We start from the raw sequence: 55,737 nt of genomic DNA on the forward strand, positions 1-55,737 counted from the left end.
CCCGGCTCCGTCACGGGCCGGGCCCGGGGGGGCCCCCCCCCCTTTTCCCAGTTACCGGGCTGGCACCCACTTTTTCGGGTACCGGCGAGCGCCCCAAGGCCGCCTTGGGGCGCTCGCCGGTACTTCGGGTCAGGGGGTGTCCGGGTCGTCCTCGCGGGCCTTCTGCGCCGCCTCGCGCATCTCGATCACGTCCGTGAGCCAGTCGCCCGTTTCCCTGGCGATGTCGCGGATCGCGCCCGTGATGATCGACGCGATGTTGCCGACGTGCGTCGCCGCTGATTCGGTGATCACCTGCAGGGTGTCCTTCTCGCGCTCGAACTGGCCCACCATGTCACCCTCACGCTGCTCGGAGCTGCCGGTCGGGTTCCACGGTAGTCGGCGACGGCGAGGAAGGCAGGGCCAGCTTCACGATCTTCTTCGCCACCGACCAGAGCTGTTTGTGCAGCGGTCCGGTGTTGTACGGCAGCCCGTACTTCTCGCAGATCGCGCGCACTTCGCCGGCGATCTGGGGGTACCGGCGCGCCGGGATGTCCGGGAACAGGTGGTGCTCGATCTGGTGGGACAGGTTGCCGCTCATGATGTGGAACAGCGGGCCGCCCGTGATGTTCGCCGAGCCCAGGATCTGGCGCAGGTACCACTGGCCGCGCGACTCCGACTCGGTTTCCTCCTCGGTGAAGCTCTCCACGTCCGCCGGGAAGTGGCCGCAGAAGATGATCGCGAACGCCCACAGGTTGCGGGTCAGGTTCGCCGTCGCGTTGCCGAGGAACGTCAGCGGCGCCAGCGGGCCCGTCAGCAGCGGGAAGAGCACGTAGTCCTTGCCGATCTGCCGCCCGGCCTTGCGCACGATCCGCCGCAGCACCGGCACGTTGTCGGCCCACGACCGCGTGCCCTTGACGACGTTCTCGACCTCGAGGTCGTGCAGCATCACGCCCCACTGGAAGAACAGCGCCAGCAGCGTCGCGTACACCGGGTTGCCCAGGTAGTACGGGTGCCACTTCTGGGCGGTGTCCATCCGCAGGATGCCGTAGCCGACGTCGCGGTCCTTGTCGACGATGTTGGTGTAGGTGTGGTGGATGTAGTTGTGCGAGTGCCGCCAGTTCTCGGCCGGCGCCACCGTGTCCCACTCGAAGCGCTGCGAGCTCAGCGCCGGGTCGCGCGTCCAGTCGTACTGGCCGTGCATGACGTTGTGGCCGATCTCCATGTTGTCCAGGATCTTGGCCACCGACAGCGCGCCGACACCGGCGAGCCACGCCGGCGGGAAGAACCCGGCGAACAGCAGCGCCCGGCCGGCGACCTCCAGGCCGCGCTGGGTCTTGATGACGTTGTGGATGTAGTCGACGTCTTCCTGGCCCAGGTCGTCGACGATCCGCTGCCGCAGCGCGTCGAGCTCGCGGCCGAACTCCTCGACCTGTTCCGAGGTCAGGCGGTCCTGCAGACCGGTCATGGCAGTCTCCCTACGCGTCGATCTCGACGTCCCCGACGGGGACGGAGATGCAGAGCTGGATTTCTTCGTCTTCGTCGCCGGACACCTCGCCGGTGCGGGCGTTGCGGACGCGCCCGGCGGTCTTGAGCTGGGTGCAGGAGAAGCAGATGCCCATCCGGCAGCCGTGCTCCGGGGACAGGCCAGCTTCCTCGGCCTGCTCCAGCAACGGCTTCCCCGAGTTCGCGCACTCCCGCCCGCTGCGCTTGAAGCGCACCTGTCCTTCCGCGGCGGCCGTGTCGAAGGTCAACGCCGGCGGCGTGAACTCTTCGGTGTGCACGCGTTCACCCAACTCTTCGCGGACCGCGTCCATCAGCGGCTTCGGGCCGCAGACGAACGCCTCCGCGTCGCGGTACCAGGGTGCGACCCGCGCGAGGTGCTCCGGCGCGAAGAACCCGTTCAGGTCACCGCCCTGGGTGTGGGTGTAGGCGTGCACGACCTTCAGCCCGGGGTGCCGGGCGGCGAGCTCGGCCAGCTCGGTGCGGTAGAGCGCGTCGGCCGGCCCGTTCGAGTACTGCACGAACACGATCTCGCCGGTGTGGCCCTCGGCCACGAGCGTGCGCGCCATGGCGAGCACCGGCGTGATGCCGCTGCCGCCCGCGATCAGCAGCACGCGGTCCGGCCGGGCGGCGGGCAGCGTGAACCCACCGTCCGGAGTGGACAGGTTGACCACCGATCCCACGCCGATCGCGCGGTTGAGGTGCCCGGAGACCAGGCCCTGCTCCTTGACCGTGAACTCCAGTTCGCCGTCGTACTGCGAACCGCACGGCGAATAGCAGCGCGTGCGCCGGACGCCGTCGATCTCCACCTGCACGCGGACGTACTGCCCGGCGGTGAAGCCGGGCCACGCGCGGCTGGGCTTGACGGTCAGCGTGACGGTGTCCGGCGTCTGCTTGCGCACCGCCGTGACCAGGCCGCGGATCTCGCGGCGCACCAGCATCGGGTCGACGAGCTCCAGGTAGCGGTCCATCCCGTGCGGCGTCAGCAGCGCCTCGGCCAGCGAGGCGAGGCTGCGCACGCGCCGGGGGATGAGCGCCGTCATCCGTCCTCCTCGGTTACAGTGAACGACTGTACACTGAATAGTGCACTGCACGAGTGGAGCACCTGTCAACGCGAGACCCCGAGGATGTGACGTGAGCAACGCGGTGGACGCTGTGTTCAGCGGGGCTCCGCCCCGAACCCCGGCAGGGGGCAGGCCCCCTGCACCCCCAAAAGAAGTCCGTACGCTGGACCCCGTGTCCGAAGAGCCGGTGAGCCGTCAGGAGCGCAAGCAGCGCACGCGCCAGGCGTTGCTGGACACCGCCCTCGACCTGCTGGCCGACCGCCCCTTCGCCACGCTTTCCCTGCGGGAGGTCGCGAAGGGCGCCGGCCTCGTCCCGACGGCCTTCTACCGCCACTTCGCCTCGATGGAGGAACTCGGCGTCGCGCTCGTCGAAGAAGCGACGCGCACGCTGCGCGGCATGATGCGCTCGGCGCGCACCGACCCGGACACCTACCAGGGGATGATCAGCGCCTCGGTGGCCACGGTGCACCAATTCGTCCGCGCGCACGAAGACCATTTCCGGTTCCTGACACGTGAGCGCTACGGCGGCGGTCCGCTAGCCCGCTCCATCGCGGTGGAGCTGCGGATGTTCTCCGGCGACCTCGCGATCGACCTCGCGCGGTTCGCGCCGCTGCGCGCGTGGAGCACCGAAGACCTGCACATGCTGGCCGACTTGATCGTTTCCGCGATGATCACGACGACCGTCGAACTGCTGGAAGCCCGCCCAGGTGAGGACGAGAAAATCACCGGAACGGCGGAAAAACGGCTGCGGTTGATCCTGCTCGGGATCCCGCACTGGAAATCCGCCTGAACACATTCCGCACGGCACCCGTATTTCCCGGCACAACCCCCGGACTTGCGACCCAGGTCACTGGGGACTGCCGGTCCGGCGTGGTACAACCCTCGGATCGTGCCTCGCCGATGAGGAGGTCGTGTGGCGGACAGCGAACAGCATCAGCAGCTCACCGTGGGTGTGGTGGCCGAGTCACGCCCCGGGGAGCGCCGGGTGGCCATGGTGCCCAAACTGGTCGGGAGGCTCGCCCAGCGCGGGCTGCGCGTCCTGGTCGAACCGGGCGCCGGGTCCGGTGCGCACCTGAGTGACGACGCGTACACCCAAGCGGGCGCCGAGCTCGGCGACGCCTGGGGCGCGTCGATCGTCGTCAAGGTCAACCCGCCGAACCCGGCCGAGGTCGCCAAGCTGAGCCGGGGGTCCGTGCTCATCGGCTTCCTCGACCCGCGCGGCAACCCGGACGGGCTCGAAAAGCTCGAAGAAGCCGGCCTGCGCGCCTTCGCGATGGAGGCGGTCCCGCGGATTTCGCGGGCGCAGGCGATGGACGCGCTGTCGTCGCAGGCCAGCATCGGCGGCTACCGCGCCGTCCTGCTCGCGGCGCAGAAGCTCCCGCGGTTCTTCCCGATGCTCACCACCGCGGCGGGCACCGTCCCGCCGGCCAAGGTGCTGGTCCTCGGGGCCGGTGTCGCCGGCCTGCAGGCGCTGGCGACGGCGAAACGGCTCGGCGCGCAGACCACCGGTTACGACGTCCGGCCCGAGGTCGCCGAGCAGGTCAAGTCACTCGGCGCGCAGTTCCTCGACCTCGGCATCGAAGCGGTCGGCGAAGGCGGGTACGCCCGCGAGCTGACGGCCGAGGAGCGCGAAGAGCAGCAGCGGCGGCTCACCGAAGCCATCACGAAGTTCGACGTCGTGATCACCACCGCGCTGGTGCCGGGCCGCAAGGCGCCGACGCTGGTCACCGCGGACGCCGTCAAGGGCATGCCCGCCGGGTCGGTCGTGGTCGACCTCGCCGGCGAGACCGGCGGCAACTGCGAGCTGACCAAGCCGGGCGAGGACGTCGTGGAGCACGACGTCACCATTTCGTCCCCGCTGAACCTGCCCGCCGAAATGCCTTCGCACGCCAGCGAGCTGTACGCGCGCAACGTCACCGAGCTGCTGGAGCTGCTCGTGACGAAGGAAGGCGCGCTGGAGCTGAACTTCGAAGACGAGATCGTCGCCGGTGCCTGCGTGGCCGGGCGCGAAGGGAGCCCGTCGTGAGTCCCCTGGTGCAGAACCTCGCGGTGCTCGTGCTCGCCGGGTTCGTCGGCTTCGCCGTCATCTCGAAGGTGCCCAACACCCTGCACACCCCGCTGATGTCCGGCACCAACGCCATCCACGGCATCGTGCTGCTCGGTGGCCTGGTCGTGCTCGGCCTCGGCGTCGACGGCGTCTTCAACAAGATCCTGCTGGTGATCGCGATCGCCTTCGGCACGATCAACGTCGTCGGCGGGTTCCTGGTCACCGACCGGATGCTGTCGATGTTCAAGGGCAAGAAACCCGCCCCGGCCGATGAGGAGGAGACGAAGTGACCGACTTCATCGCGATCCTCTACATCATCGCGTTCGCCCTCTTCATCTACGGCCTGATGGGCCTGACCGGCCCGCGCACCGCCGTCCGCGGCAACTGGATCGCCGCGGTCGGCATGGGCATCGCCGTGATCGCGACCCTGCTCACCCCCGGGATGGGCAACTGGGTGCTGATCGCGCTCGGCGTCGGGATCGGCGTCGTGGTCGGCGTCCCGTCGGCGCGCAAGGTCAAGATGACCGCGATGCCGCAGATGGTGGCCCTGTTCAACGGCGTCGGCGGCGGGGCGGTCGCGCTCATCGCGTGGGTCGAGTTCAACCACACCGACGGCTACGCGCACGAGCCGCTCTACATCTCGATCGCGTCCCTGTTCGCCGCGATCATCGGCTCGATCTCGTTCTGGGGCTCGAACGTCGCGTTCGGCAAGCTCCAGGAGCTGATCAGCGGCCGCCCGATCACCCTCGGCAAGCTGCAGCAGCCGGTCAACCTGCTGCTCCTGGCGATCGCCGTCGTCTGCGCGGTGCTGATCATCACCGGCGGCGACAGCGAGCTGCTGATCATCGGGCTGCTCGTCGCGGCGGGCATCCTCGGCCTCACCGTCGTGCTGCCGATCGGCGGCGCGGACATGCCGGTCGTCATCTCGCTGCTGAACGCCTTCACCGGCCTGTCGGCGGCGGCGATGGGCCTGGCGCTGGACAACACCGCGCTGATCGTGGCGGGCATGATCGTCGGCGCGTCCGGTTCGATCCTGACCAACCTGATGGCCAAGGCCATGAACCGGTCCATCCCGGCGATCGTCGCGGGCGGCTTCGGCGGCGGCCCGGCGGTCGCGGCCGGCGGCGGCGCGAAGGAAGCCCGCCCGGTGCGCTCGACGAGCGCGGCCGACACCGCGATCCAGATGGCCTACGCCAGCAAGGTCGTCGTAGTGCCCGGGTACGGCATGGCCGTGGCCCAGGCGCAGCACACCGTCCGCGAGATGGCGAAGCTGCTGGAGAAGAAGGGCATCCAGGTCGCCTACGCGATCCACCCGGTCGCCGGCCGGATGCCGGGGCACATGAACGTGCTGCTCGCCGAGGCCGACGTGCCGTACGAGCAGCTCAAGGAGATGGACGAGATCAACTCCGAGTTCGCCCAGACCGACGTCGCGCTGGTGATCGGCGCGAACGACGTCACGAACCCGGCGGCGCAGACCGACCCGAGCTCGCCGATCTACGGGATGCCGATCCTCAAGGTCAACGAGAGCCGGTCCGTGATCGTCTTGAAACGCGGGATGGCGTCGGGCTTCGCGGGCATCGACAACGACCTGTTCTACGATCCGAAGACCAGCATGCTCTTCGGGGACGCCAAGTCGTCGGTGGGCGAGATCGTGGAGGAACTCAAGGCGCTATGACGACCGGGTCGGATGTGCGTGCCGCGTTCACCGACCCCGCGGAGAACCTCGCGTTCGACGAAGCGCTCCTCCGGGTTGCGCCCGAGTCACCGGTGCTGTGGCTCTGGCGCAACCCGGTTGCCGTAGTGGTGGGGCGCGGCCAGCGGATCGCGCGCGAAGTGCGGGTCGCGGAGTGCGAGCGCGACGGCGTCCCGGTGCTGCGGCGGGCCAGCGGCGGCGGCACCGTGTTCCACGACCCGGGCAACCTGAACGTGACGCTGGTCCTGCCGGGGCCCACCGACCGGCCGCTGGAGACGCTCGGCAAGGTGATGAGCGCCGCCGTCGACCAGCTGGGGCTGGTGCCCCGGATCGGCGACCGCGGCCTGTTCGTCGAAGACGCGAAGCTGTGCGGCTTCGCCGTGTTCCGCACCAAGGGCGGGCTGCTCGCCCACTCGACGCTGCTGGTCGAGACGTCGGCGGCGCTGGTCGGCCGTTACCTGACGACCGCGCCGCCGGACCCGCGTCCGCTCGACTCCCACCGCAGCCCGGTGGCGTCGCTGGCCGAGCACGGGCTGCGGCCCGGGTTCCCGGCGGTCGAGGCGGCGGTGCGGGCGGCGGCGTCGCAGATCCTCGGGACGCTGGTGCCGCGCCCGCCGTCGGCGGCCGAGCTGGCCCGGCAGCGGACGCTGTTGCACACGCGGTACCGCTACCCGGCGTGGCACGCGGACGGCGCCCAGCGCGCGGCCTGACCCCGCTCGGGAGTCTGTCTACTGTGGACTTACTCGGAGGCTGAGAACGTGACGCCCGGCACCTTGCGCGCCGTCGCCCGGGTGGTCTTCTTCGGCTCCGCCGCCTTGCGGGTGCGCGTGGTCTTCGCGGGCTCGGCCTTCGCCCTGGTGGCCTTCTTCGGCTCGGCCTTGGCGGTCACCTTCTTCGGCGTCGCCTTCGCGCGGGGCCGCTTCGCGCCCGGGACGATCCGCGGGCGGCGCTTGCGGCCACCCGTGCGGCGCCCGGCGTCGGCGTAGCGCTGCAGCAGCTCACGCAGCGCGTCGGCGTTGGCGAAGGAGAGGTCGATGTCGTAGTCGATGCCGTCGAGCCCGAACCCGACGGTCTCCGCCGCGGGCTCGCCGGTCAGATCATCCAGCACCCGCACAGCCGTGTTCCTGGCCACGACAAACCTCCCGTGCTCCGAACGTGGTGTTTCGCGCGCACCGGAGCCGACGGCACCCCGGGCCGCCGATACCTTGCAGCTTCTCGACGAGGATAGCCGCTGGCTTGCGCGAACTCGCGTGGTGGTGTGCGCTGATGCCATGTCCGGACAGACTTTTGACGTAGTGGTGATCGGCGCGGGCCCGGTGGGGGAGGTGGCCGCCGAACGGGCGGCCAAGGGCGGCCTCAAGGTCGCGCTCGTCGAGCACGAGCTCTTCGGCGGCGAGTGCTCCTACTGGGCCTGCATCCCGAGCAAGGCGTTGCTGAGGCCGGGAAACCTCCTGGCAGCGGCGAAGCGGATCCCCGGGGTGCCGGTCGGCGACCGGCTCGACCCCGCGGCGGTGTTCGCCCGCCGGGACTGGTTCACCGGCAAGGGCGACGACGCCGGCCAGGTCGAGTGGGCGCGCGGGGCCGGCATCGAGCCGATCCGCGGGCACGGCGTGCTCACCGGTGAGCGGGAGGTCACCCTCGACGGCGACCGCGTGCTGACCGCGCGGCACGCGGTGATCGTGTGCACCGGCAGCGTGCCGAGCAAGCCGTCGATCCCGGGGCTCGAGACGATCCGGCCGTGGGGTTCGCGGGAGGCGACGTCGGCGGAGTCGGTGCCGCGGCGGCTCGGCGTGCTCGGCGGCGGGGTGGTCGGCGTCGAGATGGCGCAGGCGTTCGCCACGCTCGGCTCGGAGGTCCACCTGGTGATCACGGGCGAGCGGCCGCTGCCGAAGAACGCCGCGTTCGCCGGCGACCTGGTCATGCACGGCCTGCGCGAGGCCGGCGTGTACGTGCACACGGAGTCGGGCATCGAGCGGGTCGCCGCGGGCGACGGCGGCACCGAGCTGACGCTGAAGGACGGCGAGACGGTCGTCGTCGACGAGATCCTGCTGGCGACGGGCCGCCGCCCCGCGACGGCCGGGCTGGGCCTGGAGGCGTTCGGGGTCGAGGCGGGCCGCGCGCTGGAGGTCGACGACACCGGCCGCGTGTCCGCAGTGGACGGTGGCTGGCTGTACGCGGCGGGCGACGTCACCGGCCGCGCCCCGCTGACCCACCAGGGCAAGTACGGCGCCCGCGCGGCGGGCGACACGGTGGCGGCGCTGGCCGCGGGTACCTTCTCGGCGGCGGAGCCCTGGAGCAGGTTCACCGCGACGGCCGACCACCACGCGGTGCCGCAGGTGGTGTTCACCGACCCGGAGGTGGCGGCCGTCGGCTTGGCGGACGCGCGGCCGGGGTCGGCCGACCGGGTCGTCGACATCGACATCGCGGTGGCGGGCTCGTCGCTGCACGCGGACGGCTACACGGGCAAGGCGCGGATCGTCGTCGACACCGAGCGGAACGTCCTGCTGGGCGTGACGTTCGTCGGCCAGGACGTCTCGGAGCTGCTGCACTCGGCGACGATCGCGATCGTCGGCGAGGTCCCGCTCGACCGGCTGTGGCACGCGGTGCCGTCGTTCCCGACGATCAGCGAGGTGTGGCTGCGGCTGCTGGAGGCGTACGGCCTCTGAGGGTCACTGGGCGGGCAGGCCGAGGGCGGCCTGCACGGCCCGGGTGAGGCCGGGATCGTCCGGAGTGGACGGTCCCGGCGTCCAGACGGCCTGCACGAGCCGCACGGACGTGCCTTCGACCTTGGAGGCGTAGGCGGCGTTCTCGAAGCGGGGCGCGGGCGTGGCGCCCCACCTGCCGGTCTCGGCGGCGAGGTCGAGCACCCCGCCCCCGCCGGGGGTGTCGGCGACGGCCTTGAAGGCGGCGGCCTGGGCGGCATCGGGGAACTCGACGATCCCGATGGTGACGGCGGCCGCCCGCCCGTCGACGGTGGCGGCGTAGGAGGCGCGCCGGACACCGGAGCAGCTGGTCTGCTGCAGGCTGGCCTGGGCGTCGCCGAAGGCGTGGGAGGCGCAGCGCTGGTCGCGGTCGGCGGCGCGCAGGGAGAACTGCAGGCTCTGCGCGGGCGGAGTGCTGAACGACGACGTCGGCGGCGGCGGGGTCGTGGGAGCGGGCGGGCCGGCCGGAGCGGAGGCGGTGTCATCGCCCGAGGTGGCCACGGCGATGGCGGCGACGACCAGGGCGACGAGAAGGCCGATCGCGGCCAGGGGGATCCAGCGGACGGTCTTCGAGGCCGGAGCGGTCTCGCGGTGAACCGGGCGCGGGGTGGGAAAGGGGCGCGGCGAGTCCCGCGGCGGCTCGGGCGGATTCCCGAAGGGGGCCGAGGCGCTCGCGGTTCGTTCGGTGTGACCGGCCGGGCGAGGTGGTGCGGCGGCGCCCGGGAACAGCGGCGCGGGGAGTTTCTCGGGGGCCGTGGGGGCGGGGAGTTTTTCGGTGCGCTCGAGGTCTTTGGGAGGGGAGAGTTTCTCGGTGCGCTCGGGGTCGATGGGAGAGGGGAGCGTTTCGGTGCGCTCGGAGTCTTCGGGCAGGGGGGAAGGTCCAGCGGGTGAGGCCGGTTCGGCGGGCGCTTCTTCGGCAGGTGCGCCCGGGGCCGGGGCCGGTGGTTTGGGGGCAGGGGAGTCAGGTACGGCTGGGCTTGTGGTGGGTGGGGTCGCCTCGATCGGGGCCGAGGCCGGTGGTTTGGGGGCAGGGGAGTCAGGTACGGCTGGGCTTGCGGTGGGTGCGGCCGCCTCGACCGCGGCCGAGGCCGGTGGCTCGGGGGCAGGGGAGTCAGGTACGGCTGAACCTGCGGTGGGTGCGGCCGCCTCGACCGGGGCCGCGGCGAGCGGCTCCTGGGCGGGTGAGCCTTCGGGGGGTGCGGTCTGCTCGGTGCCGTTCGCCGCGGGCGGTTCTTCGGCGGGTGAGCCCGTCGAGCCCGCAGGGTGCGCGGTCTGCTCGGTGCTGTCCGCCGCACCCCCTTGGCCGGGGACCTCCGGGCCACTGTCCCAAAGGGACTCCGGCGGTGAATCGTCCGTGAACCGGCTGAATCCCTCGCCCAGCAGCACCTCGTCCGAAAACTCCGGGGCGTCTGGGGCCAATCCCCGGATCAGCGCCCGCACCTGGTCCACCGAGCGGGGCCGGTGGGCCGTCGCCAGCGAAACCGTTGCCGCCAGCATCGTCGTCGGGGTCGGGTGCAGCACCCGGACCGGGCCCGCCAGGTCCGTTGCCGGCTGGTCGACCGTTTCCACGTACGGTCCTACCGCGACTATCGTCCCGACCGGCCCCATTCCCGGGACCAGCGAAGCGATCCGCTGCTCGCACGCCTGGGAGATGTCCAGCGCCTCGGTGGCCGGGTTGATCGCGTCGTCGTCGGCCACCAGGGGCCAGCCGTCCGCCCGCCACTCCGCCCCCAGCGGTGCCTCCAGCCGCAGGGCCGGGTCCGGGAGGTCCACGCCGATCACGATGATCACCCCGTGGGGGAGCAGGACCACCGCCTCGATCGGGCGCTCGGTCACCGAGCCGACGCCCACCAGCGCGATCCCGCCGATCACGGTGCTTCCCCGACCGAGGGACGCCAGCGCCGCCCGGACGTCGTCGGCGACCCGGGACTGCTGCCGCTCCAGGCGCACCAGTCGCACCGAAACCCCTCCCTGCTCGTCGTTCCGGGTCATCACGCTAGCGCGCCCGGCCGAATCCCCGGCGCGACACGGGGACGACGCGGCCGGGTGCCCTCCGAAAGTGGTGCCCCGGGTGACTTGTGGTGTTCATGTGGCCAAACAGCACGGTTGGGGTGCAGAATGTGCTACAACGCATCGGAGGCGGCATTCGGGAGCCGCACTGAAGCCGCGCTGCAGCTCGAAGTAGGGCGTAGGGGAAGACGTCCCTCGTCGAGCAACAAGCGGAGGTAGCAGTGAGCACCCGTGGCAGCACCCGAGGTGTGGTGTACGTCCACTCGTCGCCGTCTGCGGTGTGTCCGCACGTCGAGTGGGCCATTTCGGGCACCCTGGGTGCCCGCGTTGACCTGAAGTGGACGGCGCAGCCGGCCAGTCCGGGTCAGCTTCGCGCCGAATGCGGCTGGCGCGCGCCCGCGGGCACCGGCGCCAAACTGGCGGCCGCGCTCAAGGCGTGGCCGATGATTCGGTTCGAGGTGACCGAAGAGCCCAGCGCGGGCGTCGACGGCGAACGGTTCTGCTTCGCGCCCGGCCTCGGCCTCTGGCACGGGCGGACGAGCGCCAACGGCGACATCGTGGTGGGCGAAGACCAGCTGCGCGCCCTCGTCGCCATGACCCGCGGCGGTGAAACCCTCGCGCACAAGCTCGACGAGCTCCTCGCGGCGAGCTGGGACGAGGCGCTCGAGCCCTACCGCCACGCCGGCGACGGCGCCCCGGTGACCTGGCTGCACCAGGTCGGTTAGCGGCGGGACCGGGGCCGGTACGCTCGACGGCGTGACCAGCCCCGCCCCCAGCTCCCGCCAGCGCTGGCTGGTGCCCGTCGTGGTCGTGGTGCTTTCCGTGACCGTCGGCGCCGGCCTGCTGGCCCGCGAGCTCTACCGCCGGCCCGACCAGCCCGCCGGCGAATCCACCGCCGCCTCGGCCACGTCGTCGCCGGCCAGCAGCGGCGCGCCGGCCCCGACGGGCGTCATCCGGATGACCGACGACGCGAAGAACCACCCGCAGGCCGAGGCCGTGCGCGACCTCGTCGACACGTACTTCTCGGCCATCAACGCGCGCGACTACGCCCAATGGCAGACGGTGGTCAGCGAAGAACGCAGGCGCAGCAAGACCGCGGCGGACTGGAAGAAGGACTTCCAGTCCACAAAAGACAGCGACTTCCTCGTCTACCGCATCGAGCGCGGGTCGGGACAGTCGCTGCGGGTGCTGGTCGCCTTCACCAGCACCCAGGACCCCCGGGACGCCCCGACCGACATGCGCGAAAGCTGCCTGCACTGGCGGCTGGTGCTCCCGCTGGTCGTGGAGGGCGGCGCCCTCAGGATCGACACCGTGGACCCCGGGCCGTCACCCGAACACGAAAAATGCTGAAAAAGGGGCCCGGCCGAAGCCGGGCCCCTTTTTCCGACGGTGAAACTCAGGCCGCCGGGGTGAACAGCAGTGCGGTGTTGTGCCCGCCGAAGCCGAACGAGTTGCTGATCGCCGCGCTCAGCTCCACCTTGCGCGCCTCGCCCGACACGACGTCCAGCTGCACCCGCGGGTCCAAATCGGTCAGGTTCAGGGTCGCCGGCACGATTCCGTGGTAGAGCGCGAGGATCGTGATGATCCCCTCGACCGCGCCGGCGCCGCCGACGAGGTGACCCAGCGAACCCTTCGGCGCCGTCACGACCGGGTGCTCGCCGACCGCGTTGCGGATCGCCGCCGCCTCGCCGATGTCACCGACCACAGTGGACGTCGCGTGGGCGTTCACGTGCCCGACGTCCGCCGGGGTCACGCCGGCCATCTTCATCGCCGCGCGCATCGCGGCGATCTGGCCGATGCCCTCGGGGTGGTTGCCCGTGATGTGGTAGGCGTCCGAGGTGATGCCGTGCCCGGCGATCGTCGCGTAGACGCGCGCCCCGCGGGCCTTGGCCTGGTCCGCGCGCTCCAGGATGACCACGCCGGCGCCCTCGCCGAGGACGAAGCCGTCGCGGCTCGCGTCGAACGGCCGCGAAGCGCTCGCCGGGTCGTCGTTGCGCGTGGACACGGTGCGGGCCTGGGCGAAACCGGCCAGCGTGATCGGGTGGATGCACGCTTCGGCGCCCCCCGCGATCACGACGTCGGCGCGGCCGGAGCGGATCATCTCCACCCCGCTCGCGATGCCCTCGGCGCCGGAAGCGCAGGCCGAGGCCGGTGAGTGCACCCCGGCCCGCGCCTTCAGGTCGATGCCGACGTGCGCGGCCGGGCCGTTCGGCATCAGCATCGGCACGGTCAGCGGCGACACCTTGCGGAGACCCTGCTGGTGCAACAGGTCGTTCTGGGTGAGCAGGGTGACCGGGCCGCCGATGCCGGTGCCGATCGACACGCCGAGGCGGTCGGGGTCCACGTCGGTGTGCTCGTCGGTCGGCTCGGTGTACCCGGCGTCGGCCCACGCCTGGCGGGCGGCGATCAGCGCGACCTGCTCGCAGCGGTCCAGCCGGCGGGCCTGGACCCGCGGCAGGACCTCGGCCGGGTCGACGGCCAGCTGGCCGCCGATCTTGACCGGCAGCTGCAGCTCCTCGACCCAGTCGGCCTCGATCGTCCGGACACCGCTCCGCCCGGCCAGCAGACCGTCCCAGGTGGACTGCACGTCCCCGCCGAGCGGTGTGGTGGCGCCGAGACCGGTGATCACGACGTCGATGTTGCTCATGGGAGTCTCCTCAAGGAGGGAAGAGGACTTACTTAGAGTTGGCCGACACGTAGTTCACCGCGTCGCCCACGGTCTTGAGGTTGGCGAGCTCGTCGTCCGGGATCTTGACGCCGAACTTGTCCTCGGCCTGCACGGCGATCTCGACCATCGACAGCGAGTCGATGTCCAGGTCGTCCACGAACGACTTCTCGGCGGTGACGTCGTCCTGAGCCACACCGGCCACCTCTTCGACGATCTCGGCGAGGCCGGCGAGGATCTCAGCGTTGTCAGCCATGGGGTTGTTCCCTTCTCGGTCTTTCTGGGGTCTGTTGCCCTCGGGCGAATGCCCGCGGGGAGCGTAACGGTGATCAGGGGCAGACGAACGCCTGCCCGGCGTAGGACAGGCCCGCGCCGAACCCGACCGCCAGCACCACGTCGCCGGACTTCGCCGTCCCGGCCTTGCGCATGTGGTCCAGCGCGAGGGGGATGGACGCCGACGAGGTGTTGCCGGAGTACTTGATGTCGTCGGCGACGACCATGTCGTCGCGGGCGCCGTTGGCCCGCAGCTTCTTCGCGATCGCCTCGACGATGCGCAGGTTCGCCTGGTGCGGGATCAGCACGTCCACATCGGACGGCTTGAGCCCGGCGGCCTCCAGCGCCTGCATCGCGATCGGCGCGATCTTCGTGGTCGCCCACCGGAAGACCGACTGGCCCTCCTGGTAGATGTACTTGTCGTCGCGCATGTAGATCAGGTCGACGAGGTCGCCCGCGCTGCCCCACGACACCGGGCCGATGCCCGGCTCGTCGGACTGGCCGACGACCGCGGCGCCCGCGCCGTCGGCGAAGATGATCGCGTTGGCCCGGTCGACCGGGTCGACCGAGTCGGTGAGCTTCTCCGCGCCGATCACCAGGACCTTCTTCGCCGAGCCCGCCCGGACGAGGTCGGAGGCGACGCCGAGGCCGTAGCAGAACCCGGCGCAGGCGGCGTTGAGGTCGAACGCGCCGGGGCCGGGGATACCGATCCGCGCCGCGACCTGGGCGGCGGCGTTCGGGATCAGCGTCGGCATGGTGCAGTTCGGCAGGATCACCGTGTCCACTTCGGACGGGTCGACGCCGGCGTCGACCAGCGCGGCGGTGCCGGCGGCGACCGCCATGTCGGTGAGCAGCTCGTCCTTCTCGGCGAACCGGCGCTCCACGATCCCGACGCGGGTCTGGATCCACTCGTCGTTGGTGTCCATGACCTGCGACAGGTCGTCGTTGGTGACGATCTTCGCGGGCTGGTAGCTGCCGACGCCCAGCACGCGGCTGCCGCGCGAGCCGGCGTTGAGGCTCAGGGTGGGTCGGTCGGTCACGAGGCGTCCTCCTGGCGCAGCGCGGCCAGCTCGGCCGGCGTCTTCAGCGCCGTGGTAGTGGTGACGACGCCCTTGAGCTGCCGCTTGACCAGGCCGGTCAGCGTGCCCGCGGGCGCGAGTTCGACGGTGCGGGTGACACCGAGGGACACCAGGCCGTCCATCGTCAGGTCCCAGCGGACCGACCGGGTGACCTGCTTGACCAGGCGGTCCAGGTACTCGGTGCCGCTGGTGACGACCGCGCCGTCGGCGTTCGACAGCAGCGGGCGCGCCGGGTCGGCCGGGGTCAGCTCGGCGGCGTGGGCGCGCAGCGCCTCTTCGGCGGGGGCCATGTACTGCGTGTGGAACGCGCCGGCGACCTTGAGGGCACGGACCTTCGTGCCTTCCAGGGGCTCGGCGACGATCTTCGCGATGGCGTCGGCGGCACCGGAGGCGACGATCTGCCCCGCTCCGTTGCGGTTCGCCGCGGTCAGGCCCTGCTCTTCGAGCCACGCGACGACCTGCTCGGGGTCTCCGAGCATGACCGCGGCCATCGACGTCGGTTCCAGCGCGCACGCCTTCGCCATCTCGGCGCCCCGGACGGCGGCCAGCGCGACGGCGTCTTCGGGCGCCAGCACCCCGGCGATCGCGGCCGCGGCGAGCTCGCCGACGGAGTGCCCGGCGACCGGCGCGTCCGCGGGGACCGGCGCGGTGGCCTGGAGGTGCTCGAAGGTGAGCAGCGACAGCGCGACGATCAGCGGCTGCGCGACGGCGGTGTCCTGGATCTCGTCGGCGTCCGCTTCGGTGCCGAGGCGGAGCAGGTCGAGGCCCGCGCGCTCGGACCAGCGGGCGACGCGCTCGCGCGCGCCGTCGAGGTCGAGCCAGGGCGTGAACATACCGGGGGCCTGGGACCCCTGACCGGGAGCGAGGACTGCTGCTGTCACCCTTCAAGACAACACGTTCCCGGGGTCCCGGCGGGATGCCGACGTTCACAGTGTCTGTCCGGCGTCTTTGTCGGAACCCTCCAAAGACGCGCCGGAGAAGCTCGCGCGTAACCCGGATGCCTTGTCGGGTTCAATCACCTTTCGCTGTTAAGTCCATCACGTGACGCCCGTCTCGGGAAGGCTCAGGCCAGGTTCTCGGCGAGGGTCACGATGATGCCTTCGGGGCCGCGGACGTTGGCGAGCCGGTGGCTGTCCCCATACCGGACCAGCTCGCCCACGAGCTCGGCGCCGTGCGGGCGCAGCCGCGCCAGGACGGCGTCGATGTCGTCGACCGCGAACATGACCCGGCGGATGCCGGGGGCGTTGGCCGGCGCGGGCGGCCCGGCGGCGAGCGAGGCCGGGCTGTGGAACTTCATCAGCTCCAGCCGGCCGTGCCCGTCCGGGGTGCGCACCACGGCCAGGTCGCACCGGACGCCCTCGAGCGCCACGAGCGCGTCCACGTCCGGCCCGCCGACCGTGGCCTCGCCTTCGGGCTCCAGGCCGAGCTCGACGAAGAAGGCGACGGCGGCCGCCAGGTCGCCGACCACGATGCCGACGTTGTCCATGCGCTGGATCGTCATGGGTTCACTCCCGTTCCGGGCGGCCCCCGCGGCCGCTCACGGGCCGGGGACGGCGCCGGTGCCGCGTTCTCGACACGCGGTGGGTCACCAGAGGCCGCGGGCCCGCGCCAGCCTGCCCACGGTCAGCGCGATCCGCAGCACCAGCGCGTCGCGCGGGTCGGTCGCCTGGCAGCCCGTCAGGTCCGCCGCCTTGCGCAGCCGGTACCGGACCGTGTTCGGGTGGACGAACAGCGTCTTCGCGCACGTCTCCAGCACCCCGCCGCTCTCGAGGTAGGCCTCGACCGTGCGCTGCAGCGTCGGGCCCGCCTCCTCCAGCGGCCGCGCGATCGTGTCCACCAGCAGGCGTTCCGCTTCCGCGTCGCCGGACAACGCCCGTTCCGGCAGCAGGTCCGCCGACCGGACCGGCCGGGGCGCGCCCGGCCAGCCGACCACCGCGCGCAGTCCCGACAACGCCTCGGTCGCGCTGTGGTGCGCCTCGGCGAGGGTCGGCATCGTCGGGCCGGCCACCACCGGGCCGTCGGCGAACGCCACCGACATCCGGGCGAGGATTTCGCGTTCCTTCGCGCCGCCGTCGGTCGGGCCGCCGACCACGACCACCAGCCGGGAGCCCTGGACCGACAGCAGCACCGGGCGGCCGACGCGGGCGGCGCGGCTGCGGACCTCGAACACCACCGTCGGCGGGTCTTCCGACGGCGGGTTGCCGACCAGGACCGTCGCGTTCGCCGACGGCTCCCAGCCCAGCGCCGTCGCCCGCGAGAGCACGGACTCCTCGGCGTCGCCGCGGACGATCCCGTCGACGACGAGCGCCTCGAGCCGGGCGTCCCACGCGCCGCGCGCTTCGGCCGCCGCCGCGTAGGAGTTGGCCGCCGCGAACGCGATTTCCCGGCCGTAGCGCAGGATTCCCTCGATCAGCGCCGCGCGTTCGGCCTCGGTCGCCGCGAACTCGGGCAGCTGCTCCTCGAAGACCTCGATGGCCAGGCGCACCATGGCGACCGCCTGGCGGAGGCTGACCCACCGCGACAGCTCGGCCGGGGCGTCGCGGAACGCCTCGGTCGTCAGCTGCAGGGCGCCCTTCGAATCCCGCAGCCAGTCGACGAAGCCCGCGGCGCCCGCCTGGGTGATCAGCAGCACGCTCGCGCGCTGGTCCGCGGGCAGCCGGGCGAACCACGTCAGCCGCCGCTCCATCACCGCGACGCTCGCGCTCGCCAGGCTGCCGGACGCGTGCTCCAGCCGCCGAAGCGTCTTCGCGGAGAGTCCGTGGTGCTTCGGCACCCGGCGCGGGGCGGTGGTTCCATCCATGGCGGACGCGATCCTACGTGCTCCGCAACTTTCGTAGCCGCTGGTGGCAACGCCGGGTGGTAGGCGGGGCGTGTACGGACTGCCTAGGATCGCGGGCGGGGGAACAGGGATGAACGGGGGAACCGGAATGACCGGTTTAGAGATCGACAAGGTCTCCAAACGCTACGGCGACGTGGTCGCGTTGCGGGAGATGACGTTCGAAGTCCGGCCTGGTGAGCTTTTCGGCTTCGTCGGGAGCAACGGCGCCGGGAAGACCACGACCATGCGCATCGCGCTCGGCGTGCTTTCCGCCGACGGCGGCGAAGTCCGCTACGACGGCGAGCCGGTGACGCACGAAACGCGCCGCCACATCGGGTACATGCCCGAAGAACGCGGCCTGTACCCGCGGATGAAGGTCGCCGAGCAGCTGACGTACCTCGCGCGGCTGCACGGCATGCCGGCCGCGGACGCGCGGAAGTCGGCGGAGAAGTGGACCGAACGGCTCGGCGTCGCCGGCCGTCGCGACGACGAGGTGCAGAAGCTGTCGCTGGGCAACCAGCAGCGCGTCCAGCTGGCCGCGGCGCTGGTGCACGAGCCGCGGATCCTGGTGCTCGACGAGCCGTTCTCCGGCCTCGACCCGGTCGCGGTCGACGTGATGAGCCAGGTGCTCAAGGAAAAGGCCGCCGAGGGCGTGCCGGTCGTGTTCTCCAGCCACCAGCTCGACCTGGTGGAGCGGCTGTGCGACCGGGTCGGGATCGTCCGGAGTGGACAGATGGTCGCCAAGGGGACCGTGGACGAGCTGCGGGCCGGCGGCGCCGTGCGGCTGCGCGTGGACGCGCCCGAGGCCGCCGACGGCTGGGCCGACAGCCTGGCCGGGGTGAAGGTGCTCGGCCGGACGGGCCCGGTGACCGAGCTGGAGCTGGGCGACGGCGCCGACGACCAGGCGGTGCTCAAGGCCGCGCTGGCCACCGGGCCGGTGCGCGAGTTCGCGCGCGAGCAGCCGTCCCTGACCGAGTTGTTCCGTTCCGTCGTCACCACCGAGGAGGTCCCGGCGTGAGCACTCCCGTTCCGGACGTCCGGATGAGCCCGGCCGCGGCGGTGGGGCTGGTCGCCTCCCGCGAGATCAGCACCCGCGTGCAGTCGAAGGCCTTCCGCGTCGCCACCGTCGTCATGCTGCTGCTGATCGTGGTCGGCATCGTGCTGATCAAGCTGCTCTCCGGGGGCGGCGGGGCCGACTCGAAGGTCGGCTTCACCGCGGCCACGGCCGGGTTCTCGGCGCCGCTGAAGGCGTCCGGGCAGGCCGTCGGCGAGAGCATCGAAACCACGCAGGTCGCCGACGAGGCCGCCGGGCGCGCGCAGCTGGCCGACGGCTCGCTCGACGCGCTGCTCACCGGCGACGGCAAGAGCGTGCACGTCCAGGTGAAGAAGGACCTCGACGGCAAGCTCGCGAACGTCCTGCAGCTGGTGGCCCGCCAGGTCGCGCTCGACCAGCAGATCACCGCGCTGGGCGGGAACCCGGCGCAGTTCGAGGGCGTCGTCGCGAGCGCGAAGTTCGTCGAGGACCCGCCGCTGGAGGAGCCCTACGACTACAACGGCCAGCAGCTCGTGCTGGGCATCGTCGCCGGCATCCTGATCTACCTGTCGCTGATGATCAACGGCCAGACCGTCGCGCAGGGCGTCGTCGAGGAGAAGACCTCCCGGGTGGTGGAGCTGCTGCTCTCGACGATCAAGCCGTGGCAGCTGATGGCCGGGAAGGTGCTCGGCATCGGCGTGGTCGGGCTGATCCAGATGCTGGTGATCGGGGTCGGCGGCGTCGTCACCGGGCTGGCGACGGGCACGCTCACCATTTCCGTTTCGGCGGCCGTGGGCACGGTCGTCTGGCTCGTCGTGTGGTACCTGCTCGGGTTCTTCATGTACTCGATCGTGTTCGCCGCGCTCGGGGCGCTGGTCTCGCGCCAGGAGGACGTCGGCGGCGCGACGATGCCCGCGCTGATGTTCGTGATCGCCGGGTACGTGGTCGGCATTTCCGTGCTGCCGTCGGATCCGGGCAACACGTTCGTCGAAGTGCTTTCGGTGATCCCGGTGTTTTCGCCGACGCTGATGCCGATGCGGCTGGCGATGGGCGGGGTGCCGGTGTGGGAAGCGGTGGTGTCGGTGGGGCTGGTGGTGCTGATGATTCCGGGGCTCATCTGGCTGGCCGCGCGGATCTACCGGAATGCGGTGATGCGGACCGGCGCGAAGGTGAAACTGCGCGACGCGCTGCGGGCGGCCTGAGGTTTTCGTCGCCCCCGGGTAATGCTCGAGGCCGCCCGGCGCTCGCGGTTTTCGCTGCGCCGGACGGCCTCGTCTCCCCGGTCCCCACCGGTGAAACCAGTATGGCCACGGGTGATCTTCGCGCGCCAGTCGTCTCACTCGATCGTGGGGCGCACGAGTTGCCGACTCGGGGTACCTGATCAACGATCCGGTGCAAATCCGTGGAGGGAGCCGTATGGGCGAGCAACTGAAAGACGGGCTCGGGCAAGCGTGGAACCTGGTGGCCACGTTCGTCCCGAAACTCGTGGGATTCCTGATCATCCTGCTGATCGGCTGGTTGATCGCGAAGGCGGTCTCGAAAGGCCTGGCGCTCGTGCTGGGGAAAGCCGGTTTCGGGAAACTGGTCGAGCGGACCGGGCTGAGCGGGAAGATCGGCTCGCAGCAGATCGACGCGACGGGAATCCTCGTCAAATTGGTCTACTACTTCATCCTGCTGATCGCGCTGCAGCTGGCGTTCGGCGTCTTCGGGCCGACCAACCCGGTGAGCCAGCTGCTCAACGACATCATCGCGTTCCTGCCGCGGATCGTGGTGGCGCTGGTGCTGGTCGTGGTCGCCGCGGCCATCGCGAAGGTCGTGCGTGACGTCGTCGCGTCGGCGTTGTCCGGCCGGGGCGCGGCACGCCCGCTGTCGCTGGGCGCCTACTGGCTGATCATGGCGTTCGGCATCATCGCGGCGCTCGGCCAGGTGAACATCGCGACGGCGATCACCGGCCCGGTGCTGATCGCGGTGCTCGCGACGATCGGCGGCGTGATCGTGGTCGGCTTCGGCGGCGGCCTGATCAAACCGGCCCAGGACCGCTGGCGAGGCTGGATGGCGAACATGGAGCACCAGCTGGAGACGCCGAAGCAGCGCAGCGGCGAGATGGGCACCGCCGAGCGGCCCCGCATGCCGGTGGGCGCGGACAACACGCCGACCCCGCCGGCGGGAACCCCGCGCCCGCAGGTCTGAGCGAGGCGAAGGGGACGGGCCCGGCGGTCGGGGAAGCCGCCGGGCCCTTCTTCGCACTACGCTGGGGTGATGGGGGTCGTGGCGGCGCTCTGGCGCTATCCGGTGAAGTCGATGGCCGGCGAACGGCTGGCCGAGGTGCTCGTCGACCAACGAGGACTGGACGGTGACCGCCGCTACGCCGTCCACGACCCCGGAGGGAAGTTCGGCAGCGGCAAGAACTCCCGCCGGTTCCGGCACATGCCCGGGCTGCACGCCTTCGCCGCGCGGTACGACGGCGACGTCCCGGTGGTGACGTTCCCGGACGGGCGCGTGCTCCGGGGCAGCGAAATCACGACACAGATCGCCGACGTCCTGGGCTTCCCGGGTGCCGAGCTGGCGCGCGAGGCGGCGGTCCCGCACCACGACGAAGCGCCGCTGCACCTGGTCACGACGTCGTCGCTGGCGTGGCTGGCCGAGCGCGCGCCCGGCGTCGCGCTCGACGAGCGGCGGTTCCGGGCCAACGTCCTGCTCGACACCGGCACGTCGCCTGAGCTGACCGAAGACGCCTGGGTGGGGGAGCGGATCCGGATCGGCGAGGTCGAGCTCGAAGTCCTCCGCAAGGCCGTCCGCTGTGTGATGGTCGGCCTGCCGGCCGAGGGGTTGCCGGCCGCGCCCGGGCTGCTGAAGACGATCGCCGAGGCGAACGACCTGACCTTCGGCGTCCAGACCCGCGTCGTCCGCGGCGGGACGCTCCGCCTCGGGGACGTCCACGAGCCGGGATGTTCCGCGGCTCACAGTCTCTAGGGAATTCACCCCCTCCGGAGCATGTTTGATGCGGTAGGACGAAAGGGGCGTCAGGTGGATTTCCTGCTGCACCACGGAATCACGGTGCTCGGTCAGTGGATCTCGATCGCGGAGCTCGCCGGGCAGGTGTTCGCGCTCGCCGTCGTGTTCCTCGCGCAGCGCCGCACCCTGTGGACGTGGCCGGTGCAGGTCGGGGCCACCGTGCTGCTGTTCGCCGTCTACGTCTCCGCGCACCTCGGCGGGCTCGCCGCCCGCCAGGTCGCCATCCTCGCCATCTCCGTCTACGGCTGGTGGGCCTGGACCCGCCGCCAGGACCCGGTGTTCGGCGTCGTCGTCCGGCAGGGCCGGCTCGCCGAACGGCTGGCCATGCTGGGCGCCTTCGTCGCCGGCACCACCGTGATGGCCCTGGCCCTGGACGCGCTGAACGCGTCCTGGGCGCCCTGGCCGGACGCCGCCATCTTCGTGGGCACCCTCGTCGCCTTCGGGGCGCAGGGGGCGGGGCTGGTCGAGTTCTGGCTGGTCTGGCTGGTCGTCGACGCGATCGGCGTGCCGCTGCAGATCTCGTCCGGCCTGTACTTCTCGGCCGCGATCTACATCGTCTTCGCCGGGCTGGTCATCCACGGCTGGTGGAGCTGGAACCGCTCGGCCAAGCGCGTGGCCGGACGTCAGGTCACGGCAGCATCCAGCTGAGCACCGCCGTGCTCTGCCCGAGCACGATCAGGCACATCACCAGCAGCAGCCCCACGCTCCACGGCAGCACCTTCCGCAGCAGCTTGCCCTCCTCGCCGGGCAGGTTCGCCGCCACGCAGGCGATCGTGAGGTTCTGCGGGGACACCATCTTGCCGAGCACGCCGCCGGAGCTGTTGGCCGCGGCCAGCAGGTCGGCGGCCAGGCCCGTCTTGTTCGCCGCCGTCACCTGCAGCGCGCCGAACAACGCGTTCGCCGAGGTGTCCGAGCCCGAGACGGCGACGCCGAACCAGCCCAGCACGGGCGACAGGAAGGCCAGGCCGGCGCCGGCGGCCGCGATGAACGTGCCGATCGTGCTCGTCTGACCGGACAGGTTCATCACGTAGGCCAGCGCGAGCACGCCGGTGACGGTGAGGATCGCGAACCGCAGCTCCTTGACCGTGGCCAGCCACTCCTGCACGGTGCCGCTCGCCGAGACGGCCAGGATCGCGGCGGTGATGATCCCCGCGAGCAACACGAGCGTGCCGCCGGTGTTGAGGAACGGCAGCGAGAACGTGTTGCCGGACACCGGTTTCCCGTTCGGCCCGGCCACGTTCAGGCCCGGCCAGTGGAACTTCCAGGTCGCCTTGTCCAGCAGCTTCTTGACCGGCGGCAGCACGGCGATGGAGAAGATCACGATGATCAGCGCGTAGGGCAGGTACGCCTTGACGACGTCGTTGCGCGAGTCTTCAGGGGGCGCTTCCCCGGTCACCGTCCCGCCCATGCCGACCCGGACGGCTTCGGGCACCGGGCGGCGCGTCTGGGGGAGCGCGACCAGCGCGGCGGCGCCGGCGAGCGCGGCCCCGATGTCGGCCAGCTGCGGAGCCACGTAGTTGGACGCGAGGAACTGGACGAGCCCGAACGCGACGCCGCAGACCAGCGCGGGCAGCCAGGTGTCCTTCAGGCCGCGCTTGCCGTCGACGATGATCACCAGCAGCAGCGGGACGACCAGGGCGAGCAGCGGCGTCTGGCGGCCGACGATCGAAGAGACGTCCTGCAGCGGCAGACCGGTGACCTGGGCGAGGGTGACGACGGGGGTGCCCATCGCGCCGAACGCGACCGGCGCGGTGTTCGCGACCAACGCGACGACGGCGGCCTTGACCGGGTGGAACCCGACGGCCACCAGCATCACGGCGCTGATCGCGACCGGCGCCCCGAACCCGGCCAGTGCTTCCATGAGCGCGCCGAAGCAGAAGGCGATGATCAGTGCCTGGATCCGCGGGTCGTCGGAGATCCGGCCGAACGAGCGGCGCAGGACGTCGAAGTGCCCGGTCCGCACGGTGAGCCGGTAGATCCACAGCGCGTTGACGACGATCCACATGATCGGCCACAGCCCGAACGCGGCGCCCGACAGCGCGCCGGAGACGGCCTGGACGACCGGCATGCCGTAGGCGGCGATCCCGACGACCAGCGCGACGAGCAGCCCGATGAGGGCGGCGTGGTGCGCCCGCATCCGGACGACGCCGAGGAGGACGAGGACGGTGGCGAGCGGCAGCACGGCGACGAGCGCCGACAGGCCCAGCGAACCCAGGGGAGTCAGATTCTGCACGAACACGGGCGACCTCCGTTTTCCACGATGCGAAAACGGCCTTTCGGCGGGTGCCCGAGATCTTCGTCACAAACCCGGCGGTCCGTCAAGAAGTTGAGACCGGTTGGCCCAATCCGTCAACGGCTGACCGGCAGCACCGCGAGCGCGGTCTCGGCGATGCCGCGCAGGTCGGCCCGGTCGCAGCCGCCCTTGCCGAGGGCTTCGATGCCGCGCATGGTCGCCAGCAGGAGGCCGGCCAGCCGGGCCGGGTCGTGGCCTTCGGCGAGGTCGCCCGCGCGCTGGGCCCCCGCGACGCAGGCCGTCAGCAGGCTGTTCAGTTCACGGAACGCCACGCGGGCGCGGTCGGCGATCTCGGCGTCGTGCTCCGCGCACTCGGCCGCGGCTTTCGCGATGAGGCAGCCCCGGTGGATGTCGTCCGCGGCGACGGCCTCGGCGTCGGCCAGGACGTAGTCGCGAAGCCGTTGGTAGGCCTCGTCGTCGGGGCCTTCGAGCTTGCGGCGCGCGCTTTCCAGCGCGGCGGTGCAGTGGTCGTCGAAGATGCGCACGAAGAGGGCGTGCTTGTCGCCGAAGGCGCCGTAGAGGCTGCCTTTGCCGAGGCCGGTCGCGGCGGCGATGTCGTCGATCTTCGTGCCCGCGTAGCCGGTCGACCAGAACCGGTCCCGCGCCGTGCGCAGGACCGCGCCTTCGTCGAAGCTCCGCGGTCTCGCCATGATTTCAGGATAGCCATTCTTGACTGTCTCGTCCAGAACGGCGTATGTTCTGGACGAGACAGTCAAGAACTTGGGAGGACAGCATGAAGCTGGCGGGCAAGACCGCGCTCGTGACCGGCGCCGGGACCGGCATCGGGCTGGGGATCGCGAAGCGGTTCGCGGCGGAAGGCGCGCACGTCGTCATCACCGGGCGGCGCAAGCAGGTCCTCGACGACGCCGTCGCCGAGATCGGCGGATCGGTCCAGGCGATCCGCGCCGACTCGGCGAACCTCGCCGACCTGGACGAGGTCTACCGCGCGATCGCCGAGCGCGGCCGCGGCCTGGACGTCGTGGTGGCCAACTCCGGCGGCGGCGTCAACGCCCCGCTCGGCGAGATCACCGAGGAGCAGTTCGACGCGACCTTCGGCACGAACGTCAAGGGCGTGCTGTTCACCGTGCAGAAGGCGCTGCCGCTGCTCAACGAGAAGGCGTCGATCATCATGACCGGCTCGACGACGTCGACGCGCGTGGCGCCGGGCATGAGCATCTACGCCTCGACGAAGGCCGCCGTACGCAACTTCGCCCGCACTTGGGCGCTCGACCTGCAGGGCAAGGGGATCCGCGTGAACGTGCTGAGCCCCGGGCCGACGCTCACCCCCGGCCTGCTCGGCCTGGCCGAACCCGGTGCGCAGCAGGAGATGGTGGAGCGGATGGCGGAGGCGGTCCCGCTGGGCCGCCTCGGCGACCCCTCGGAGATCGCCGCGGCGGCGCTGTTCCTGGCCACCGACGAGGCGAGCTTCGTCAACGGCGTCGAGTTCTTCGTCGACGGCGGCCAGGCGCAGGTCTAACGAAGGGTGGCGTGGCTCGGCGTCAGGTCCTTCAGCGTCCGGACGCCGAGCAGCTGCATCGTGCGGACCATCTCCGTCCGCAGGATGTCGACGCAGCGCTGGACGCCGCGCTCGCCGCCGGCCATCAGGCCGTACAGGAACGCGCGGCCGATCAGCACCGCGTCCGCGCCGCGCGCGATCGCCGCCACGATGTCGCCACCGGACAGGATGCCCGTGTCGACCCACACCTCGGCGCCGCCCTGGACCTCGTCCAGCACCGCGGGCAGCAGCTCCAGGGGCGTCGGGGCGCGGTCGAGCTGGCGGCCGCCGTGGTTGGAGATGAGCACCGCGTCCGCGCCGTGCTTCACGACGTCACGGGCGTCGTCGACGTTCTGCACGCCCTTCACCACGAGCTTCCCGGGCCAGGTCTGGCGGACCCAGTCCAGGTCGTCGAAGTTCAGCGTCGGGTCGAAGAGCTTGTTCAGCAGCTCGGCGACCGTGCCGCCGAAGTGGTTGAGGGAGGCGAACTCCAGCGGCTCGGTGGTGAGCAGGTTGAACCACCACGCCGGGTGCAGCGCGCCGTCGAGGAACGTCTTGAGCGTCAGCGCCGGCGGGATGGTCAGGCCGTTGCGGACGTCGCGCAGGCGGGCGCCGCCGACCGGGGTGTCCACGGTCAGCATGAGCGTGTCGAACCCGTTTTCCCACGCCCGATTCATCAGATCTTCACCGGCGCCGTGGTCGCGCCAGACGTAGAGCTGGAACCACTTGCGGGCCTCCGGCGCCGCCGCGGCGAGGTCCTCGATCGACGTCGTCGCCATCGTCGAAAGGCCCATCGGGATGCCGTTGCGCTGCGCCACGCGCGCGACGGCGGCCTCGCCCTCGTGGTTCATCATCCGGGTGAACCCGGTGGGGGCGAAGGCGAACGGCAGCGCCGAGGTCTTCCCGAGGATCTCCCGCGTGGTGTCCACATCGGACACTCCGCGCAGCACGTTCGGGTGGAACTCGATTCGGCGGTAGGCCTGCCGCGCGCGGCGCAGGCTGTCTTCGAGCTCGGCCGCGCCGTCGGTGTAGTCGAACGCCGCCCGCGGCGTGCGCTTGCGGGCGATCATCCGCAGGTCCGCGATGGTGTGGGCGTTCGCCAGCCGCCGTTCGGTCGGGTTCAGCACGATCGGCTTGGGTCGCAGGATCTGCTTCAGCTCAGCGGGCTTCGGCAGGCGGCGCTTGGTCACCTTCATCACTCCCTACGTGCCACGGGACCCGGCAGACATCGGATGTCTGCCGGGTCCCTTTCTAGCATCGGATCACGCGCTGCCGGAATCCGACGTCTGCGGCCCGGCGGCCGCGATGTCGTCGAGCCGGTACTTCGTGGCCGCTTCGAGGACCTTCGCCTGGTCGACCTCGCCGCGCTTGGCCAGGATCGACAGGGCGCCGACCGTGATCGACTCGGCGTCGATCAGGAACTTCCGCCGCGCCGCCGGCCGGGTGTCGGAGAAGCCGAACCCGTCCGTGCCGAGGGTGAGCATGTCGGTCGGGACGTACGGGCGGATCAGGTCCGGCACCGCGCGCATCCAGTCCGACACCGCCACGACCGGGCCGTTCGCGCCCTTGAGCGCCTCGGTGACGTACGGCACGCGCGGCTCGCTGCCCGGGTAGAGCAGGTTGTCGTGGTCGATCTCGACGGCCTCGCGCCGCAGCTCGGTCCACGACGTCGCCGACCACACCGCGGCCCGCACGCCCCACTCCTCGGCCAGCAGCTTCTGCGCCTTGAGCGCGTCCGGCATCGTGACGCCCGAGACGAGGATCTGCACCTCCGGACCGTCGCCCCCGGGCGCGTCCGCGTACTTGTACAGACCCTTGAGCAGGCCGTCGACGTCGAGGTTCTCCGGCTCGGCGGGCTGCTGGTACGGCTCGTTGTAGATCGTCATGTAGTAGAAGACGTTCTCGCCGTTGCCGTCCGGGCCGGTCTCGCCGTACATCCGGCGCAGGCCGTCCTTGATGATGTGCGCGATCTCGAACGACCACGCCGGGTCGTAGGCGACCGCCGCCGGGTTGGTCGCCGCCAGCAGCAGCGAGTGGCCGTCCGCGTGCTGCAGGCCCTCACCCGTCAGGGTGGTCCGGCCGGCGGTGGCGCCGAGGACGAACCCGCGGGCCATCTGGTCGGCGGCGGCGTAGAGGCCGTCACCGGTGCGCTGGAAGCCGAACATCGAGTAGAAGATGTAGATCGGGATCATCGGCTCGCCGTGCGTCGCGTACGACGTGCCGACGGCGGTGAACGACGCGGTCGAGCCCGCCTCGTTGATGCCCTCGTGCAGCAGCTGGCCCTTCTCGGACTCCTTGTAGGCCAGCATCAGGCTGGCGTCGACCGAGGTGTAGGTCTGGCCGTGCGGGTTGTAGATCTTGGCCGTCGGGAACATCGAGTCGAGGCCGAAGGTGCGGGCCTCGTCCGGGATGATCGGGACGACGCGCTTGCCGATCTCGGAGTCCTTCGCCAGCTCGCGGACCAGCCGGACGAACGCCATCGTCGTGGCGACCTCCTGCTTGCCGGAGCCCTTCCGGATGCCCTCGTAGACCTTGTCGCCGGGCAGCACGAGGGCCTTGGCGGCCTTCGGGCGGCGTTCCGGCAGGAAGCCGCCGAGCGCCTTGCGGCGGCCGATCATGTACTCGATCTCGGGCGAGTTCGCGCCCGGGTGGTAGTACGGCGGCAGCTTCGGGTCCCGCTCGAGCTCCTCGTCGCTGATCGGGATCCGCTGCGAGTCGCGGAACAGCTTGAGGTCGTCGAGGGTGAGCTTCTTCATCTGGTGCGTGGCGTTGCGGCCCTCGAACGCCGGGCCCAGGCCGTAGCCCTTGATGGTGTGGGCCAGGATCACCGTCGGCTGGCCGTGGTGCTCCAGCGCCGACTTGTACGCCGCGTACACCTTGCGGTAGTCGTGGCCGCCGCGCTTGAGGTTCCAGATGTCGGCGTCGGAGAGGTCCTTGACCAGGTCCTTCGTTCGCGGGTCGCGGCCGAAGAAGTGCTCGCGGACGAAGGCGCCGTCGTTGGCCTTGTACGTCTGGTAGTCACCGTCCGGGGTGACGTTCATCAGGTTGACCAGCGCGCCGTCGCGGTCGGCGTGCAGCAGCGAGTCCCACTCGCGGCCCCAGATGACCTTGATGACGTTCCAGCCGGCGCCGCGGAAGTACGACTCGAGCTCCTGGATGATCTTGCCGTTGCCGCGTACCGGGCCGTCGAGCCGCTGCAGGTTGCAGTTGATCACGAAGGTCAGGTTGTCGAGACCCTCGCCGGCGGCCACGTGGATCAGGCCCCGCGACTCGGCTTCGTCCATCTCGCCGTCGCCGAGGAACGCCCAGACGTGCTGGTCGTCGGTGTTCTTGATGCCGCGGTCGCGCAGGTAGCGGTTGAACCGCGCCTGGTAGATGGCGTTCATCGGGCCGAGGCCCATCGACACCGTCGGGTTCTCCCAGAAGTCCGGCATCAGCCGCGGGTGCGGGTACGACGGCAGGCCGCCGCCCTCGCCGGCGTGGCTGTACTCCTGGCGGAAGCCGTCGAGCTGCTGCTCGGACAGCCGGCCCTCGAGGAACGCGCGGGCGTAGATGCCGGGGGAGGCGTGGCCCTGGATGTAGATCTGGTCGCCGCCGCCGGAGTGGTCCTTGCCGCGGAAGAAGTGGTTGAAACCCACCTCGTAGAGCGCGGCCGAGGAGGCGTAGGTCGAGATGTGGCCGCCGACGCCGACGCCGGGGCGCTGCGCGCGGTGCACCATGATCGCCGCGTTCCAGCGGATCCAGGCGCGGTAGCGGCGCTCGATGTCCTCGTCGCCGGGGAACCACGGCTCGTTCTCGGTGGGGATGGTGTTGACGTAGTCCGTCGAGGTCAGGGCCGGGACGCCGACGTTCCGCTCCCGGGCCCGCTCGAGGATGCGCAGCATCAGGTACCTGGCTCGCTGCTGCCCGCCCCTCGCGAGGGCCTCGTCGAAGGAGTCCAGCCACTCGGCGGTCTCCTCCGGGTCGATGTCGGGCAGGTGCGCCGCCAATCCGTCACGGATGACGCGTACGCGTGCCGGGGTCTCCTTGCCGGAGGCGCCGTCGTTCTGCGGGGCCAAGGGGTCTCCTTGCGAAAAGTTGTAGCCGGTGGTGCTCGTACTCGGGGGTGTACGACTCTCCATCGTCGTCTTCCGTCCCGGCTTCCGCACCGCTACTTGGCGGTAACATGGGCCGACCCGGTCGAGCCACTCCCCGCGCGCGGTGTATCGCGCGCGCGTTTTCTTCTCCCCCACCCTAGGGGACGGCACCCGATGGGGTGGCAGACCGGTCTCGCGAGGTACCCGAAACGCTCTCGCGGGAGGCCGGTCGCGGGCCGTATCCTGCGACACGAGTTGTCAAAGATCCGGTGTGGACGGTTGCGCGCGGAGCCCTACCAGTGTTCGCTGTTCGCAACCGGGTCGCCGAGTGTGGCGCCGTCGTACCCTCTCCGGGGGTGCATGACGCCACACTCCGTCGTAGTTGGAGGAGTGAAAGCAGTGGTCGCCGCGGGAGACGCTGATCAGTCAAGCGTCGCCGAGAGGCTCGGCATCAAGCCCGAGATGGTGGTCCAGGAGATCGGCTGGGACGAGGACGTCGACGACGACGTCCGCGCGGCGATCGAGGAGCAGATCGGCGGGGACATCCTCGACGAGGACGCCGACGAGGTCATCGACGTGGTGCTGCTCTGGTGGCGCGAGGACGACGGCGACCTGGGCGACGCGCTCATCGACGCCAGGGGCCCCCTGGAGGAGACCGGCGTCATCTGGGTGCTCACCCCGAAGACGGGGCAGCCGGGACACGTCGAGCCGAGCGAGATCGCCGAAGCCGTGCCGGCCGTCGGGCTGGCCCAGACCGCCAACATGAGCGTCGGGGCGAACTGGATCGGGACGCGCCTGGTCTCCCCGAAGTCGAAGTCCAAGCAGCGCTGAACAGGTCCCGCCCGGCAGACACGATAGGGTTGTCGTCGCAGGCACGTGTCCGTACGGGAGAGGAAACGCGGTATGACCGTCGAGGTCGGTTCTGAGGCCCCTGACTTCACGCTCAACGACTACAACAAGCAGCCGGTGCAGCTGTCGTCCTTCCGGGGCGACAAGCCGGTCCTGCTGGTCTTCTACCCGTTCGCGTTCAGCGGCATCTGCACCGGCGAGCTGTGCCAGCTCCGCGACGAGTTCGCCGACTACGACAACAAGGGCGTCCAGGTCCTGGGCGTCTCGGTCGACACGCCGTTCTCGCTGAAGGCGTGGGCCGAGAAGGAGGGCTACCAGTTCCCGCTGCTGTCCGACTTCTGGCCGCACGGCGAGGTGGCTCAGGCTTACGGGGTGTTCAACTCCGACGCCGGCTTGGCGGTGCGCGGAACGTTCTTGATCGACACGTCCGGTGTGGTCCGGTTCGCCGAGGTCAACGCGCCGGGCGAGGCCCGCGACCAGCAGGGCTGGAAGAAGGCCGTGGCCGAACTGGTCTGATTTCCCGGGCAGCGGTCTCGTTGGGGGCCGCTGCCCGCGGGCGCATAGCTCAGCGGAAGAGCACTCGGTTTACACCCGAGCGGTCGCAGGTTCGAACCCTGCTGCGCCCACCGAACCACGCTTATTCCAACCCCATCCGGTGAATCCCTCACCGGATGGGGTTTCGTCGTTTTCGCCGCCCAGACTGTCCCTGACGTCGTCGAACGCCCTTCGGAAGACGTTTGCCCGCCCGACACCGGTCGGCGGGGTCTTAGTCCGTCTGAGGGCCTGGTCGTGTATGTCGACCACGTCCGCGCCACGCGGGCTGTCGAGCAGCGCGGCGAACGGCTCAATGAGGACGCGGCCAACCACCGATCCGTCCTCCCCGATGTACAGCTTCTCGAAAAACCCCTGGTTGATCTGTCGTCGGATCTTGTCCGGAGCGCTCCGGTAGGCCGCCTGACACTGCTCGGCGGCCTGGAGCGCTTCCAACGAGGTCTGCTCGATGTCCGCCGTGGTGGACTGGGCACTCCGGATTTCGCGATCGGCTTCGGCGAACTGGCGCGTGTGCCGCTGCATCTCAGCCGCCAGCAGCTCCTCCGGGGTGGCGCCGGCGTAGTGCGCGCGCAGGAGCTTCTGGCGTTCGTCTTGGGCCTGCTCTTTCTATCGAGTAGCTCGCTTCAGGTGGTCGCTGGCTTCGCGCTCCTGCTGGGCCAGCTCGCCGCGGACAGTTTCTTGGATGTGAGCACTGAGCGCAGAGGTGAGGCGGAACCGCAGGTAGAACGCCTCAATGGCTTCCTCAATGCGCTCGACTCGCACAGCTGGACGGGCGCAGTTCGTCTCCTTCGTCTTTTCTTGAGGCAGCAGTAGTACTCGTACAGGCCACTGCGACCCCGGGTCTGGGAGTAGACCAGTCGGTCGCCGCACTCCGAGCAGTAGATCGTGCCGCGCAGATAGTGGGTGTGCTTACGATCTTTCTCGCCAGTGTGATTGTGACTGGCGAGAGCGTCTTGGATCGCCAGCCAAGTTTCCCGCTCAATGAGTGGCTGGTGCTTCCCCTCGTAGTGATGCCCTGGTAGGCGACGACCCCCATGTAGTACGGGCTGCGCAGCAAGTGGTGCATGCCGTTGACGGAGATGGGTTGGCTGGGCCGTTTCGGCGACGGCCGGGCGCTCAAGCCTTTCGCGCGAGCGGCAAGTGTGAGGTCTGCCACAGTCCACTTGCCGGTGGCGTACTGCTCCAGGCACGAGCGGGCGAGGTTGGCGCGTTCCGGGTCGAGCACGACGGTCGCGGCGAGCACACTGTTGATCGGCTCGCGGACGTTCGTGTAGCCGGTCGGGGCGCGGAAGGGGGGTGCCGCCCTCTTCGGCCTTGCGGGCGAGCCTCTTCATGACCTAAAGGGCTAGGTTGCCGGAGTAGAACTGGACGATCTCGGCCATGAGGCCGTACAGCAGCCGGCCGCTCGGGGTGTCGTCGATGTTCTCGGTGCAGGCGACGAGCGCGACGCCATCCTTCTTGAGCGCGAAGCTGATCGCGATGTCGTCTTCGTGGTTGCGTGCCAGCCGGTCGATCTTGTGCACGATCACGTAGTCCGGCCGGAGCCTCGGAATGTCAGCCAGCGTGCGTTGCAAGTCGTCGCGGTCCGCGGAACGGGCTAACTCGCCCGCGTCGACATACTCGTCATGCACGATCGCACCCAGTTGCTCAGCCTTGATGAGGCAGGCAGATCGTTGCGCGGGGATGGAGTAGCCCTCTACGCCGCCGCCAGTGCGGGCCTGCTCCTTAGTGCTGACGCGCAGGTATATGAGGGCTGTTGGCATGCCTCGCGTTCGACGTTCGATGACTTGTTGCTACGCGTCCGAGTTAGGTGGCCGGTGGCAGCTTCGAGGGCGTTACCTTGAGCGGAGTTCGTGTCAGGCATCTTCGGTTCGATCACCTGGAAGTCACCTCCTCAGTGTTCGTCTGTGTCTGCAAGTAGGGTCATGAAACGCTTGACGGTTTTGACCCCCGTCAAGGTGATGATGGACGATAATCGACAGAGCGGTCGACGGGTCTACACGAATGGCGCAAGTCTATGACTGTGAAAAAAGAATGACAGCGTTGATCTTGTAACATCTGCACTCCATTCCCCGACCTAGCTCTGACATCAGGCCAAAAGCTGGCCCGATGCAACGAGGAACCTTCGCATCAGACGCACCTCGGGAGTAGCCATGACGTATGATGAAACAGACCCCGCCGACGCAGTGATAGCCAGCGCGCGCGAGGCGTTCGAGCGCGGCGATAACATCTTCGAGTATACCGAATCCGCTTCACTTGAGGATGCCTATACGGGTGCCCGCTATGGGCGTCCCTTCAAGGCTGTTCAGAACTTGGGGATCCAAAACGAGATCTGCATTCAAGGCTGGGAACTAATCAACGTATGTGCGTCTAAGTGGGATCCGGGTAACTCGGCCTACATGGTGCGTTTCTATATCTTCCGTCGCTGTGAGGCGAACCGCGTAACGTCGTGAGATAGACTGGCATCTTGTGATCCTGCTGTTCTTACTGGTTGAACGGACTCAACGCCCGGCTGCCGGCCACGGGTACCGCGGCAAAGGCTTGTAAGCTCGGATTGACCTTCTGAGAACTTGGGTGATGGCGCGATTGAGTAGCGCGCCACCAGCCTGTGTTTCGGAATCAATAGGTAGCTGCGAGGCGCCAGCGGTCGGATCGGCGTCAAACCGATCTCCTGCTTCCAGAATTCGCTGGTTTGGCGACACGCACCGTGGTGACCGAATAGGAGCGACAAATCCCGGGTCTCACACGAGGTCGGACTTGTACGGCACGAGGAAGGCTGCAGCAGTAGCAACTAAATGCTACTGCTGGCTCAAGCGGTCCACCAGTCAGCGATCCTGCAATTCTTCAGCTGGCCACTTGGTAAGGAACGCGCCAAGGGCGTTATCGATGAGCACGCCACGCGCGGTAGGCTCATGGCCCGGTCCGAGGTGTTCCGTGAACGCGTCTCCCAGGATGTCGATGACCGCTTCCTGCTGATCGAGGTTTGGCTTTTCCTGAGCCCGCAGGGCCGACAGTAGCTCCGGTTCGCGTTCGCTGAGAAGCTCGACGATAACGTCGCGGAACTCGCTGGGCACCTCGTCGATAACGTTGCTCACTCATTCCTCCAGCCTGCCCGTGACCGCGCCCAGGCGGTGACGACCTCGCCCTTCTCGTTGAGGTTCACGATGGCGTCCTTGCCTGTGAAACGGTAGGTGCCACCATACGCGTCGGGCCGGTACTGCGGCGCCTTGACCGGGTCGTTGACCGCGTCGTGGGCAGCGGCATCGTTGACGCCGTGGCCGTCCCGGCCGGCCATTTGATTTCACCGTGTTCGGTCTTGCCCGTGATTCCCTTCGGCGGCTCGAACGGAGGTTCCGCTCCTCCGATACCAGCGCTGCTCTGATTGGTTTGCATCGGGGACACACGGTCGTCGCCGGCGGCGTTCTTCGCGATGTTCACGGCTCCAGCTGCTGCCATCGTGCCTCCGGCGACCATGCCTGCGGCGGACACCGCATTGAGTGGCACGCCCGCGACGGCACCCACCCCGGTGGCGTCGAGCACGAGACCGGCGCCCTCCCCCGTAGCGCTGATCATGGTCAGCCCAATACCGGCAGCTGTCATGACCGCATCACCTGGATGGTTGACGATGGCGTTGAGCACGGATGCAGTGCCGTTGAGGATTCGGCTACCTGCGTCGGCGAAGAAGTTGCCGACATCGTCAAGCCAACTCGAGCTCTGAGCTGCATCTTCGGTTTCGTCTCGGATAGCGCTGGCGACCACGTCACCGACTTCGTTGAGTTGAGTGCGGGCTCGGTCCAGGATGCCCTTGGCGGCCTGGCGAGACGCGGCGCCGGGATCGCTGAAAGGTGGGGCTGATTGGCCGTTGGCTGCTGCCTGAGCGGCGTCGAGGTCGTGCTGGGCCTGCGCCTGCCGAGTGGCCGTTTCGGCCTTGGTCCAGGTGACGATCGCCTCGGTGGCCTGGCTCTGGGCCCAGCGCAACGTGGTGGCATAGTGATACAACGCGTCCGCGGTGTTCAGCAACGCATCGGCGGCCTTATACCATTTGCCGGGTTCGTAGGAAACTTGTCGTGGAAGGCCTGCGCGGCTGGCCTCTGCCAGGCTCCGGTGTCGATCGCCTTCAGGCCCTCAGATGCGCGGCCGGCCTCGTCCGCAGCACGCGGACATTCTCCTCGATTGCCTCGGGCTTCCCGGGGATTAGTTCTGCCGGATCTTGCGTCTGCCCGAGCTCAGCCATCGCTGACCGCCGACTCGCCAGGATCGATTTCCAACATCTGAGCTGCGGCGTTGTCATTCACCCGGTACGCCTGAGTCGTGCGCGCCAGTACATCACCGATCGCCTCGGCGTCGCCGGTGAGCGTGTCGAGACCGTCGCTCCAGCGCTCACAGAAGGCCATCAACGCGTCGTGTAGCACTGGCGCACGACTGCAGCAGCTGTTCCCGTGAGCGGCTCGCGCCTGGCGGCGACTGGCTTCTTCGCGCGCGGCTGCTCGGGCACGTCCGGTTGTAACGGACGGTAGCGAGTTCGGGGTCTTCGGCTGCTAGCTGCTCCCGGAGACCTTCGCGGAAGCTTTCCCGGGCTCGCCACACCAGACGCAGAAGATTGGCATCACCACCGCGGAGCTTCGTGTTTGGACTTTTGGCCCATACGCTGCGGCTGCGGGCAAGGTCAAGTAGTTGTTGCGCCGTGGCGCCCAGCTCTTCCGCGAGTTCGGCTACTCAGGTCTCTGCTTGCCGACGGGTGCGAGCACGTTCGGCCACCGGGTCACCTCTTGGCACAAGCTGCGGCAGCTGGCTTGGGGGCCGGCTACAGCCGAGGGCGCTGCCCTCGGCTGCTGTATTCGTAATGGACTCGTGACTCTCGCCTGTCATTGACACACTCCTCGGCGAGTCGCGGGCACTGCTTTACCAGCGCCGTACTCGTGTGCTCGCATCTTCACTTCGTCATCGACCAGCCGAGCTCGGACGGCGTCGTTGCCTACCTGGGAACGGGCGGCGAGCTGGTCGATCGTCCAGCTGGCTTCGTAGAGTCGGCTGGCGGTGTCGACATCTGCTGGCTTGAAGGCAGAGTGCTGAGCTGAGTATCGATGCCGCGGGCTCGAAGATGCCGGCCGATGGTCGTGCGGTACACGCCGTACATCGCCGCGAGTTCTGGGATAGAGGCTCCGCCCTCGAACGCTTTGAGGAGTTCGTCGATGTCTTCGGGGCGAAGCTGACGGCCGTGTGAAGCTTTGGGCGGGGGCGGCAATTCAACTTTCGAGAAGTCAGGCAAGCTGCACACAAGATCAAATATGTGTTGGTCCGTTTGTCGTGCTGGAAAGCGCGTCGATTGCGCCCACCGAACCACGCCGCCGCGGTCGCGGCTTGGTGACGTTCCGGCCACGGCGGCCTTCGCTTCGTAACGGCGGGCTACCGCCGCGCGAGTTTGTCTGGCAACGAACTACCAGCGTCGGCGTCCGGAATCCCCGGAGTTCGGCGGGGGTGGAGGCCGGCATGGAGAAATTCGGGACCTGGGTGCGCGCGCTCCTCACGTTCGCCCTGCTCATCGGGGTTGCCCTCTGGCTGGTCGAAGTCGCGGGCACGATCGGCATTCCCGTGGTCAAGAGCAGCGACGGCACCGTGTTCGACCAGTTCCAGCGCGCCAAGGACGTCCTCGCGGTCATCACGCCGCTGCTGACCACGGCGCTCGGGTACTGGTTCGGCTCCGCCGGGCGGCAGGAGGCCCAGACCACCGCCAGTGCGGCCCGCGCCGAGGCCGATCAGGCCCATCGGAGGCTGGCCGGGGTGCTCGACAGCTCGTCCGAACCCGGCCTGCTGGCCAAGGCGCGGGCGGCGGACCCCGAGGCGTTCGGCGTGGCGCCGGCCAGCGGGGAGTCCTCGCAACCAGCCGAGGAGCCCCCGCCGGCACCCGCGGGGAGCACGCGCAGGCGCGCCCGGTGGTGGCGGATGTGACCTGAGCGGCGCCCTGGGAGCCTCGGGGCGCCGCTTCGGTTTCACCCCGCCATCGCCGGTTCCGGCGTCCCCGTGCGGCTCATCGTCCGCACCAGCAGGGCCAGTCCCGCGAACAGCGCCGCCGCGATCACGCCCGTCACGTTCAGCGCCGTCGTGAACGCCTGGCGAGCCTCGTCCGCCACCTCCGGCCGGGCCACGTCCGCCGCCAAGGTCGAGCCCGCCGGGAACGTCGCGTGGTACACCGCCGTCGCCGTCAAGCCGATCAGGGCCAGGCCCAGGGAACCGCCCAGGTAGTTGCCCGTGTCCGCCATCGAGGCCGCCGAACCCGCGCGCTCCGGCGGGACCGCGCCCATCACCAGGCCGATGCCCAGTGCGAACAGCGGGCCCGTGCCCAGTGTCAGCACCGCGATGCCCACCATGACCAGCCCGACGCCGTCGGTGCACGCCAGCAGGAGCCCGCCGGCCGCCGAGACCACCAGGCCGCCCGCGATCGCCGTTGCCGGGGCCATCCGGCTGGTCAGGGACGGGGCCGCCATCGTGCCCGCCGCCACGCCCAGCCCCATCGGCGCGAACAGCAGCGCGGACACCAGCGGCGAATAGCCCAGGACGCTCTGCAGGTACTGCGTCACGAGCAGGCCGACCCCGGCCATCGCGACACCCGCGAAGACCAGCGCCACCAGCACCGCGGTGAACGGCCGGTTCCGGAACAGCCGCAGGTCCAGCAGCGGCGTCGACGTCGTGAGCTGCCGTCGCGCGAAGACAACGCCCAGCGCGGCCCCCGCGGCGATCGCGCCCAGCGGCACCGCCACCTCGCCGGCGGCCAGCTGCTTCAGGCCGAACACGACCAGCAGCACGGCGGCGAGCGACAGCCCGACCCCGGCGAAGTCGAGCCGTCCGGACACCGGCGCGCGGAACTCCGGCAGCAGGAACGGCCCGGCGGCGAGCAGGACGGCGATCGCCGGGACGGCGACCAGGAAGACCGACCCCCACGCGAAGTGCTGCAGCAGGAACCCGGCGAACACCGGACCCGCCGCGCCGCCCGCGAACTGGCAGGTCGCCCAGATCGAGATGGCCTTCCCGCGCTGCCGTCCGTCGCGGAACATGTTGGTGATCAGGGCGAGCGTCGAAGGCATCAGCGTCGCTCCGGCCACGCCGAGCGCGCCGCGGACCACGATCAGCATCGCCGCGCTCGTCGAGAACGCGGCGACGATCGACAGCACCCCGAAGGCCGCGCCGCCGGCGAGCAGCAGCCGTCGCCGTCCGATGCGGTCGCCGAGGGTGCCCATCGTGATGACGAACCCGGCGACGACGAAGCCGTAGCTGTCGGTGATCCACAGCTGCTCGGTGGCGCTCGCCCCCAGGTCGGCGCTCAGCTGCGGCAGCGCGAGGAACAGCGAGGTCATGTCCATCGCGACGAGCAGGGTGGGCAGCACGAGCACCGCCAGTCCCAGCCATTCACGCCGTCCGGCGAGGTTCTCCATTTCGGCTCCTTCTCGGTGGTTGTTCACCGAGGGGTCGGAGCGGAGGGGGAGGACCGGACACCGGTCTCCGGATTTTTTCAGAGGCCGCCGTCAGACCGCGGTGGCGTGCCACTCGTGCGCCGCGAAGGCCTCGTCCAGCGGTGCGCCCGTCAGGCGGTTCGCGAACGTCGACAGCGTGTACGTCCCGATCCCCAGCACCACCTCCAGGGCGTTCCGGGTCGTGTAGCCGGCCTCGACGAAGGCGGCCAGCTCGGCAGGCGGGACGTCGCCCGTCGTGTCCAGCACCGTCACGACGAACCGCCGCAGCGCCTCCCATCGCGGCGACGGCAGGGCCGACTGCGCCCGCAGCGCCGCCACCAGTTCCGGCGGTGCCGACATCCCCGAGAGGGAGGCCGTGTGCATCGCCACGCACAGGTGACACCCGTTGCGGGCCGCCACCGTCATGATCAGCACTTCGCGGTCCAGCGCCGGCAGCGTCGTGCTCTCGAAGATCGCGTTGAGCTTGAGAAAACCGTTCAGCAGCTCCGGCGACGTCGCCAGGCGCGCGACGGCGGACGGGACGCGGCCGAACTTCTTCGCGGTGGCCGCCATCGCCGGGCGGGCGGCCGGGGGTGCAGACTCCGGGGTGTGATCGGGGAACAAGACGTCTCCAGACGTAGGATCGACAACGTGGTTGTCGAAACCGTAAACCTGGTTGTCGAAAAAGGCAAGGGGCGATGACCGACACGCCCGGCTACGAGCTGCCCTTCCTGCTCTTCGGCGGCTTCCGCACGCTCATCGACCGCCTCCACGCCGAACTCGCGCGCCGCGGGCACCCGGACGTGCGGCCGTCGTACGGCTTCGCCATGCAGGCCATCGGTGTCCAGGGCGCGACGGCGTCGGAGATCGGCCGCCGCCTCGGCGTCTCGAAGCAGGCGGCGGGCAAGACGGTCGAGCGGCTCGAGGCGCTCGGGTACGCCGAACGCGCCGACGACCCGGGCGACGCGCGCCGCAAGATCGTGCGGCTCACCGCCCACGGCGTCGACGCGCTCACGAAATCCGCGGAGATCTTCGACGACCTGCGCGACGACTGGGCCCGCGCGGTCGGCGCCGACCGGATCAGCGCGCTCGAGACCGACCTGCGCAAGGTCGTCGGGCCCGCCGCGTACCGGCTGGACGCGGCGGGCTGGTTCTCGAGCTAGAAACCGCAGCCCGGGTCGGGCGCGTCCTCCGACAGCGGGCTGCCCGCGGGCAGCACGTACAGGACTTCGAGCACCAGCGGCGTCGACCCGAGGTTGCGGCCGATGTGCACCTGGTCGGGCTGCTCGGTGAACGCGCGCCCGGCGCCGAAGATGCCGTCGATGCTGCAGTCGGCGAGGTTGTGCGTCAGCGTCCCGGACTTCACGTACGCGTAGAGCGTGCCGTCGTGGAAGTGCCAGCCGGTGTAGCCGCCGGGCTGGACGGTGATCTCCCGCAGCGTGTAGTCGGTGTGGCCGATGGTCTTCTGGGCCAGGATCGTGCCGGTGACGCCGCTGCCGGGCGTCGCGGACGCGGTCCCGGGCAGCAGCGTGACGGCCAGCGCGGTCGCGGCGAGGAGCGTGACGGTCTTGCGCATCGGGCAAATCCCCCTCAGGTCCGGCGCAGGGTGCGCCGCATCATCTTGCCCGATTCCGTGCGCGGCAGGCGATCGGTGAAGTCGAACCGCTTCGGCGTCTTGAACCCGGCCAGCGCCGCCCGGCAGTGCTCGGCCAGCCGCGCGGCCAGGTCGTCGCCCGCGCGAACGCCGGGGACGGGCTCGACGACGGCGATCACCCGCTGCCCCCACTCCTCGTCCGGCTCGCCGATCACCGCCGCGTCGGCGACGTCCGGGTGCGTCAGCAGCCGCGCTTCGATCTCGGCCGGGTAGATGTTGACGCCGCCGGAGAGGATCAGGTCGGTCCGGCGGTCGAGCAGGAAGACGCGGCCTTCGCCGTCTCGGTGGCCGAAGTCGCCGACGGTGATGAACTCCCCGGACCGGTTCGCCGCGGTCTTCTCCGGGTCGCCGAGGTAGTCGATCGCGGTGTGGGCGGAGCTGAACCAGATCGTGCCCGGCTCGCCGTCCGGGACCTCCGCGCCGTCGTCGTCGAGGATCTTCAACCGGACGCCGGTGAGCGGCCGGCCGACCGTGCCCGGCGCCGCCAGCCATTCGGTGGCCGTGACGCCGCAGATCAGCCCTTCCGAAGCACCGTAGTACTCGTGCACCACCGGGCCGAGCCAGGCGATCATCCGCTCCTTGACCTCGCGCGGGCAGGGCGCCGCGCCGTGGATGACGCTGGTCAGGCTCGTCGTGTCGTACCGCGCACGGACATCCTCGGGCAGCCGCAGCATGCGGTGGAACATCGTCGGCACCAGGTGGGTGTCCGTGACCCGGTGCTCCTCGACGAGCCGCAACGCCCCTTCGGCGTCGAAGCGGTCCATCAGCACCGCGCTGTGCCCCAGGTGCAGGGCGTTGACGGCGAACGAACCGGGCGCCGCGTGGTAGAGCGGGCACGCCACCAGGTGCACACCCGGCCCCGGCTCGACGCCGAAGCGCGCCATGAGGTCGCGGTGGATCGGGTGCAGCGCCGGTGGCTTCCCGCTCAGGGCGCGCCGGACGCCCTTGGGCCGCCCGGTGGTGCCCGACGTGTAGAGCATCGTCTGCCCCGCGGTCCGCGGTTCGGGCGGCGTCGACGGCTCGTCCTCACCCCAGGAGGCGTAGTCGCCCCAGCCCGCGACCGGGCCGACCGAGAACCGGGGCACGCCGGGGTCGCAGGTCCGCGCGATGGCCGCGTCCGCGACGACGACGCGGGCGCCGCTGTTCGCGACCACGTAGGCGATTTCGTCCGGCGAGGACCGGTAGTTGACCGGGGTGAAGTACATCCCCGCCTGCAGCGTGGCGAACAGCAGCTCGAAGTAGGGGAGTCCGTTGTGGACGATCGCGACGACGCCGTCACCCGGCCCGAGGCCCAGCCGGCGCAGCGCGTGCGTCAGCCGGTTCGCCCGCGCGGCCAGCTCGCCGAAGGTCGCGGCCGTCCCGTCCGGCGCGAGCACCGCGAGGCGCTCCGGGTGCTCGTGCGCGACGTCGAAGAAGGTGCTCACGAGCCGCACGCTACCGGGTAGCGTGCCCCTCATGGACGCGGAGCTTTTCGGGCAGGTTCTCGGCGCGGTGCGGGACTTCGTGCGCAAGGAGGTCGTGCCGCGGGAGGCGGAGATCGACGAGCGCGACGAGATCCCGGCCGAGATCCGCGAGAAGGCCGCCGAACTGGGCCTGTTCGGCTGGGCGCTGCCGGAGGAGTACGGCGGGCTCGGCCTCGGCATGGCCGAAGACGTCCGGCTCGCGATCGAGCTCGGCCACACGACGCCCGCGTTCCGGTCGCTGTTCGGCACCAACAACGGCATCGCCGGCCAGGCGATCGTGCACTACGGGACGCCGGACCAGCGCACCCGCTGGCTGCCGCGGCTGGCGGCCGGGCAGGCGATCGCCTCCTTCGCGCTCACCGAGGCCGAGGCCGGCTCCGACCCGGGCGGGCTGACCAGCCGCGCGGTCCGCGACGGCGACCGCTACCGGCTCTCGGGCACCAAGCGGTTCATCACGAACGCGCCGCTGGCCGAGGTCTTCGTCGCGTTCGCGCGCACGGACCTCGACAGCACCGGCAGCCGCGGCATCTCGGCGTTCCTGGTGCCCGCCGGAGCACCGGGCGTCACGGTCGGCCCGCACGACGCGAAGATGGGCCAGGCCGGCGCGTGGACGTCCGAGGTGGTCTTCGACGACGTCGAGCTGCCGGACGACGCGCTGGTCGGCGAGGAGGGCAAGGGCTTCGGCATCGCGATGGCCTCGCTGGCCCGCGGCCGGCTGCACATCGCGGCGCTGTGCGTCGGCATGGCCGAACGCGCGCTCGCCGAAGCCGTCGAGTACGCGCGGACGGCGCGTCAGGGCGGCCGCGTGATCGGCGAGTACCAGCTCGTCCAGGCGCTGCTCGCGGAGTCGCACGCCGAGCTCGCGGCCGGCCGCGCGATGGTCCACGAGGCCGCCGCGAAGTACGACTCGAACGAGGACCGCAAGCTCGGGCCGTCGTCGGCGAAGCTCTTCTGCACCGAGATGCTCGGCCGGGTCGCCGACCGCGCGGTGCAGGTCCACGGCGGGATGGGGTACGTCCGCGGGGTGACGGTCGAGCGGATCTACCGCGACGCGCGGCTGTTCCGGATCTACGAGGGCACCAGCGAAATCCAGAAGCTCGTCATCGCGCGGCAGCTGCTCAAGGACTGATCCCCGCGTCACTCGCGCTTGCGCTGGAGTTCACTCCAGGACTTAGCGTCGGGGTATGACCACTGCACAGCACAAGATCGGCTCGGGTTTCGGAGCCGAGACCACCGCGGCCGAAGCCGTGGCGGGGATCGACCTGTCCGGCAAGCTCGCGATCGTCACCGGCGGCTACTCGGGAATCGGTCTGGAGACCACCCGGGCGCTGACCGCCGCGGGCGCGCACGTCGTCGTCCCGGCCCGCCGCCGCACCGCGGCCGAAGAAGCCCTGCGGGGCTTCGAAAACGTCGAGGTCGACGAACTGGACCTCGGCGACCTCGGCAGCGTCCGCGCGTTCGCCGGGCGGTTCCTCGCTTCGGGCCGCCGGATCGACATGTTCATCGGCAGCGCCGGGATCATGGCGTCGCCCGAGACGCGCGTCGGGCCGGGCTGGGAAGCGCAGTTCGCGACCAACCACCTGGGCCACTTCGCCCTGGTGAACCGGCTCTGGCCGGCGTTCGCGCCGGGCGCGCGCGTCGTTTCGGTGTCCTCGCGCGGCCACCACTACGGCCCGGTCCGCTTCGACGACCTCGAATTCCGGCGGGGCTACGACAAGTGGCTCGCCTACGGCCAGGCCAAGACGGCGAACGTGCTCTTCGCCGTCCACCTCGACAAGCTCGCGCGCGACCACGGCGTCCGCGCGTTCGCCCTGCACCCGGGCCGGATCCTCACCGACCTCGTGCGCTACCTCGACCGCCAGGAGCTGGTCGACGCCGGGATGCTGGACGCCGAAGGCCGGGTCACCGGCGGCGCGAAGACGCCGGAGCAGGGCGCCGCCACCCAGGTCTGGGCGGCGACGTCCCCGCAGCTCGACGGCCTCGGCGGCGTCTACCTCGACGACTGCGACGTCGCCGAGCCCGCGCCCGCCGACGGCACCCGCACGGGCGTCAAGGACTACGCGATCGACCCGGTGCTCGCCGAGCGGCTGTGGACGGTGTCGGCCGAACTGACCGGTGTGAACGCCTTCTAGAGCTTGCTCACCAGCAGGTCGATCTCGTCCTCGGTGTTGTAGTAGTGCACCGACGCCCGGACCATGTCCGGCAGGTCGCGCGCGGTGAAGTCGTACTGCGCCGACGTCCGCGACGAGACCGATGTGGTGATGTTCGCCTCGGCGAGCCGGGCCTTGATCTCCGCGGCCGGAGTGCCCGCCACGCTGAACGTGACGATGCCGCACTTGCGGGCGCCGACGTCGTGCACGCGCGCTCCGGCTTCGGCGAGCCGGCCGCGCAGCGTGGCCGCCAGCGAGGCGACGCGCGTTTCGATGGCGGGCAGGCCCCACTCGAGCGCGTAGTCGATCGCCGCGCCGAGGCCGAACACCGCCGCGAAGTCGCGTTCCCACACCTCGAAGCGCTTGGCCGTCGGGTCGACGACGTACTCCGTCGGCGACACCCAGCTCGCCGAATGCAGGTCGAGCATCGCGGGCTCCAGCCGCTCCCGCAGCCGGGGGTGCACGTAGAGGAACCCGGTGCCGCGCGGTCCGCGCAGGTACTTGCGGCCGGTCGTCGACAGCGCGTCGCACTTCAGGCGGGAGACGTCGAGGTCGAGCTGGCCGGCGGACTGGCACGCGTCGAGCAGGAACGGGATGCCGGCCGCCTCGGCGACCGCGCCGATCTCCTCGGCCGGGTTGACCAGCCCGCCCTGGGTGGGCACGTGGCTGACGGCGATCAGCTTGACGTCGCCGTCGACGCGCCGCTTCAGGTCTTCGACGTCCAGCTGCCCCGACTCGTCGTCGCCGACCACCTCGACGACCGCGCCGGTGCGCCGGGCGACCTGCAGGTAGGCGATGGCGTTGCTGGCGTACTCCGCGCGCGACGTCAGGATCCGGTCCCCGGCCTGGAAGGGCAGCGCGTAGAAGACGGCCTGCCACGACCGGGTCGCGTTGTCGGTGAGGGCGATGTCGTCCGGTTCGCCGCCGACGAGCCGCGCCGCCGACGCGTACACCGCGGCCAGCCGGTCCGACGCCTCCGCGGCCGCTTCGTAGCCGCCGGTCAGCGCTTCGTGGCGCAGGTACTCGACGACGGTGTCGGTCACGACGGACGGCGGAAGCGCCGAACCGGCGTTGTTGAAGTGGACCACTTCGGCGCAGCCGGGCGTGTCACGGCGGGCGCGGTCGACGTCGAAGGTCATGTGAACTGAATACAGTAGCTGTGTTCTGTATGCAATACTGTCGTCCATGGCCCGGACCCCGTTGCGCAGCGACCTCATCGAGGAGATCACCACCCGCGTGCTGGACGGCAGGCTCGCCGCCGGCGCCCGCGTCAACGAGGTGCACCTGGCCCGCGAGCTGGGCGTCAGCCGGACGCCGCTGCGGGAGGCGCTGATCGGGCTCGCCGACCGCGGCCTGCTCGTGTCGGCGCCCGGGCGGGGGTTCCTGGTGCCGCCGTTCGACCCGGACGAGGCCCGCCGCCTCTACCCGCTGGTCGCCGAGCTCGAAGCGCTCGCCCTGCGCTGGACGTCGCCGCTGGAGCTGGCCGGGCTCCCGGACGCGCTCGACGCCGTCGCCGACGAGATGGCCGCGGCGCTGGAATCCGGCGCCGATCTGTCCGATGTGGACGAACGGTGGCATGCCCTGCTGCTGTCGCGCTGCCCCAACCCGCACCTGCTGCGGCTGATCGGGCAGACCAAGCCGCTGCTGAAGCGGTACGAATCGTGCTACTTCGGCGGGGCCGGCCGCGCCGGGGAGAGCATCGGCGAGCACCGCCGGATCGCCGCCGCGTTGCGGGACGGCGACCTGCCGACCGCGTCCGCGGTGCTCGTCCGCAACTGGGTGAAAGCGCTGGCGTACCTGGGGAAGGACGAAAGATGATCATCGCGCACCTGAGCGACCTGCACCTCGACGGCGATCCGCGGGCGGAGGATCGGGTCGCCGCCGTCATGGCTTACCTCGGCGGGCTCGCGAAGCCGGTCGACGCGGTCGTGGTGACCGGCGACATCGCCGACCACGGCGCGGCATCGGAGTACGCGCGCGCCGCGGAACTGCTCAAGCACCCGGCGCCGGTACTGGTCTGCCCGGGCAACCACGACGTCCGGGCGGAGTTCCGCACGGGATTGCTGGGCCTGCCCGCTTCCGACGCCCCGATCGACCTCGCCCAGGAGGTCGAGGGCGTCCTGTTCGCGCTGTGCGACTCGACGATTCCCGGCCGCGGCGCGGGATTCCTCGCCGACGAGACCCTGGACTGGCTCGACGACCTCCTCGCCGGCGGCGACGGCCCGGCGTTCGTCGCGTTCCACCACCCGCCGGTCGAGGTGGGGGTGGCGCTGGTCGACGCGATCCGCCAGTCCGGCGAAGACCGGCTGGCGGCGGTGCTGGGCCGCCACCCCCGCGTCAAGGCGCTGCTGGCCGGGCACGTGCACACCGGCGCGTCGACGACGTTCGCCGGCGTGCCGCTGCGCATCGCGCCCGGCGTCGTTTCGCAGTCGCTGCTGCCGGTCGAGTCCGGCGCCGATCGCGGCTGGGACGAAGGCGGCCCGCTCGACTACGAGCGGCCGCCTTCGCTGCTGCTGCACGTCTTGCACGACGACGGCCGGGTGACCAGCCACCACCGCGTCGCCGGCTGAGGGCTCAGCCGGAGATCGTCGCGTCGAAGCTGGTGCTGGGGCAGAAAGCGCCGCCGTAGCCGGTGACTTCGATGCTGCCGGAGACGTCGCCGTCGTCGATCGTCACGCGCAGCCGTCCCGAGACCGGGTAGTACGGGCAGGCGGCGATGCTCGACGACGCCGTGAAGACGTTCCCGCCGGTGGCGGCGATGTTCTCCACGGGTTCGACGGTGATCGTGGTGCCGTCGGCGTCGACGCTCGCCAGGTCGAGGTCCGCGGCGCCGGACCCGGGCAGGCAGCCGGAGTTGGAGCCGAACCGGATGGCGCCGGGCTGGGGCTGGGCGGCGGGGTTGCCGGAGACCAGGCACACGTCCACCGGGTTGACGTCGTTCGTGGTGCCGCTCGAGGAGATCGTGTCGACGACCCGGAGGGTGGCCGGCCGGCGGAACGAGTGGCCCGAGACCGAGCCGGAGATCGTCACGTCGTAGGAGCCGGAGGTGGTCCCGCGCGCTTCTTCGGTCTCGGAGGTCGTCGTTTCCTCCTCGGTCGTGGGCTCCGTGGTTTCCGAGGTCGTCTCGCCGGTCGTGGGGGTGTCCGTCGTCGGCTCGGTCGTGGTCGTCGGCGGGTCGGTCGTCGAAACCGGCGCCGGGCTCGCGACCTGCTCTACCCCGCCGCAGCCGGCGGTGACGAGCAGGAACGCGGTCAGCGCGGCGACGATCTTCCGGGTGCTGATCAAGGGAAATCCTGACCTGGGCGGCGTGTCACGGCGTAGGTCGGTGGCGGCCGCGGAGACGTTACGACCGGTTTGTAACGGCTTCGCCCGCGGGTGCGACTCCCGGTCGGACGCCCGGCCGGGTGTCCGTCCACAGTGGAGGAACGGGTGCCGGGCGTCGTTCGCCGCGCGGGGTTCCGCGCGCTCGGGGTGGTCGCGGTCACCGCGCTGCTCGGGTTCGTGCTCCACCTGAGCCGGCCGCCCGAGCCGGTTCGCGTTCCCGCGGCTCCGGCACTGACGGACGTCCCCGCGTGGGGGAGCGACCGGCAGTGGGAGCTGAGCGGCGCCCGGGTCGGTGACGACGGCACCGGGTTCTTCACCGGCGAGATCACCGTGACGAACCGGGCGGACCGGGCCCGGACGGGGCTGTTCCGGCTGACGCTCTCCGTCGGCGGGACGAAGGTGGCGGACCTGTTCGGCCAGGTGCGCTCCGCGGTCGCCCCGGGCGAGACGGTGGTGGTCGGGCTGGGGCTCGGCGGCGGGTTCGTGCCCGGCCCCTACGCGGTGGAGTTCCACGAGGCGTTCGCGTAGGAAGGCGGAGCGGGTGAGCGACGAGGTCATCGGCTGGGCGGTGCGCCTGGCGGAGGGAGTGGCGCCGGACGAGGTGGAGCTGGTCCCGGCGCTGACGGCGGCGTACCTGACGGGCGGGGCGTCCCGGCGGGAGCTGTTCGCCCGCGCGAACTCCGTCCCGGGCGGCTTCGACGTGACCGCGCCGATCGTGCTGTTCCCGCACGTGCTGGCGGCGGTGACGCTGGCGGCCCCGGCGATCTGGGCGGCGTTGGGCGGGAATCTCAGCAGTGTTTCCACGCTCTTGAAGAACCTGGGGGACCTGTGGGACCGGCGCCGCGCGAAGGCGGCGCCCGCGGAACCGCCGCTGCCGGAGCTGAACCGGCTGATCGACGCGATCGTCGCGGAACTGATGGCAGCGGGAGTGCCGCCGATCGAGAGCGAGGTGCTGACGTTCCGGATCGTCCGGGCGCTGATCAACGACGGCGCGGGCACGCGCGCGTTCCTGGCGGCGGCGCCCCCGGAGGAGCGGAAGCGGTGACGGGCGGCTTCGGGACGGGTAGCCACGCGCCGGGCCCGGTTCCGGGTGGCGGCCTGCCTCCGCACCCCGACCCCGTGCCCCTCTCCCCGGCGCCGCCCTGGCTGCTCTTCTGGTTCCTCACCGCCGTCTGCTGGACCGCGCCCCGCCAGTTCCCCTCCTGGTGGGACACCGTCCTCGACCTCGTCGGCGCCACGCCGAACCCCGCTTCGACCCTGCCCGGTAGCGATCTCCTCCGCGTCGCCGGGCTGGTCGACCTCGTGCCCGCCTTCGTCCTGCTCGCCGCCGTCGTGACCGTCGCCGGGGCCGGTGTCCGCGGCCGGCTCGTCGAACGCCGTTACGGGCTGGGCGATCCCCGCACCCCCACCCTCGCCGCCATCGCCGGGTACGCGCGAGCCCAGCTGCCCGTCGTCGAAGTCCGGGCCAACCCGCGGCGCACGGACCTGCTCGCGTTCGCCTACCTCCGCGGCCCGCGCCGGCCGCGGCTCGCCGTCTTCGCGCCGCTCGTCGTGCTCTGGCGGCGGGACCGCGCGGCCGCCGAGGCCGTCGTGCGGCACGAGCTCGCGCACTGCCGCCAGGGCGACACCCTGCTCGCCGGCGCGACCAGCCCGCTGGCGTTCGTCGTCCGGCACTGGTTCGGCCTGTTCGTCTGGACGGCCGTGGTCCCGGCCGGGGCGGTGTGGTTCGCCGGCTTCCTCGACGGGAGCGAGTACTCCGGCGGCGATATCGGCGCCGGGCTCGGCCTGATGCTGCTCACGGCGGGGGGAACGCTGCTGGCCGCCATCACGCTGCCGGTCGCCGGGGCGTGGAGCGCCGAGTTCGCCGCCGACCACGTCGCGGGTGCCGCGGCGGCCACCCGGCTCCGCGCGCCCAAGTCCCGCTGCGTGACGGCGCGGCTCACCCACCCGCCGATGGCCCTGCGCCGTCACCTGCTCGACGCGGGCCCGCGCGCCACCGCGCTGGCCGCGATCGCGTGCTACCCGGTGGGCTGGCTGGTCCAGCTCGGCTGGCTGCTGCTCGCCGCCAACGCCGCGTGGTGGCAGCTCGGCGAGTCCGGCACCGCCCGCGCACTCGGGCTCTGGGCAGCAGCCGGCTGGCCGGTCTGGACGGCGGCCGCGCTCTTCCTCGCCGGCTGGCCGCCGGCGCGCCGCCGGTGGACGCGCCTGGTCAGCCGAACACCGGCAGCGTGAGCTTCGACGGCCGGGCGGCGTCGTGGAAGACCTCGAACCGGTTCGGCTGCCCCTGCACCGCCGCCGTGACCGGCTCGCCGGTCCCGTGGTTGCGCGCGAACCGCGGGAACGCCCCGCCCGCGACCTGGACGCGCAGCCGGTGGCCCCGGCGGAAGCGGTAGGCCGTCGGGTCGAGCGTCACCTCCGCCGTCACCACGCCGTCCGCGCCCGCCTCCGGGAACCCGGGGCGCAGCCGCACGATCCCGTCGGTGACGTTACGGGACACGCCGCCGGTGTCGACGTCGCAGAGCCGCACGTAGACGTCGGCGTGGCCGAGTTCGGTGCGCACGTGCACGGTCGCCGACACCTCGCCGATGACGTCCAGTTCCGCCGGCAGCGGTTCGCCGGTGAACACGAGCACGTCCGGCCGGGCTTCGACCGCCTGGTTGTCCTTCTGCTTCCAGTCACCGGTCAGCAGCGGCCCGCCGACCGCCGGCGTCGGATCCGCCGGGTCGTAGGTGAACGTCGTCGGCCGCGCCTCGCCGTCGACGGACTCGCCGAGCCCGCCGATCGGCCGCAGGTGCGACGCGGTCGCCGTCGAAGGCGGCGGCCACGACTCGAAGTCGAGCCAGGTGCCCGCGCCCTGCAGGAACAGCCGGACCGGCGAGCGCTGCAGCTGCGTCCGGTCGCCGAGCAGGTGCGCGCGCAGGAAGCCGAGCTGGTCCCGGATCATCGGGCCCATGCTCGCCGGCTCGCCGTGCGCCCAGGGCCCGACCGTCAGCCGCGGCGCCTTGCCGGCCTCGGCGAGGGTCCGGAAGTCGCGCAGCTGCGAGCCGATGAACAGGTCGTACCAGCCGGTCACCATCGACACCGGGACGTCGAGCTTCGCGACTTCGGCGCTGTGGTCGGACATCGCCCAGTAGTCGTCGCCGGGGACGAAGTGCTCGGTGATGTCCTGGAGGAACTGCACCGGCTTCCCGATCGCGGCGACGTCGGCGCGGCTCAGCGGCAGGAACGACATCGCCTTGCGCGTCTTGCGCTTCTGCAGCGGGTTCGGCAGCGCGGCGAAGCGCTCTTCCTGACGGCCGATCATCGCCGACCACGACACCATGTTGTCCGCCGCGAGCACGCCGCCCGGGTAGAACGTCGAGACGAATTCCGACGCCGTCACCCCCAGGCACATCGCCTTCAGCGGCGGGTCGAGGTACGGCCCGACCGCCCACTGCGTGTGGCCGAGGTAGCTGGCGCCCGCCATGGCGATGTCGCCGTCGCACCACGGCTGCGCGCGCAGCCACTCGGCGGTCGCGACGCCGTCCTCGCGTTCGAGGTGGAACGGGCGGAACTCGCCGCCGGAGCCGAACGAGCCGCGCGTGCTCTGGACGACCGTCTGCAGGCCGTGCCGGGCGAACGTGTCGCCGAAGAGCTTCGACAGGATGCCCGCGCGCCCGTACGGCGTGCGGATCAGCACCACCGGCGCCGACGTGGTCCCGGCCGGCGCGTACCGGTCGGCGAGCAGCGTGACGCCGTCGGGCATCGGCACGGTGAGGTCGCGCGTCACCTCCGGCTTCGGCCCTTCGGCGCGGGGGAGCCCGAGCAGCTTGTCGACAAGTCGGTCCAGCACGGGCGCCCGCCTTCCGAAGTGGAGTCGATCCTTCCGGATCCGACCGTACCTCAGTTCGCGCGCGCGAGCGTTTCCGGACGCAGCAGCCTGGCCAGCTCCTCGGCCGGGATCAGGCCCTTCTCGACGACGAGCTCGGCGACGCCCCGCCCGGTGGCCAGCGCTTCCTTGGCGATCTCGGTCGCGGCCGCGTAGCCGATGCTCGGGTTGAGCGCGGTGACCAGCCCGATCGAGTTCTCGACGTACCCGCGCACGACGTCGACGTTGGCGGTGATGCCCGAGACGCACTTCTCCGCGAGGGTCCGGCAGGCCGCGCCCAGGTGGGTGATGCTCTCCGACAGCGCGTGCAGGATGATCGGCTCGAACGCGTTGAGCTGCAGCTGCCCGGCCTCGGCGGCCATCGTGACGGTGACGTCGTTGCCGATCACCTCGAACGCGACCTGGTTCACCACTTCGGGGACCACCGGGTTGATCTTGCCGGGCATGATCGACGACCCGGCCTGCACCGGCGGCAGGTTGATCTCGTTCAGCCCGGCCCGCGGCCCGGAAGACAGCAGGCGCAGGTCGTTGCAGCTCTTCGACAGCTTGACCGCGATCCGTTTGAGCACGCCCGAAAGGTGCACGAACGCACCGCAGTCCTGGGTCGCCTCGACCAGGTCGGCCGCGGTGACGACGGGCAGCCCGGTGATCTCGCGCAGGTGCCGGCACGCGGCTTCGGCGTACCCCGGCGCGGCGTTGAGGCCGGTGCCGATCGCGGTCGCGCCGAGGTTGATCTCGTGCAGCAGCGCGACGGCCTCGTTCAGCCGCAGCCGGTCCTCGCCGAGCATCACCGCGTAGGTGCCGAACTCCTGGCCGAGCGTCATCGGGACCGCGTCCTGCAGCTGCGTCCGGCCCATCTTCAGGACGTCGTGGAACTCGACGGCCTTGGCCGCGAACGCCTTCTCCAGCACGACCATGGCTTCGGACAGCTCGCGCACGGCGATGATCGTCGCGACGTTGACCGCGGTCGGGTAGGCGTCGTTCGTCGACTGCCCGAGGTTGACGTGCTCGTTGGGGTGCACGACGTGGTAGTCGCCCTTGGCGTGCCCGAGCAGCTCGAGCGCGCGGTTGGCGATCACCTCGTTGGCGTTCATGTTGGTCGACGTCCCGGCGCCGCCCTGGATGACGTCGACGACGAACTCGCCGTGCAGCGCGCCTTCGCGGATCTCCCGGCAGGCCCGCACGATGGCGTCGGCGATCCCGGGTTCCAGCAGCCCCAGCTCGGCGTTGGCGCGCGCCGCGGCCTCCTTCACCGCGGCCAGCGCCTCGATCAGGTGCGGGTACGCGGCGATCGTCGTGCCGGTGATGGGGAAGTTCTCGCGGGCGCGGGCGGTGTGCACGCCCCAGTAGGCGCCGGCGGGGACGTCCTTGTCGCCCAGCAGGTCGTGTTCGCGGCGGGTGGTCATCACAAGCTCCCCACAGTGGCGGCCAGTTTTCCGGTGACGCGCAGGTTGTCCGGTCCGGGCGGCACGTCGACGCCGCACAGCTTCAGCGCGGCGGCCAGCACGGGGTACCGCGCCCGGTCGCCGCCGTCGGCGATCTTGACGGCGATCGCCGTGCCGTCCGGCAGCGCGGCGACCTGGACGGCCTCGAAGCCGTCCTTCGCGATCAGCCCGGGCACCGCGCGCATGACGGCGGTGACGTCGCGGCGGCTGCCGCCGACCAGCTCCGGGTGCTTCCGGATGCCGTCGGCGACCAGGTGCTCCGGCGTGCCGGGCGCCGCCGCGGCGATCTTCGAGACGGCCGTGGCCAGCCCGCGCAGCGTCGTCGCGAACAGGGGCGCGCCGCAGCCGTCCACCGCCACGCGCTCGATGCCGTGGCCGGTGAGGTCCTCGACGGTGGCGGCGATCGCGCGCTGCAGCGGGTGCGCCGGGTCGAGGTACCCGTCGACGGCCCAGCCGTTGAGCCGGCACGTCTTGAGCATCGCGGCGTGCTTGCCGGAGCAGTTGTGCGCCAGCCGGCTCGGCGCGCGGCCGTCGGCGAGCCAGCGGTCGCGCTCGAGGGGGTCGTACGGGAAGTCCGCGGGATTGCCCAGCTCGTCGGGGGAGTGGCCGTCGAGCACGGCGGAAGCGGCGTCGAGGTGCATCGGCTCGCCGGAGTGGCTGGCCGCGGCGATCGCGAACCCGGCGGGGGACAGGAGCAGCCCGAGCCGGGCCATCGCCGCGGCTTGCAGCGGCTTCGCCGTCGACCGCGGGTACATCGGCGCGTCCGGGTCGCCCGCGGCGAACAGCGTCTCCCCGTCCGGGGCGAGCACGATCGCGGCGCCGTGGTGGCCGCCCTCGACCATGCCGTCGCGGACCAGCTCGACCAGGGGCTCGGTGGTCACATGCCCTCCTCGTCGAACGCGCGCATGTCGATCCGCCGCCGCGCCGCGAACCAGCCCGCGACCAGCGCGACGGCGATCGCGGGCAGGGCGAGCAGGGTGATCCGGCCGGTCTCGTCGAAGCCCATCAGCACGACGACGGCGGCGAGGAACACGAGCGTCGCGATCTCGGTGTACGGCGAGAACGGCAGCCGGAACGCGGGCCGCTCGAGCCCGTCGCGCTTGGCCTTCCGGACGAAGAGCAGGTGGCAGAGCACGATGATCGCCCAGGTGGCGAGGATGCCGATCGCGGCGAAGTTGAGCACGATGTCGAAGGCTTCCTTCGGCACCAGGTAGTTGAGCCCGACGCCCAGCACGCAGACCGACGCGGTGAGCAGGATGCCGCCGTAGGGCACCTGGTTGCGGTTCATCACCCCGGTGAACTTCGGCGCCGAGCCCGCCTTGGCCATCGACCGCAGGATCCGGCCGGTCGAGTAGAGCCCGGAGTTCAGGCTCGACAGCGCCGCGGTGAGCACGACCAGGTTCATCACGCTGTCCGCCGCGGGCACGCCCAGGTGCGAGAGGACGGTGACGAACGGGCTCTGGTCCTTCGTGTAGGAGCTCCAGGGCAGCAGCATCGCCAGCAGCACGACCGAACCGACGTAGAAGACGAGGATCCGCCACATGATGGAGTTGATCGCCTTCGGCATGATCTTCTCCGGGTTCGGCGTCTCGCCGGCGGCGACGCCGACCAGCTCGACCGAGGCGTAGGCGAACACGACGCCCTGCACGATCAGCACCATCGGCAGCAGCCCGGTGGGGAAGATCCCGCCGTGCCCGGTGATCAGCTGCGGGCCGGGCGCGGCGCCGTCGATCGGCGTCTGCGTCACCAGCAGGAAGATCCCGATCACCATGAACAGCACGAGCGCGGCGACCTTGACGATGGCGAACCAGAACTCCATCTCGCCGAACAGCTTCACCGAGACGAGGTTCAGCGTCAGCACGACGGCCAGCGCGATCAGCGCGAGCACCCACTGCGGGACCGGCGAGAAGAACGACCAGAAGTGCGCGTAGAGCGCGATGGCCGTGATGTCGGCGATGCCGGTGGTCGACCAGTTGAGGAAGTGCATCCAGCCGGCGACGTACGCGCCCTTCTCGCCCATGAACTCGCGGGCGTAGGAGACGAAGGCGCCGCTGGAGGGCCGGTAGAGGATGAGCTCGCCGAGCGCGCGGACGACGAAGAAGGCGAAGAGGCCGCAGACGGCGTAGACGATGGCGAGCGCGGGCCCGGCCTGGGCGAGCCGGCCGCCGGCGCCGAGGAACAGGCCGGTGCCGATCGCGCCGCCGATGGCGATCATGTTGACGTGCCGGGGCTTGAGGGCCTTGCGGTAGCCGGCGTCGCCCGCGTCCGCGGTCGTGGCCGTCAGGGTCTGTTCGGTCACTGGTCCCCGTTCACGATGCTGGTGAGAGTGGCTTCGACGTGCGTGAGGTGCGCGGTCATGGCCTCGACGGCTGCTGCTTCGCCGCCGCTCGCGATGGCCGTGACGATCTCGCGGTGCTCGATGTTCGACTGCCGCCGCCGGTCGCCGAGCTGGTTGAGGAAGGCGGACTGGCGGGCCAGCGCGTCCCGGATCTCTTCGATCACCTTCCCGAAGACGGGGTTGCCCGAGGCCTGGGCGATGGTGATGTGGAAGAGCGAGTCGAGCGCGACCCACGCGGTGTTGTCGGTCTCGGCGTCCATCCGGTCGAGGAGGTGCGCGAGGAGGTCGAGGTCGTCCTGGCTGCGTCTGGTGGCGGCGTAGCCGGCGACGGGGATCTCGACGTGCCGTCGGACTTCGATGAGATCGCGGGCGGAGTAGGGCCCGAAGGTGGGGTTGTCGGCGGGTCCGGTGGCGGTGACGAAGGTGCCCTTGCCGGTCTTGGACTCGGTCATGCCGAGGGCCTGCAGACCGCGCAGCGCCTCCCGGATGACCGAGCGGCTGACCTCGAACTCCCTGCTCAGGGCGGCTTCGGAGGGAAGCTTGGCGCCGAGGGGGTAGTCACCGCGTTCGATCAGCTGCCGCAGGTGCGCCAGGACGGCTTCCATGGCGCTGACCCGCCGGGGACCACCTTGTCCGGCTGTCTGGCTGTCAGACAGGTTCATGCGGGGAATGGTCGGCGGCGGGGGACGGGCTGTCAACGCCGGCCGGGGCGGCTGTGGCTCACCTCACCGCCCGGCGCGCGGCCCGCGGCCCCGGATCGCGCGCGGACGCGCGGACGCGTGTCCGCGTGTCCGCGCGCGAGGCAGCCGGCTCGGCGCGACCCGAAAGCCCGCCGGCCGGCCCCCGCCACCGCCGCCCGTGACCGCCCGACCGCGCCCGGTGCCCGCCCGCCGCACCGTGATCA

At 70.8% G+C, this 55,737-nt stretch carries 57 protein-coding genes and 1 tRNA gene; 27 read left to right on the plus strand and 31 right to left on the minus strand.

Annotated features, from left to right (window positions below; translation table 11 throughout):
• Positions 1-129: 129 nt before the first annotated feature.
• The 3 genes from ACWEVP_RS48275 to ACWEVP_RS48285 are packed head-to-tail and all read right to left on the minus strand — an operon-like array spanning position 130 to position 2,522.
• Entirely contained in the window at positions 130-330 is a 201-nt protein-coding gene (locus ACWEVP_RS48275; RefSeq protein ID WP_086680004.1) for a hypothetical protein, read from the minus strand.
• Positions 331-337: 7 nt separating this feature from the next.
• Positions 338-1,444, minus strand: coding sequence for a fatty acid desaturase family protein (locus ACWEVP_RS48280; RefSeq protein ID WP_452069352.1), 1,107 nt, complete (start codon positions 1,442-1,444; stop codon positions 338-340).
• A 10-nt stretch (positions 1,445-1,454) separates the two neighbouring features.
• Positions 1,455-2,522, minus strand: a complete 1,068-nt coding sequence (locus tag ACWEVP_RS48285) for a ferredoxin reductase (protein ID WP_452069353.1) — start codon at positions 2,520-2,522, stop codon at positions 1,455-1,457.
• A gap of 193 nt (positions 2,523-2,715) precedes the next feature.
• On the opposite strand from ACWEVP_RS48285, the gene ACWEVP_RS48290 reads away from it, so the two are divergent.
• The 5 genes from ACWEVP_RS48290 (at position 2,716) to ACWEVP_RS48310 (ending at position 6,993) form a co-directional block, all read left to right on the plus strand.
• The gene (locus ACWEVP_RS48290) at positions 2,716-3,333 is read left to right on the plus strand and encodes a TetR family transcriptional regulator (protein ID WP_452069354.1); all 618 of its coding nucleotides are present in this window, start codon (positions 2,716-2,718) and stop codon (positions 3,331-3,333) included.
• Positions 3,334-3,456: 123 nt separating this feature from the next.
• Entirely contained in the window at positions 3,457-4,569 is a 1,113-nt protein-coding gene (locus ACWEVP_RS48295) for a Re/Si-specific NAD(P)(+) transhydrogenase subunit alpha (RefSeq protein ID WP_452069355.1), read from the plus strand.
• 5 nt (positions 4,570-4,574) lie between these two features.
• Positions 4,575-4,880, plus strand: coding sequence for an NAD(P) transhydrogenase subunit alpha (locus tag ACWEVP_RS48300; protein ID WP_043776145.1), 306 nt, complete (start codon positions 4,575-4,577; stop codon positions 4,878-4,880).
• The gene (locus ACWEVP_RS48305; protein ID WP_452069356.1) at positions 4,877-6,265 is read left to right on the plus strand and encodes an NAD(P)(+) transhydrogenase (Re/Si-specific) subunit beta; all 1,389 of its coding nucleotides are present in this window, start codon (positions 4,877-4,879) and stop codon (positions 6,263-6,265) included. Before ACWEVP_RS48300 ends, ACWEVP_RS48305 begins: the two co-directional genes overlap by 4 nt.
• Positions 6,262-6,993, plus strand: a complete 732-nt coding sequence (locus ACWEVP_RS48310) for a lipoate--protein ligase family protein (protein WP_452069357.1) — start codon at positions 6,262-6,264, stop codon at positions 6,991-6,993. Before ACWEVP_RS48305 ends, ACWEVP_RS48310 begins: the two co-directional genes overlap by 4 nt.
• Positions 6,994-7,022: 29 nt before the next feature.
• On the opposite strand, the gene ACWEVP_RS48315 is transcribed toward ACWEVP_RS48310, so the two are convergent.
• Positions 7,023-7,415, minus strand: a complete 393-nt coding sequence (locus ACWEVP_RS48315) for an Lsr2 dimerization domain-containing protein (protein WP_452069358.1) — start codon at positions 7,413-7,415, stop codon at positions 7,023-7,025.
• Positions 7,416-7,554: 139 nt separating this feature from the next.
• Here ACWEVP_RS48315 and ACWEVP_RS48320 point away from each other — a divergent pair, with 139 nt between their 5' ends.
• The gene (locus tag ACWEVP_RS48320; protein WP_452069359.1) at positions 7,555-8,949 is read left to right on the plus strand and encodes a dihydrolipoyl dehydrogenase family protein; all 1,395 of its coding nucleotides are present in this window, start codon (positions 7,555-7,557) and stop codon (positions 8,947-8,949) included.
• A 3-nt stretch (positions 8,950-8,952) separates the two neighbouring features.
• Here ACWEVP_RS48320 and ACWEVP_RS48325 read toward each other — a convergent pair whose 3' ends face one another.
• Positions 8,953-10,944 (minus strand): hypothetical protein, encoded by a 1,992-nt coding sequence (locus ACWEVP_RS48325; RefSeq protein ID WP_452069360.1) that lies wholly within the window; start codon positions 10,942-10,944, stop codon positions 8,953-8,955.
• Between the two features lie 272 nt (positions 10,945-11,216).
• Between ACWEVP_RS48325 and ACWEVP_RS48330 the strand changes: the two genes are divergently transcribed.
• Both ACWEVP_RS48330 and ACWEVP_RS48335 read left to right on the plus strand, forming a co-directional pair.
• A complete protein-coding gene (locus ACWEVP_RS48330) occupies positions 11,217-11,720 on the plus strand; it encodes a DUF3145 domain-containing protein (protein ID WP_364450131.1) in 504 nt (167 codons plus the stop codon).
• Positions 11,721-11,751: 31 nt separating this feature from the next.
• Positions 11,752-12,345 (plus strand): hypothetical protein, encoded by a 594-nt coding sequence (locus tag ACWEVP_RS48335; protein WP_452069361.1) that lies wholly within the window; start codon positions 11,752-11,754, stop codon positions 12,343-12,345.
• Between the two features lie 46 nt (positions 12,346-12,391).
• On the opposite strand, the gene ACWEVP_RS48340 is transcribed toward ACWEVP_RS48335, so the two are convergent.
• From ACWEVP_RS48340 to ACWEVP_RS48365, 6 genes are all read right to left on the minus strand, one after another.
• Entirely contained in the window at positions 12,392-13,642 is a 1,251-nt protein-coding gene (locus ACWEVP_RS48340; protein ID WP_452069362.1) for a beta-ketoacyl-[acyl-carrier-protein] synthase family protein, read from the minus strand.
• Positions 13,643-13,670: 28 nt separating this feature from the next.
• Positions 13,671-13,916, minus strand: coding sequence for an acyl carrier protein (locus tag ACWEVP_RS48345; RefSeq protein ID WP_004559006.1), 246 nt, complete (start codon positions 13,914-13,916; stop codon positions 13,671-13,673).
• A gap of 73 nt (positions 13,917-13,989) precedes the next feature.
• A complete protein-coding gene (locus ACWEVP_RS48350) occupies positions 13,990-14,973 on the minus strand; it encodes a beta-ketoacyl-ACP synthase III (RefSeq protein WP_452069363.1) in 984 nt (327 codons plus the stop codon).
• Positions 14,970-15,893, minus strand: coding sequence for an ACP S-malonyltransferase (locus ACWEVP_RS48355; RefSeq protein WP_452069364.1), 924 nt, complete (start codon positions 15,891-15,893; stop codon positions 14,970-14,972). The genes ACWEVP_RS48350 and ACWEVP_RS48355 overlap by 4 nt, the downstream gene beginning before the upstream one ends.
• Before the next feature lie 182 nt (positions 15,894-16,075).
• Positions 16,076-16,513, minus strand: a complete 438-nt coding sequence (locus ACWEVP_RS48360; RefSeq protein ID WP_452069365.1) for a VOC family protein — start codon at positions 16,511-16,513, stop codon at positions 16,076-16,078.
• Between the two features lie 84 nt (positions 16,514-16,597).
• Positions 16,598-17,812, minus strand: a complete 1,215-nt coding sequence (locus ACWEVP_RS48365; protein ID WP_452069366.1) for a PucR family transcriptional regulator — start codon at positions 17,810-17,812, stop codon at positions 16,598-16,600.
• A 127-nt stretch (positions 17,813-17,939) separates the two neighbouring features.
• On the opposite strand from ACWEVP_RS48365, the gene ACWEVP_RS48370 reads away from it, so the two are divergent.
• From ACWEVP_RS48370 to ACWEVP_RS48390, 5 genes are all read left to right on the plus strand, one after another.
• Entirely contained in the window at positions 17,940-18,848 is a 909-nt protein-coding gene (locus tag ACWEVP_RS48370) for an ABC transporter ATP-binding protein (protein ID WP_452069367.1), read from the plus strand.
• 23 nt (positions 18,849-18,871) lie between these two features.
• Entirely contained in the window at positions 18,872-20,065 is a 1,194-nt protein-coding gene (locus ACWEVP_RS48375) for an ABC transporter permease (RefSeq protein ID WP_452069402.1), read from the plus strand.
• Positions 20,066-20,279: 214 nt separating this feature from the next.
• Entirely contained in the window at positions 20,280-21,053 is a 774-nt protein-coding gene (locus ACWEVP_RS48380) for a mechanosensitive ion channel family protein (RefSeq protein ID WP_452069368.1), read from the plus strand.
• A gap of 69 nt (positions 21,054-21,122) precedes the next feature.
• Positions 21,123-21,836 carry an MOSC domain-containing protein gene (locus ACWEVP_RS48385; RefSeq protein WP_452069369.1) on the plus strand — a complete coding sequence of 238 codons (714 nt, stop codon included), beginning with the start codon at positions 21,123-21,125 and terminating at the stop codon, positions 21,834-21,836.
• A 54-nt stretch (positions 21,837-21,890) separates the two neighbouring features.
• Positions 21,891-22,526, plus strand: coding sequence for a nicotinamide mononucleotide transporter family protein (locus tag ACWEVP_RS48390; protein WP_452069370.1), 636 nt, complete (start codon positions 21,891-21,893; stop codon positions 22,524-22,526).
• On the opposite strand, the gene ACWEVP_RS48395 is transcribed toward ACWEVP_RS48390, so the two are convergent.
• Complete coding sequence (locus ACWEVP_RS48395) at positions 22,507-24,117, minus strand: L-lactate permease (protein WP_452069371.1); 1,611 nt, start codon at positions 24,115-24,117, stop codon at positions 22,507-22,509. The two genes, ACWEVP_RS48390 and ACWEVP_RS48395, sit on opposite strands and share 20 nt — an antisense overlap.
• 110 nt (positions 24,118-24,227) lie before the next feature.
• Positions 24,228-24,821, minus strand: a complete 594-nt coding sequence (locus ACWEVP_RS48400; protein WP_452069372.1) for a TetR/AcrR family transcriptional regulator — start codon at positions 24,819-24,821, stop codon at positions 24,228-24,230.
• Between the two features lie 83 nt (positions 24,822-24,904).
• Here ACWEVP_RS48400 and ACWEVP_RS48405 point away from each other — a divergent pair, with 83 nt between their 5' ends.
• Entirely contained in the window at positions 24,905-25,648 is a 744-nt protein-coding gene (locus ACWEVP_RS48405) for an SDR family NAD(P)-dependent oxidoreductase (RefSeq protein ID WP_452069373.1), read from the plus strand.
• On the opposite strand, the gene ACWEVP_RS48410 is transcribed toward ACWEVP_RS48405, so the two are convergent.
• Together ACWEVP_RS48410 and aceE are read right to left on the minus strand one after the other, a co-directional pair.
• Positions 25,645-26,856, minus strand: a complete 1,212-nt coding sequence (locus ACWEVP_RS48410; protein ID WP_452069374.1) for an alpha-hydroxy acid oxidase — start codon at positions 26,854-26,856, stop codon at positions 25,645-25,647. The genes ACWEVP_RS48405 and ACWEVP_RS48410 overlap by 4 nt on opposite strands.
• A gap of 72 nt (positions 26,857-26,928) precedes the next feature.
• Positions 26,929-29,724 carry a pyruvate dehydrogenase (acetyl-transferring), homodimeric type gene (gene aceE, locus ACWEVP_RS48415; protein ID WP_452069375.1) on the minus strand — a complete coding sequence of 932 codons (2,796 nt, stop codon included), beginning with the start codon at positions 29,722-29,724 and terminating at the stop codon, positions 26,929-26,931.
• A gap of 417 nt (positions 29,725-30,141) precedes the next feature.
• On the opposite strand from aceE, the gene ACWEVP_RS48420 reads away from it, so the two are divergent.
• The 3 genes from ACWEVP_RS48420 (at position 30,142) to ACWEVP_RS48430 (ending at position 31,217) form a co-directional block, all read left to right on the plus strand.
• Positions 30,142-30,573 (plus strand): DUF3052 domain-containing protein, encoded by a 432-nt coding sequence (locus ACWEVP_RS48420; protein ID WP_125306217.1) that lies wholly within the window; start codon positions 30,142-30,144, stop codon positions 30,571-30,573.
• Positions 30,574-30,645: 72 nt separating this feature from the next.
• Positions 30,646-31,107: a peroxiredoxin gene (locus ACWEVP_RS48425; protein WP_452069376.1), complete on the plus strand. Its 462-nt coding sequence runs from the start codon at positions 30,646-30,648 to the stop codon at positions 31,105-31,107.
• A gap of 38 nt (positions 31,108-31,145) precedes the next feature.
• Positions 31,146-31,217: transfer RNA gene (locus ACWEVP_RS48430), tRNA-Val, on the plus strand.
• Positions 31,218-31,766: 549 nt separating this feature from the next.
• Here ACWEVP_RS48430 and ACWEVP_RS48435 read toward each other — a convergent pair.
• Together ACWEVP_RS48435 and ACWEVP_RS48440 are read right to left on the minus strand one after the other, a co-directional pair.
• The gene (locus ACWEVP_RS48435; protein WP_452069377.1) at positions 31,767-32,477 is read right to left on the minus strand and encodes a recombinase zinc beta ribbon domain-containing protein; all 711 of its coding nucleotides are present in this window, start codon (positions 32,475-32,477) and stop codon (positions 31,767-31,769) included.
• Between the two features lie 3 nt (positions 32,478-32,480).
• Positions 32,481-32,906 carry a recombinase family protein gene (locus ACWEVP_RS48440; protein ID WP_452069378.1) on the minus strand — a complete coding sequence of 142 codons (426 nt, stop codon included), beginning with the start codon at positions 32,904-32,906 and terminating at the stop codon, positions 32,481-32,483.
• 390 nt (positions 32,907-33,296) lie between these two features.
• Here ACWEVP_RS48440 and ACWEVP_RS48445 point away from each other — a divergent pair, with 390 nt between their 5' ends.
• A complete protein-coding gene (locus tag ACWEVP_RS48445) occupies positions 33,297-33,596 on the plus strand; it encodes a hypothetical protein (RefSeq protein ID WP_452069379.1) in 300 nt (99 codons plus the stop codon).
• 372 nt (positions 33,597-33,968) lie between these two features.
• On the opposite strand, the gene ACWEVP_RS48450 is transcribed toward ACWEVP_RS48445, so the two are convergent.
• From ACWEVP_RS48450 to ACWEVP_RS48460, 3 genes are all read right to left on the minus strand, one after another.
• Positions 33,969-34,238, minus strand: coding sequence for a hypothetical protein (locus ACWEVP_RS48450; RefSeq protein WP_452069380.1), 270 nt, complete (start codon positions 34,236-34,238; stop codon positions 33,969-33,971).
• Between the two features lie 64 nt (positions 34,239-34,302).
• On the minus strand, positions 34,303-35,241 hold the full coding sequence (locus ACWEVP_RS48455; protein ID WP_452069403.1) for a putative T7SS-secreted protein: 939 nt from the start codon (positions 35,239-35,241) through the stop codon (positions 34,303-34,305).
• 128 nt (positions 35,242-35,369) lie between these two features.
• Positions 35,370-35,537 carry a hypothetical protein gene (locus ACWEVP_RS48460; RefSeq protein WP_452069381.1) on the minus strand — a complete coding sequence of 56 codons (168 nt, stop codon included), beginning with the start codon at positions 35,535-35,537 and terminating at the stop codon, positions 35,370-35,372.
• Positions 35,538-36,633: 1,096 nt separating this feature from the next.
• On the opposite strand from ACWEVP_RS48460, the gene ACWEVP_RS48465 reads away from it, so the two are divergent.
• Positions 36,634-37,092, plus strand: coding sequence for a hypothetical protein (locus ACWEVP_RS48465; RefSeq protein WP_452069382.1), 459 nt, complete (start codon positions 36,634-36,636; stop codon positions 37,090-37,092).
• A 41-nt stretch (positions 37,093-37,133) separates the two neighbouring features.
• On the opposite strand, the gene ACWEVP_RS48470 is transcribed toward ACWEVP_RS48465, so the two are convergent.
• Together ACWEVP_RS48470 and ACWEVP_RS48475 are read right to left on the minus strand one after the other, a co-directional pair.
• Positions 37,134-38,573 (minus strand): MFS transporter, encoded by a 1,440-nt coding sequence (locus ACWEVP_RS48470; protein WP_452069383.1) that lies wholly within the window; start codon positions 38,571-38,573, stop codon positions 37,134-37,136.
• A gap of 90 nt (positions 38,574-38,663) precedes the next feature.
• Complete coding sequence (locus ACWEVP_RS48475) at positions 38,664-39,164, minus strand: carboxymuconolactone decarboxylase family protein (protein WP_452069404.1); 501 nt, start codon at positions 39,162-39,164, stop codon at positions 38,664-38,666.
• Positions 39,165-39,289: 125 nt separating this feature from the next.
• Here ACWEVP_RS48475 and ACWEVP_RS48480 point away from each other — a divergent pair, with 125 nt between their 5' ends.
• Positions 39,290-39,754 (plus strand): MarR family winged helix-turn-helix transcriptional regulator, encoded by a 465-nt coding sequence (locus ACWEVP_RS48480; protein ID WP_452069384.1) that lies wholly within the window; start codon positions 39,290-39,292, stop codon positions 39,752-39,754.
• On the opposite strand, the gene ACWEVP_RS48485 is transcribed toward ACWEVP_RS48480, so the two are convergent.
• Together ACWEVP_RS48485 and ACWEVP_RS48490 are read right to left on the minus strand one after the other, a co-directional pair.
• Positions 39,751-40,167, minus strand: coding sequence for a cupin domain-containing protein (locus ACWEVP_RS48485; RefSeq protein WP_452069385.1), 417 nt, complete (start codon positions 40,165-40,167; stop codon positions 39,751-39,753). The genes ACWEVP_RS48480 and ACWEVP_RS48485 overlap by 4 nt on opposite strands.
• A 14-nt stretch (positions 40,168-40,181) precedes the next feature.
• A complete protein-coding gene (locus ACWEVP_RS48490) occupies positions 40,182-41,669 on the minus strand; it encodes an AMP-binding protein (protein ID WP_452069386.1) in 1,488 nt (495 codons plus the stop codon).
• Between the two features lie 31 nt (positions 41,670-41,700).
• Between ACWEVP_RS48490 and ACWEVP_RS48495 the strand changes: the two genes are divergently transcribed.
• Positions 41,701-42,837: an acyl-CoA dehydrogenase family protein gene (locus ACWEVP_RS48495; protein ID WP_452069387.1), complete on the plus strand. Its 1,137-nt coding sequence runs from the start codon at positions 41,701-41,703 to the stop codon at positions 42,835-42,837.
• A 55-nt stretch (positions 42,838-42,892) separates the two neighbouring features.
• Entirely contained in the window at positions 42,893-43,840 is a 948-nt protein-coding gene (locus tag ACWEVP_RS48500) for an SDR family NAD(P)-dependent oxidoreductase (protein WP_452069388.1), read from the plus strand.
• On the opposite strand, the gene ACWEVP_RS48505 is transcribed toward ACWEVP_RS48500, so the two are convergent.
• Positions 43,837-44,997, minus strand: coding sequence for an aminotransferase class V-fold PLP-dependent enzyme (locus tag ACWEVP_RS48505; protein ID WP_452069389.1), 1,161 nt, complete (start codon positions 44,995-44,997; stop codon positions 43,837-43,839). The genes ACWEVP_RS48500 and ACWEVP_RS48505 overlap by 4 nt on opposite strands.
• 46 nt (positions 44,998-45,043) lie before the next feature.
• Here ACWEVP_RS48505 and ACWEVP_RS48510 point away from each other — a divergent pair, with 46 nt between their 5' ends.
• Entirely contained in the window at positions 45,044-45,676 is a 633-nt protein-coding gene (locus ACWEVP_RS48510) for a GntR family transcriptional regulator (protein WP_086672503.1), read from the plus strand.
• Positions 45,673-46,428, plus strand: a complete 756-nt coding sequence (locus tag ACWEVP_RS48515; RefSeq protein WP_452069390.1) for a metallophosphoesterase — start codon at positions 45,673-45,675, stop codon at positions 46,426-46,428. Before ACWEVP_RS48510 ends, ACWEVP_RS48515 begins: the two co-directional genes overlap by 4 nt.
• A gap of 4 nt (positions 46,429-46,432) precedes the next feature.
• Here the strand turns inward: ACWEVP_RS48515 and ACWEVP_RS48520 are convergent, their stop codons facing one another.
• Positions 46,433-47,143, minus strand: a complete 711-nt coding sequence (locus ACWEVP_RS48520; RefSeq protein ID WP_452069391.1) for a hypothetical protein — start codon at positions 47,141-47,143, stop codon at positions 46,433-46,435.
• 144 nt (positions 47,144-47,287) lie between these two features.
• Here ACWEVP_RS48520 and ACWEVP_RS48525 point away from each other — a divergent pair, with 144 nt between their 5' ends.
• The 3 genes from ACWEVP_RS48525 to ACWEVP_RS48535 all read left to right on the plus strand — a co-directional run bounded on the left by ACWEVP_RS48525 (position 47,288) and on the right by ACWEVP_RS48535 (position 49,414).
• Positions 47,288-47,710: a hypothetical protein gene (locus tag ACWEVP_RS48525; RefSeq protein WP_452069392.1), complete on the plus strand. Its 423-nt coding sequence runs from the start codon at positions 47,288-47,290 to the stop codon at positions 47,708-47,710.
• A gap of 13 nt (positions 47,711-47,723) precedes the next feature.
• Entirely contained in the window at positions 47,724-48,227 is a 504-nt protein-coding gene (locus ACWEVP_RS48530; RefSeq protein WP_452069393.1) for a hypothetical protein, read from the plus strand.
• 74 nt (positions 48,228-48,301) lie between these two features.
• Positions 48,302-49,414: a hypothetical protein gene (locus ACWEVP_RS48535; protein ID WP_452069394.1), complete on the plus strand. Its 1,113-nt coding sequence runs from the start codon at positions 48,302-48,304 to the stop codon at positions 49,412-49,414.
• Here ACWEVP_RS48535 and ACWEVP_RS48540 read toward each other — a convergent pair.
• The 5 genes from ACWEVP_RS48540 to ACWEVP_RS48560 are packed head-to-tail and all read right to left on the minus strand — an operon-like array spanning position 49,392 to position 55,438.
• The gene (locus ACWEVP_RS48540) at positions 49,392-51,014 is read right to left on the minus strand and encodes a CocE/NonD family hydrolase (RefSeq protein WP_452069395.1); all 1,623 of its coding nucleotides are present in this window, start codon (positions 51,012-51,014) and stop codon (positions 49,392-49,394) included. The genes ACWEVP_RS48535 and ACWEVP_RS48540 overlap by 23 nt on opposite strands.
• A 50-nt stretch (positions 51,015-51,064) precedes the next feature.
• On the minus strand, positions 51,065-52,456 hold the full coding sequence (gene aspA, locus ACWEVP_RS48545) for an aspartate ammonia-lyase (RefSeq protein WP_452069396.1): 1,392 nt from the start codon (positions 52,454-52,456) through the stop codon (positions 51,065-51,067).
• A complete protein-coding gene (locus ACWEVP_RS48550; RefSeq protein ID WP_452069397.1) occupies positions 52,456-53,376 on the minus strand; it encodes an asparaginase in 921 nt (306 codons plus the stop codon). The genes aspA and ACWEVP_RS48550 overlap by 1 nt, the downstream gene beginning before the upstream one ends.
• Entirely contained in the window at positions 53,373-54,794 is a 1,422-nt protein-coding gene (locus ACWEVP_RS48555) for an amino acid permease (protein ID WP_452069398.1), read from the minus strand. The genes ACWEVP_RS48550 and ACWEVP_RS48555 overlap by 4 nt, the downstream gene beginning before the upstream one ends.
• Positions 54,791-55,438, minus strand: a complete 648-nt coding sequence (locus ACWEVP_RS48560) for a FadR/GntR family transcriptional regulator (protein WP_452069405.1) — start codon at positions 55,436-55,438, stop codon at positions 54,791-54,793. The genes ACWEVP_RS48555 and ACWEVP_RS48560 overlap by 4 nt, the downstream gene beginning before the upstream one ends.
• Positions 55,439-55,737 lie beyond the last annotated feature (299 nt).

This window comes from Amycolatopsis sp. NPDC003865, from assembly GCF_053605345.1.

Coding starts and splice junctions, on each gene's coding strand:
- ACWEVP_RS48275 (WP_086680004.1), bottom strand. CDS start 330: ATGGTGGGCCAGTTCGAGCGCGAGAAGGACACCCTGCAGGTGATCACC.
- ACWEVP_RS48280 (WP_452069352.1), bottom strand. CDS start 1,444: ATGACCGGTCTGCAGGACCGCCTGACCTCGGAACAGGTCGAGGAGTTC.
- ACWEVP_RS48285 (WP_452069353.1), bottom strand. CDS start 2,522: ATGACGGCGCTCATCCCCCGGCGCGTGCGCAGCCTCGCCTCGCTGGCC.
- ACWEVP_RS48310 (WP_452069357.1), top strand. CDS start 6,262: ATGACGACCGGGTCGGATGTGCGTGCCGCGTTCACCGACCCCGCGGAG.
- ACWEVP_RS48320 (WP_452069359.1), top strand. CDS start 7,555: ATGTCCGGACAGACTTTTGACGTAGTGGTGATCGGCGCGGGCCCGGTG.
- ACWEVP_RS48340 (WP_452069362.1), bottom strand. CDS start 13,642: ATGAGCAACATCGACGTCGTGATCACCGGTCTCGGCGCCACCACACCG.
- ACWEVP_RS48345 (WP_004559006.1), bottom strand. CDS start 13,916: ATGGCTGACAACGCTGAGATCCTCGCCGGCCTCGCCGAGATCGTCGAA.
- ACWEVP_RS48360 (WP_452069365.1), bottom strand. CDS start 16,513: ATGACGATCCAGCGCATGGACAACGTCGGCATCGTGGTCGGCGACCTG.
- ACWEVP_RS48365 (WP_452069366.1), bottom strand. CDS start 17,812: ATGGATGGAACCACCGCCCCGCGCCGGGTGCCGAAGCACCACGGACTC.
- ACWEVP_RS48370 (WP_452069367.1), top strand. CDS start 17,940: ATGACCGGTTTAGAGATCGACAAGGTCTCCAAACGCTACGGCGACGTG.
- ACWEVP_RS48375 (WP_452069402.1), top strand. CDS start 18,872: ATGAGCCCGGCCGCGGCGGTGGGGCTGGTCGCCTCCCGCGAGATCAGC.
- ACWEVP_RS48380 (WP_452069368.1), top strand. CDS start 20,280: ATGGGCGAGCAACTGAAAGACGGGCTCGGGCAAGCGTGGAACCTGGTG.
- ACWEVP_RS48385 (WP_452069369.1), top strand. CDS start 21,123: ATGGGGGTCGTGGCGGCGCTCTGGCGCTATCCGGTGAAGTCGATGGCC.
- ACWEVP_RS48400 (WP_452069372.1), bottom strand. CDS start 24,821: ATGGCGAGACCGCGGAGCTTCGACGAAGGCGCGGTCCTGCGCACGGCG.
- ACWEVP_RS48405 (WP_452069373.1), top strand. CDS start 24,905: ATGAAGCTGGCGGGCAAGACCGCGCTCGTGACCGGCGCCGGGACCGGC.
- ACWEVP_RS48425 (WP_452069376.1), top strand. CDS start 30,646: ATGACCGTCGAGGTCGGTTCTGAGGCCCCTGACTTCACGCTCAACGAC.
- ACWEVP_RS48435 (WP_452069377.1), bottom strand. CDS start 32,477: ATGAAGAGGCTCGCCCGCAAGGCCGAAGAGGGCGGCACCCCCCTTCCG.
- ACWEVP_RS48440 (WP_452069378.1), bottom strand. CDS start 32,906: ATGCCAACAGCCCTCATATACCTGCGCGTCAGCACTAAGGAGCAGGCC.
- ACWEVP_RS48445 (WP_452069379.1), top strand. CDS start 33,297: ATGACGTATGATGAAACAGACCCCGCCGACGCAGTGATAGCCAGCGCG.
- ACWEVP_RS48460 (WP_452069381.1), bottom strand. CDS start 35,537: ATGGCCTTCTGTGAGCGCTGGAGCGACGGTCTCGACACGCTCACCGGC.
- ACWEVP_RS48465 (WP_452069382.1), top strand. CDS start 36,634: ATGGAGAAATTCGGGACCTGGGTGCGCGCGCTCCTCACGTTCGCCCTG.
- ACWEVP_RS48470 (WP_452069383.1), bottom strand. CDS start 38,573: ATGGAGAACCTCGCCGGACGGCGTGAATGGCTGGGACTGGCGGTGCTC.
- ACWEVP_RS48475 (WP_452069404.1), bottom strand. CDS start 39,164: ATGGCGGCCACCGCGAAGAAGTTCGGCCGCGTCCCGTCCGCCGTCGCG.
- ACWEVP_RS48480 (WP_452069384.1), top strand. CDS start 39,290: ATGACCGACACGCCCGGCTACGAGCTGCCCTTCCTGCTCTTCGGCGGC.
- ACWEVP_RS48485 (WP_452069385.1), bottom strand. CDS start 40,167: ATGCGCAAGACCGTCACGCTCCTCGCCGCGACCGCGCTGGCCGTCACG.
- ACWEVP_RS48495 (WP_452069387.1), top strand. CDS start 41,701: ATGGACGCGGAGCTTTTCGGGCAGGTTCTCGGCGCGGTGCGGGACTTC.
- ACWEVP_RS48500 (WP_452069388.1), top strand. CDS start 42,893: ATGACCACTGCACAGCACAAGATCGGCTCGGGTTTCGGAGCCGAGACC.
- ACWEVP_RS48505 (WP_452069389.1), bottom strand. CDS start 44,997: ATGACCTTCGACGTCGACCGCGCCCGCCGTGACACGCCCGGCTGCGCC.
- ACWEVP_RS48510 (WP_086672503.1), top strand. CDS start 45,044: ATGGCCCGGACCCCGTTGCGCAGCGACCTCATCGAGGAGATCACCACC.
- ACWEVP_RS48515 (WP_452069390.1), top strand. CDS start 45,673: ATGATCATCGCGCACCTGAGCGACCTGCACCTCGACGGCGATCCGCGG.
- aspA (WP_452069396.1), bottom strand. CDS start 52,456: ATGACCACCCGCCGCGAACACGACCTGCTGGGCGACAAGGACGTCCCC.
- ACWEVP_RS48560 (WP_452069405.1), bottom strand. CDS start 55,438: ATGGAAGCCGTCCTGGCGCACCTGCGGCAGCTGATCGAACGCGGTGAC.